Here is a 43335-nt window from a genome sequence, read left to right on the forward strand (position 1 = left end):
TCCGCACGGACGTGCCGGAAGAGGCGTACACGGTCGAGATTGGCAAAGCGAACGTCGTTCGCGAAGGCGCCGACGTCACGATCATCGCGTACGGCCTGATGGTGCACACGGCGCAAAAGGCGGCCGACGAGCTCGAGAAGAACGGCGTGAAAGCCGAGGTCATCGACCTGCGCACGCTGCTGCCGCTCGACATCGAGACGATCGTCAAATCGATTCAAAAAACGAACCGCGCCATCGTCGTGCAGGAAGCGCAAAAGACGTCCGGCGCTGCAGCCGAAATCATCGCGCAAATCAACGAGCATGCCATCCTTCACCTGGAAGCGCCGGTTCTCCGCGTTGCGGGTCCGGATACCGTATATCCGTTCGCGCAAATCGAAGACGCTTGGCTTCCGAACGTGGATCGCATCGTGAAGGCCGCCAACCAAGTTCTGAACTTTTAAGCACCGCTAGACGACAATTGGGCAGGTTGTGAGACCTGAAAGGAGGTCACGGGACGTGGCAAAGTTTGAATATCGTTTCCCGGAGCTGGGCGAAGGCTTGCATGAAGGCGAAATCGTCAAAATGCATATCAAGCCCGGCGATACGGTGACGGATGAAGATATCATCATGGAAGTGCAAAACGACAAGGCGATCGTCGAGGTTCCTTGTCCTGTGAACGGCAAAGTGCTCGAAGTGCTCGTGAAGGACGGACAAGTTTGCCACGTCGGCGACATCGTCGCCGTCATTGATGCCGAAGGCGAAGTGCCCGAACAGGCCGCGCCTGCGGGCGGCGGCCACAGCGAGCCGGCTCCTGCCGCGGAAGCGCCGAAGGCGGAAGCCCCAGCCGCGCCGAAAGCGGAAGCTCCTGCAGCCGCACCTGCGGCTCCGGTGCCTTCGAAACCGGCCGGCGGCCTTGTGCTGGCGACTCCGAGCGTGCGCAAGTTCGCCCGTGAGCAAGGCGTCGACATCGCAAGCGTAGCCGGTTCCGGCAAAAACGGCCGCATCACGCGGGAAGACGTCTCGGCGTTCTCGTCGGGCGGCGGAACGGCTGCAACCGCTCCGGCTGCTCAAGAAGCGGCGGCGGTTCCGGCCGAGTCTAAAGCCGCTCCTGCGGCAGCGGTGTCCGTGGGCGACCGCGCCGAAGAGCGCGTGCCGTTCAAAGGCATCCGCAAGGCGATCGCGAACGCGATGGTCAAATCCGTCTATACCGCTCCACACGTCACGATCATGGACGAAGTGGACGTGACGGCGCTCGTCGAGCTCCGCACGAAAGCGAAGCCGCTCGCCGAGAAGAAAGGCGTAAAGCTGACCTACCTGCCGTTCATCGTGAAGGCGCTCGTCGCGGCATGCCGCCAGTTCCCGATCATGAACGCGATGCTCGACGAAGAGAAGCAGGAGATCGTGTACAAGAAGTACTACAATATCGGCATCGCAACCGACACCGACAACGGTCTCGTCGTACCGGTCATCCCGGATGCAGACCGCAAGAATGTCTGGATGGTGGCTGACGCGATCCGCGACCTCGCGGTCAAAGCGCGCGACGGCAAGCTGAGTGCGCAAGAAATGCGCGGCAGCACGATCAGCATCACGAACATCGGCTCCGCGGGCGGCATGTTCTTCACGCCGGTTATCAACTTCCCTGAAGTGGCGATCCTGGGCACGGGACGCATTTCCGAGAAGCCGGTCGTTAAGAACGGTGAGATCGTCGCCGGTTCCGTCATGGCCTTGTCTCTCAGCTTCGACCACCGTCTGATTGACGGCGCGACAGCTCAAAACTTCATGAATTACATCAAACAGCTGCTTGCTGATCCGCAATTACTAGTAATGGAGGTTTAATACCATGGTCGTAGGTGACGCTTCACTCGATATCGATTTGCTCGTCGTAGGTGCGGGACCGGGGGGCTACGTCGCGGCGATCCGCGCGGCCCAACTCGGTCAGAACGTACTCATCGTCGATAAACAATACGTTGGCGGCGTGTGCTTGAACGTCGGCTGCATTCCGTCGAAGGCACTGATCTCCGCTTCCCATCAATACGAGTCCATCAGCCACGCGTCCGATTTCGGCATCACGGCTTCTGACGTGAAGGTCGAATGGAGCAAGGTGCAGGAGTTCAAGAACAGCGTCGTCAAGAAATTGACGGGCGGTGTTGCTGCGCTCCTCAAGGCGAACAAGATTCAATACTTCGCCGGCGAAGTCATGTTCATCAACGAAAACGAAGCACGCGTCTTCAACGATCAAGAAGCGCCGCGCTACCGCTTCAAAAACTGCATCATCGCGACGGGTTCCCGTCCGATCGAGCTGAAGGCATTCCCGTACGGCGGCCGCATCGTGTCCTCGACCGAAGCGCTGTCGCTGCCGGAAATTCCGAAGAGCCTCGTCGTCATCGGCGGTGGCTACATCGGCATCGAGCTCGGCCAAATGTACTCGAAGTTCGGCACGAAAGTGACGATCATCGAGGGCTCCGACAGCATCCTGCCGGGCTTCGATTCAGACATGTCCTCGCTCGTAGCGAAGAAGCTGAAGGGCGCGAAAGCGGATATCGTGACCGGCGCCCAAGCGAAGAGCGCGGAGCAAACGGACAAAGACGTGACGGTTACGTACACGGTTAACGGCGAAGACAAGCAAGTGACGGCGGATTACCTGCTCGTGACCGTCGGCCGCCGCCCGAATACGGATGGCGAGCTCGGCCTCGACCTGATCAACCTGAAGATGACCGACCGCGGCCTCGTCGAAGTCGACGACCAATGCCGGACGAGCATTCCGCATATCTATGCGATCGGCGACATCATTCCGGGTCCCGCGCTCGCGCACAAAGCGATGTACGAAGGCCGCATCGCGGCTGAAGCCATCGCCGGACAGACGAGCAAGATCGATTACAAGTGCATCCCGCTCGTCGTGTTCTCCGATCCGGAGTGCTCGAGCGTCGGCTACAGCGAGAAGGAAGCGAAGGAAAAAGGCCACAACGTTAAAGTGGGCAAATTCCCGTTCAACATCAACGGCCGCGCCTTGTCGCTCGGCGTGAACGAGGGCTTCGTCAAAATCATCGCGGACGCGGATAATGGTATCGTGCTCGGCGCGCAAATCGCCGGCATCGAAGCGTCCAACATGATCGCGGAGCTGGGCCTGGCCATTGAAATGGGCGCAACGCTTGAAGATATCGCCCTGACGATCCACGCGCATCCGACGCTTGGCGAAATCGTGCTCGATGCCGTCGAAGTGGCGCTCGGCCATCCGATCCACGCGATCGCGAAGAAGTAAGCATCGTTCTGCTCGATATCCACATACAATAGCGTGACAAGCGCGTAGAGGTCCCGCCGCAGTCGTTCTGCAGGCGGGCCTCTTTTTACATAACGGCGCAGCCGATCGACCGACTCCACCGGATAAGGAAGGGATAGGCAGATGACCACGAATGCCAAATCGACGCGGGAATCGCGCTCGACGATGATGCAGCTTATTTTTCCGCTGGACGCGAATTACCACGGCACGATGTTCGGCGGCAAAGTCATGGAGTACATGGACAAAATCGCCGCCATCGCCGCCATGCGCCATGCGCGCGGGCCGGTGGTGACCGCTTCCACGGACAGCCTCGACTTCGTCGCCCCGATTCGCGTCGGCGATATGATCGACGTCGAGGCGTTCGTCGCGTGGACGCATCGGAGTTCGATGGAAGTGTACGTCAAGGTTGAGACCGAGCACGTATACACGGGCGAGCGGAAGACAGCGGTCACCGCCTTCTTCACGTTCGTCGCGCTAGACGACGCCGGGAAGCCGAAGCCCGTGCCGGCCATCGTCCCGGAAACGGAGGAGGAGGCCGAACTGCACCGCACGGCTCCGGATCGTTATGAACTTCGCATGCAGCGAAAACGGGACAGATCCGACATAAAGTGATAAAATAGTAGAAATACCATCGCGGCTGCGGCCGCGATGCGCGGGAGTGGAAGGAAGTTGAGTACGAGCGAACGGCAATACCTGGACCTGCTTCGGCATGTCCTGAAGCATGGCGCGAAGAAGGAAGACCGGACCGGAACGGGGACGCTGTCGGTATTCGGCTATCAGATGCGCTTCGATTTGCAGGCGGGCTTCCCGCTTCTGACGACCAAGCGCGTGCCGCTGCGCCTGATCGCGAGCGAGCTGCTCTGGTTCATGAGGGGCGATACGAACATCCGCTATTTGCTGCAGCATAACAACCACATCTGGAACGAATGGGTGTTCAAGAAATGGGTAGAAAGCGATGCCTATACCGGGCCGGACATGACGAATTTCGGCCTGCGCTCGCAGACCGACGAGGTGTTCGCGCAGCAGTACCGGGAACAGGAGGCGCTCTTCGTCGAACGAATCCTGACCGACGATGCGTTCGCCGCCGAATTCGGCGACCTAGGGAATGTCTACGGCAAGCAATGGCGGCGCTGGCAGACGTCGCAGGGTGAGACGATCGACCAATTGAAGAACGTCATCGCGGAGATTAAGCGCAATCCCGATTCGCGGCGCCTCATCGTCACGGCGTGGTCGCCGGAAGACGCGACGCCGCAACGTGCCGCGCTGCCGCCTTGCCACACGCTGTTCCAGTTCTACGTGGCGGACGGCAAGCTGTCGTGCCAGCTGTACCAGCGCAGCGGCGACATCTTCCTCGGCATTCCGTTCAATATCGCCAGCTATGCGCTGCTGACGCATATGATCGCGCAGGAATGCGGCCTTGCGGCCGGGGAGTTCGTGCATACGATCGGCGACGCCCATATTTATTTGAACCACCTGACGCAGATCGACGTGCAGCTGGCCCGCGAACCGCGGCCGCTTCCGGTGTTGAAGCTGAATCCGGACGTGGCGTCCGTCTTCGATTTCGAGGTCGGCGATATCCGGGTCGACGGTTACGATCCGCATCCCTCCATTAAAGCGCCCGTGGCCGTATAAACCATACCAGAGACAAAAGGGGGATCAGCCATGACGATTACGATGATCGCCGCCATGGCCCATGACCGCGTCATCGGCGCGAACAACGCGCTGCCTTGGCATTTGCCCGCCGAGATGAGCCACTTCCGGCGATCGACGACCGGCAAAACCGTCGTGATGGGCAGGAAGACGTTCGAATCGTTCGGCGGTCCGCTCAAGAACAGGCGCAACGTGGTGCTGACCCGCAGCGTGACGTACCGGCCCGAAGGCGCCGAGACGGTTCATTCTGTCGAAGAAGCGCTCGCGCGCTACGCGGGGGAGGACGAGCTTATGGTCATCGGGGGTGCGGAGATTTATGCGCAATTTCTGCCGCATGCGGATATGATGCTCTTGACGGAAGTCGATTCGGCCGTCGAAGGGGATACGCGGTTCCCTGAATTCGACGCGTCGGAGTGGCAGGCTGCCAGCCGCGAGTTTCATGCCAAAGACGAGAGAAACGCGTACGATTTTACCATCGTCACCTATGTGAGGACGAAGTCCGAACGCTGAGCGGCACCGAAGGAAACGTCGAACGTTATGTGCGAAAGTGCAAATGATTGTACGGAAAATCCATTACATGCCGTAGGCCTTATTGCTACGATATTCTAAATAGTTTTGGGAAAGTTTGATATTGATTGATTGCGGATTTCTCGCTATAGTTTTGAGAGAGAAGACGAACATTCGGTAATGGGAAAATGGATGGAGGAAAGCGATCATGTCGACACCTACTGGATTTATGGACTATAAGCGCGAACTGCCGGCCGACCGCGACCCGCTGGAGCGGATCAAGGACTGGAATGAATTTCATAAGCATTTCAGCGAAGATCAATTGCGAACGCAAGGCGCGCGCTGCATGGATTGCGGCACGCCGTACTGCCATACGGGCATCGAGCTTCCCGGCGGCACGTCCGGCTGCCCGGTCAACAACCTGATTCCGGAATGGAACAATCTCATCTATCGCGGCTTGTGGCGCGAGGCGCTCGACCGTCTGCACAAGACGAACAATTTCCCTGAATTTACCGGCAGCGTCTGTCCGGCTCCGTGCGAAGGCTCCTGTACCGTCGGCCTGATCGGCGATGCCGTCACGATCAAGACGATCGAATCGGCGATCATCGACAAAGGCTTCGAGGAAGGCTGGGTCGTTCCGCAGCCGCCGCTCATGCGCACGGGCAAAAAAGTCGCCGTCGTCGGCTCCGGCCCGGCAGGCTTGGCAACGGCCGCCCAGCTGAACAAAGCCGGCCACACGGTTACGGTGTACGAACGTGCTGACCGTATCGGCGGTCTGCTGACTTATGGCATCCCGACGATGAAGCTTGACAAGAAAGTCGTGCAGCGGCGCGTCGACCTGCTTGAAGCCGAAGGCATCAACTTCGTGACGAACGCCGAAGTCGGCGTGAACGTGCCGGCCGAGCAGCTCATGAACGAATTCGACGCGGTCGTGCTCTGCGGCGGCGCGACGAAGGCGCGCGACGTGGAGATCGAGGGCCGCGGCTTGAAGGGCATCCACCTCGCGATGGACTACCTCAACGGCACGATCAAGAGCTACCTGGACTCCAACCTGGAAGACGGCAATTACATCGATGCGGCAGGCAAAAACGTCATCGTCATCGGCGGCGGTGACACGGGCACCGACTGCGTGGCTACGGCGCTTCGTCATGGCTGCAGCTCCGTCACCCAATTCGGCACGCACGCGAAAGCCCCGCTGACGCGCGACAACGAGAAGAACCCATGGCCGCAATTCCCGAACGTCTACACGCTCGACTATGCGCAGGAGGAAGCGCGCGCCTTGTACGGCGAAGACCCGCGCGCCTTCTCCGTGCTGACGAAGAAATTCGTCGGTGACGAGAACGGCAACGTGAAAGAACTGCACACGGTTCAAATCGAGCGTACGGTCGACGAGACCGGCCGCAAAGTCTACAAGGAAATTCCGGGCACCGAGAAAGTATGGAAAGCGGATCTCATCCTGATCGCCGTCGGCTTCGAAGGACCGGAAAACACGCTGATCCAGAAGCTCGGCGTAGAGCAGGACCGTCGTTCCAACGTCAAAGCGGCGTATGGCAAATACAACACGAACGTCGAGAAAGTATTCGCCGCCGGCGACATGCGCCGCGGACAGAGCCTGGTCGTCTGGGCGATCAACGAAGGGCGCGAAGCTGCGCGGGAAGTCGATCGCTATCTGATGGGGACGACGATGCTTCCTTAAGTCCATTTTTCACAAGCCTATTCACCCAAAGCGCCTTCGGGCGCTTTTTATTTCGTTCTCCGACCGAAAGGAGCATCCTTATGATTCAATACGGTTCCGACAGCGTCACACAATTGAAATTCCGCTCGTTCGTCCCGCGTCTGGAGCGCCGCGACGCCCAATGGATCGACATCGAACTGGCGGTCGACGTCGATCCGGCCACGCCGGTCCCGCCCGAGCTCGCGCAGCTGACGGCGCTCGTCATCTGCACGCATGGCGGCGCCATCGCCCAGATCGTGCCTTTAGATGAAGGGACGGATTGCGAGTTTCAATTTACGGCGGATGAGAAGGATCAAATTCGCGCGTATATCGAAGGCGAAGCCATGCAAGACGCTATCGCAAATCTAGCGCGCAGCGAAGACTAGCTGTGGTACTATATTCCTGAGAGCCATGGGTGATCAGGAGGCGATGTCATGTACGGCCATGCCGCGGGCGTGCTCACGAACGCCGATATTCGCAAGATTCGCCAATACGTCCAGCACAAGCACGGCGACCTGCCGAAGGAGCGACGGGCCGAAATCGTGGCGGACGCTATGCAGCGCGTCGTACTGCGCCAGTTGCCGGATTTTCCGGCGGACGTGAAGCAAACGGTCATGCGGGCGCTGATGCGCGCCGTCGCCGTGGGCATAGCGCTGCCGGTCAATGAAGCCTTGATCTATGAAGCCTGCCTGCAGCTAGACACGGACCTGCCAGAGCTGCTGCAGCCGCTGCAGGCCTGGTGCGAGAAGCGCACGGGCATCGCGATCGATCCGGCGCGGTTCCGGGACGCGCTGGCCGAAAGCAGAGTCATCGCCGCGTCGCCGGCGCTTGGGCTCGCGGCATGGGACGCGGTCGTCGGCGCGGCCGGCTTGTACGACAGCGGCCGGTTCGCCCCGCACGGCGCGCACGCGGCGGAAGCAGGACCGGCGAGGCTGCCCGAGCCGGTGAAACTGCCGACGCGCAGCGCGGCGAAGCTGCCCTCGGGCGCTTACCTGGCGATGTCGCTCGCGCTGTGCGCGGCCATGCTCGGCTACGGCTGGTGGGCGCTTCGCCCGGCGCCGGCCAAGATCGAGCAGCCGCGTACGATCGTGCGGGTCCCGGCGCCGGCGCCGTCCGTCGTCAAGCAGAAGAACGCGCTGCCCGCGGAGCTGCGATACGCCGAAGTCGACCGGGAACGGCTCGTGCGGTATTTGCGGAGCAAGTCGTCGCTGCTGGCGGAAGAGCCGTATTTGAACGCGATTCTGCATGCCGCGAAGGAGCATGACATTCATCCGCTGCTCCTGTTCGCCATTACCGGCCAGGAGCAGGCCTTCGTGCCGAAGTCGGCCAAGGACGCCGCCAAGATCGCGAACAATCCGTTCAACGTCTTCTATAGCTGGAAGGCGTTCAATACGACGATTGCCGATTCGGCCCGCATCGCCGGCAATACGATCAACCGGCTCAGCTTCGACCGGCCGGAGGGCGTCGATGCGGTCACGTGGATCAACCGCGAATATGCGGAGGATCCCCATTGGTCGAAAGGCGTGAACAGCATTTTCAGCGCGATGCTGGCGCATATCACGGCGGACTCGAAACGCTGAAGAAGAGGGATTATCCTGAAAACATTAATCATAGCCGAAAAACCCGACATGGGCCGCACCATCGCCGCGGTCGTGGAGCCGCGGGCGCAGAACAAGCGCACTTATTTGGAAGGCGAGCATTACATCATCACCTGGGCGATCGGCCATTTGGTCGGCTTGGCCGAACCGGATCAATACGACCCGAAATATAAACGCTGGAACGAGGCGGATTTGCCGATTATCCCCGACCGCTTCAAGCTGTGGCCGAACGCGAGGACCAAGGATCAGCTGAAGACGATCGGCGAGCTGTCGAAGCGGTGCGGCCGGCTGGTCAACGCCTGCGACGCCGGGCGCGAGGGACAGCTGATCTTCCATCTCATCCGGCAGTATCTGAAGCTCTCGCAGCCCACCGACCGGCTGTGGATATCCGACTTGACGGCGGAAACGATCCGGCGCGGCTTCGACGGCCTGCGCAGCGACGCGGACTTCGACGATTTGACGCGCGCCGCGCGCGCCCGGAGCGAGGCGGATTGGCTCGTGGGCATGAACGCGTCCCGCGCGTTCACGATCCGCCACAAGGAGCTGCTGTCCGTCGGACGCGTACAGACGCCGGTGCTCGCGCTGCTGTACGATCGCCATAAGGAAATAACGGCATTCAACAGCGAGACGTACTATATCGTGCAGGCGGCCTTCAGCCAGGACGACTTCGGCTACAAGGGCATCTGGCAGGGCGAGCGGATGACGAAGCGCGAGGAGGCGGAGACACTCGCGGCCAAGGTGAAGGGCAAGCCCGGCACCATCGTCAGCTACGCCGTCAACGAGTCGAAGGAATACCCGTACCGCCTCTATGACTTGACGCTCCTGCAGCGCGAGGCGAACGGGCGATACGGCTATCCGGCGAAAAAGACGCTGGATCTCGCGCAGGCGCTCTACGAGAAGCATAAAGTCATCACGTATCCGCGGACGAGCTCCAACTACGTGACGGAAGAGAACATCCCCGTCATGGGCAGCGTCCTGAACATGCTGAAGGGGACGGCGTACGCGGATCTCGCGAACGGCGCTGACAAGGGCCGCGTACATAAAGGAAACCGGGCAGTATGCAATCCCGCCAAGGTCGAGGACCATCACGCGATCTTGCCGACCCCGAAGAAGCCCGGGACGTTAAGCACGGAAGAACAAAACATCTACGACATGATCGTGCGCCGCTTCCTGTCGCATTATTATCCGCCGGCCGTATACAACAATCACGAAGTCATCACGGAGGTCGAGGGCGAATCGTTCCGCACGCGGGCCAAGGAACAACTGGATCTCGGGTGGCGCGTCGTGCTGGATCAACCGGAAGCGAACGCGGCGAAAGGGAAGGGCAGAGGCAAGAGGAAGACCGACGACGCGTCGGCGGCGGACGAGGGCGACGAGGACCTGGTCGAAACCGACCGGCCGTTCTCGGTTGATGCCGACCGGCCCGTCCGCTGCGACGACGCGGCGGCTATCGAGAAAGAAACGAAGCCGCCGAAGCCGTACACGGAAGGCACCCTGCTGAAGGCGATGGAGAGCGCGGGCAAGGCGATCGAGGACGAGGAGCTCCGCGACGCGATGAAGCAGACCGGTCTGGGTACGCCGGCCACCCGCGCCGCTACGATCGAGCGGCTGAAGCAGGTCGGGTACATCACGTCCACTGGCAAGCGGCTCGATATTACGACGAAGGGCTGTACCGCGATCGAGCTGATCCGCGGCGCGGGCGTCGAGCTGCTGACTTCGCCGGAAATGACCGGCCAGTGGGAGCAGCGGCTGCATCAAATCTCCAGAGGCGAGGCGTCAGACGAGCAATTCATCGCCAAGGTGAAGCAATTCGCGGAGCTGATCGTGGCGAAGGTGAAGCAGCAGCAGCAAGCGCCCGCGAACCTGTTCGGCGAACCGGACGGCGGCGGCAAACGCGGGGCGAAAGGAAAGAGCCGCGGCGCGTCGGCGGCTGCGCGGAAAACGGGAGTGGCGGCATCGCGCGCCGGCACCCGGTCCCGAAGCGCGGCGGCTGCCGGCTCGGGGCTGAACGCTTCACGCGCCGGTGCATCCGCCCGCGCGTCCGCGAGCGAAGGCGGCCGTATGCTCGCCGCCCCGGTCGAAGCGGTACCGCGCGCCAAGGCGCCGGCAGCCGCGTCCCGTCCAATAGCGGAGGAGCGCGCAGCAAAGCCGGCTGCGGCGAGCAGCGGAGCCTCGGCCGGCTCGCGCGGCGCGCTCGCGGCATGCCCGAGACCGGGCTGCGGCGGGCAGCTGATCGAAGGCAAGCGCGGGTTCGGCTGCCTGCGTTTTCGAGAGGGCTGCCAGTTCGTCATCTGGAAGGAGCAGCAGGGGAAGCGCGTGACGCCGGCCATGGCCAAAGCGCTGGCCGAGAACGGCGCTACGCGAAAGTCGACGTTCAAGCTCGCGGACGGTACGTCCGTCTCGGGGAAATGGATTTTGACCGACCCGGCCAAAGGCACGATCACCTTTCAACCGGCAACTTAAAAACAGGCTTGTCTTAAGCAAGAGCAGCGCGTGCTCCGGCTTAAGGCAAGCCTGTTTGCGTCTTCCGCGTCAGTGCGGGCGTCCGTCGACGTAGTTCTTGATGCTGTCCGGAATTTCGTGCAGGTGATTCAGTGTGAAGAATGCGCCTTTCGGCTCCACGTCGATGCCGACGATATTATAGATCCACTCGGAATCGGTCTTCATGTGAATGGCGTTAATGCCGGCCGTCAGCGCCGGAATGACGTCGGTCCGGATCGAATTGCCGATCATCCAGGTGGCGTTCCGGTCGAAGTTTCCTTCCCGGAGGATGCCCTCCATCGCTTCGGTGTTCTTCTTGGCGCGTACGTAAATGCGGGGGCCGAAATACCGTTCCAGCTGCATCTGTTCGATTTTCTTCCGTTGAATGAGCAGTTCGCCACCGGTGTACAAGTGCAGCTCATGCCCTTGGTCGGCTAGCGCGTACAGCGTCTCTTCCATGTTCGGATACGGCTCCGCCTCGAATTCGTACACGCTGTGTCCGAGTTTCCAAAGGAAATCTTCCTCCGACGCGGATCGCGCGCGACCCAGCAAATCGGAAAAGTACCGATACGTGTCAATGAAGGAACGAGGGAAGTGATCGCTCTTGAAGCCCTCGAGCTGCACGCCGGCGATATCGATCTCCGTCTGTTTCTCGTGGATCTCCTGCTTCGTGACGCCATAGCCTCTGAACCAGTCGGTCATGCAGTCGGTGAACTGGTCGATGACGAAGAAGAAGTATTTGTTGCAGTAAATAAGCGTATCATCGAGATCGAATAGAATGGTTTGTTTCATCTTAAGCACGGCTCCTTCTCCGGATGATTTCGCTGTAGATACAATCTACCGCATCTTGGGATTCGCCGTCAAATCGAATAGCGCTGGGATCATTTACAAAACCTAAGGCCCGGAGGTGAGTGGAAATGGTGCTGAACAAGAACAGCAAGCGGAACCGGAACGACCAGTCCAGCCTGAAGGAATATTACGTCAGCCTGAAGCCGGAAAAAGCGGCAAACAGGCCGGCAAGCCTGAACGGTATTAACAAACAACTGCCGTAGCCGAACGAGCGGCGCGTCGCTGTCTTGGTCAGAAGGTCCCTAAGCGGAAAATAGGGTAGAGGTCTCTATATGGCGGATGGCATGCCGGACGCGTGAACGGCGGCGTCCATCGAAGGCGCCTTTCGTTATATAGAGACACCGAGAAGCGGAATCGTCGCGCCTGCACGATCACGCGTACTTTTTCATCTTGGCCGTTAAGTCCTGCTTGATGAACGCAAGTCTCTTTTTGACGTAGAAGTCGTAGCTGGCTCCCTTCAGATCGCGGGGGCTGATCACCTCATCCGCACTGTTGTCGATAATGGTCAACGCGCCGTTGGAATAGAACTTGAACGTCAAGTCCCGGAACGGGCGGTGGTTCTCGATAAAACGATAGTTTTCGCAGTTTGTCATGAAGGCCAGCCTCCTCACGGTATCTGAAAGATTAGAACATCTGTTCCTATTTTGATTATAGCAAACATTTGTTCGTATGGAAACTATTATTTTTTTCCCTTACACTAGATTCATATGAAAGCCTTTTAATCGCGAACGATTAACGAGATTAAGCAGCCCCGCGAGGGATAAGGAGCGCCAGTCATGATCAGAGTATCGCAATTATCGAAACAAATCCCGGGCGGGCCTCAGGTTCTCTCCGGCATCAGCCTCACTATAGAACCGGGCGAGTTCATCGCCGTGAAAGGTGCGAGCGGGAGCGGCAAGTCCATGCTGCTGAAATGCCTCGCGCTGAAGGAAAAATGGACGAGCGGCAGCTATACCGTCGACGGCGTCGATATTTTCGCCAAAGGGCTTCAAGGCCGCTTGAAGGTGCACCGCGAAATTGCGTATCTGGAAGAGAAGCCGACGTTGTACGGCAACCGGACGGCGCTCAAGAACGTGACGATCGGGGCGGTCGGACAGACGCCGTTCTGGCGGCGGATCACGGGGATGGTGCGCAACGACGATTATATGGGCGCCATGGACATGATCGAGAAGATGGGCCTGCTCGACAAAGCCCATCAGAAGGGCGACAAGCTGAGCGGCGGGGAACGGCAGCGCATCGCCATGGCACGGGCGCTGGTCCACGGCGCGAAGACGCTGCTCGTTGACGAGCCGGTATCCGGCCTCGATCCGCACGCGGCCGAGCAGGTGCTGTCCGACCTCAAGCGGATGTGCCGGATCCAGCAAATCTCCGTCGTCGCGGTCATGCATCAGGGCGATTGGGCGGAACGGTTCGCGGACCGGATCGTCGGCCTGAACAGCGGCGAGATCGTGCTCGACATCAAGGGCAGGCGCATGACGGAGCGGGAGAAGAGCCTGCTGTGAGCGCCTGGGCTCCTGATGGTTACGCGTTCGAGCTCCGGCCGATGCGTGCGGAAAACCTCGATGCGGCCCACGAGCTGGAGCTGTCCTGTTATCCGGCCGAGGCGGCGGCGGCGCGCGAGGCGTTCGCGTTCCGGCAGCGGCATTTCCCGGGCTATTTCCGTGCGGCCTGGCGGAACGGAGCGTTGATCGGCCTGGCGTGCGGCGTCCGTACTGACGACGACAGCAGCGCGTCGGACGGCGTCAAGAGCGCGCACGGTTCGCCGGACGCGGAAGGCCGATACTTGTGCGTGCTGTCCGTCGCCGTGGCGGAGGCGCACCGCGGCCGGGGCGTCGCGAAGGCGCTCATGGAAGCGCTTATCGGTCAAGCGGCGGACGATCGGCTTGCGGGCATCGTGCTCATGTGCAAGGCGCATTTGATCGGCTTTTACGAAGAGCTCGGCTTCCGTCACGAAGGCAGGTCGGCTTCCGCGCACGGCGGTCTGGCGTGGCACGAAATGAAGCGGAATCTCTCCGCGGCGCGGGGTGATTGAAGCAAATGGCAAAGGCGGGAAGGAACCGGCATAGAATGGAACATCATCCTATAGAGGCAGGTGTTCCGACATGGCGTTCCAATTCCAGCCGCCGGCCATCGTGCAATCCTCGCGGGTCGCGTTCCCGAAGGCGGAGCTTCACGTGCCCGTCGTGAGCGGGCTCCGGCAGCCGGCCGCGCAGGCCGCGATCAACAACAAGATCCGCGAGACCGAGCGGCAGCTGGTCCAGGATCAAGGCTCGCTCTCCGATCCCCGGGCGGAAATGATCGGGTATTTTGAAATCAAGACGAACGAAAAAAACGTGCTCAGCCTTTCGCTCTACAATTACGCCTATACCGGCGGGGCGCACGGCCTGACGCTCCAGGAATCGCTCACCTTCGACGCGGCGACGGGCAAAAGTTTCACGCTCGCCGAGCTGTTCAAGCCGGGAAGCGATTACGTGAAGCGGCTGTCCGACCTGGTCCGGGCGCAAATCGCGGCGCGGCAGATCGAGACGTTCGAACCGTTCAAGGCCATTCGTCCCGACCAGCCATTTTATATCGCGGACCGCGCATTGGTCATTTATTTCGCGCTTTACGAAATCACGCCGTACGCGTTTGGATTTCCCTATTTTCCAATTTCGGTGTACGATGTGAGCGACATCGTCCATCCGCTCGGGCCGCTCGGGCGGATGGACGCGAACGATTAACGCGTAGAAGGGGTTCCCGTTCCCATGGTGTATGTACTCGTATCGCTGCTCGTCCTTCTAGGATTCCTTCTGTTCGCTGCGCGGCGCCGGAGGGACGAGCGGAGCAAGCCCGTCATCGCGGATCGCGGCACCGCGCCCGCGCGCATGCCGAAGCCGGCGGAGCCTTCCGACCGGGAAATCGCGGCTTCGGGCGATTCCACTGGCGGCAGCGTCCGCCGCGTGCTCATCGTCGACGACCAGCCGCTGATCCGGGCGATGCTCGCCGAGCTGTTCGAGCGGGAGGGCGCGATCGTCAGGCAGGCGCAGAGCGGCGCTGCCGCAATCGACGCCGTCCGGGCCGGCGGCATCGATCACGTCCTGCTCGACCTGAAACTGCCGGACATGGACGGCATCGAAGCGCTTAGAGCCATTAGACGTTTGGACGACTGCGTCCCGGTGTCGCTGATGACGGGCTACGGGAGTCCCGAGCAATTGAACGAGGCCGAACGGCTGGGGATCGGGGCGTGCTTCATGAAGCCGTTCGATCTGCTGCAGGTGAAACGCCACGTGCTGGGCGGCGCGATCGACGCCGGGATCGACGCCGGCGAAGTGTCCTGACCGGGCGCGGCGATCAGTCCCTTCCTGATGAACTCGCGACCCGCGAGTCCGCGCGTGCGTTCCGGATAAGATGGCCTAGGGATCGGTTCAAAGGTTGAATGCACATGAAGAATTCAAATGAACAATACAAGTCCAGATTACAAATCAAAATTACAAATCAAATTACAAATCGAGGTTACATATCCTAGTCAAGGGTACAAGTCCCTTCCGTTCACTTTTGTCCGCCGGGTGCGCGCCTCCGGCGTTTTTTTATTGGCGGGGAAATGCGGGCGGCGTGCTGACCGAATCGGCCGCCTCATAGAGTCAAATAGGAGGTGTCGGCATGCTGCTGCTCTGGATCGGATGCGCGTTATTCGCCGCGGTATGCGGACTTGCCTTCTCTTTGGCGCGCGTCGCCGAGCGCAGAGCGAAGCTGTCGCTTCATCAGCCGTTGCGAAGCCACGGCGCCTATGTCCGGTATATGCGGGACAAACACGAGCTGAACGGACTCGGCATCGCGCAGCAGCTCTCCCGGCATATGGGCGGTCTGTCGTCCTTAGGCCTGACGTTCTCGTCGCTGCCGATGCTCGGGGGCGCCTTGTTTCTGCTCGGTCCGGCGATCGCCGCAGGCGGACCCGCGGTCATCGGCGTCGGCTGGCCGATCATCGGCTTGTTCGGCCTGTTGACGGCCGGCGCGGTCGCTTCGTACGCATCGGCGGTGCCGACGGCCGGCGGCTGCTACCATTGGGCGCTGGCCGCGAGCGGCAGGCGGGCCGGACTGTGGTCCGGCTGGCTGCATATCGCCGGCTCGTCGCTGCTGCTGATGACCACGAACGTATGGCTCGCGGATTGGATCTGCCGGACGGTCGAGCGGCTCTTCGCCTCGACCGGCGGCGCGGGCTTGTATTATACGGCGCTGACCGCGCTGTTCGTGTCGCAGGCGGCCGTGGCCGCGCGGGCCATGCGCGGTTTCGTCCGCCTGCTGGCATGGTCCGCGATCGTCCAGCTGCTGCTGCCGGCCGTGATCGTCGCGGCGCTCGCGGCCCAAGTCTGGCACGGGGGCGATTCGTTTTTGTCGCTCGGCCTGACGGCGGCGGATATGAACCCGGCGGGGGAGGAAGGCGGTCAAGGGCCGGCGCTGCTCGGCTTTATGCTGCTGCAGCGAATGTTCCTCGGCCTCGGCGACGGGGCGCAAGCCGCGGAAGAGACGCACGATCCGCGCGTCAACGTGCCGTGGTCGATCTTCCTGTCCGCCGCGGCGCTGGCGCTGCTCGGCTTCGTGCTGTTCGCGTTCATCGCCATGCACGCGCGGACCGGAGCGGGCGGCCTGACCGCGCCGGCCGCGATCGGCGATTGGCTCGTCGGCGCGTGGGAGCGGCTCGGGAACGCCGTCGCGTCGCTGTTCTTCTTGCTCACGGCCGCGATCGTCTGGGCGGGCGGGACGTCGACGCTGGCCGCCGTCTCAAAGACCCTCTTCGCCATGGGCCGCGACGAATCGGCGCCGTTCGCGGCGAAGCTGGCCGCCGTGTCCGTGAGGCACCGCTCGCCGGCCTGGGCGACGCTGGCGGCCGCGGCGGGCGCCGGTCTGCCCGCGCTCGCGTTCGCCCTGGCGGTGCCGCGCGATGCGCTGGGGCTGCAGCTGCCGCAGCTCGTGCTGGCCGGCGTCGCGGCCATGCACGCGGCCTACGCGCTGCCGATTGCCGGCCGGCTGATGGAAACGCTGCGCGGGCGAGGCGCCGGGGGAAGCCGAAAGCGCTCAAGGCTTAGAGGGCCCTGGGAGCTCGGGAAATACGCCGCCGTCGTCGACGCGGCGACGGTGTGCTGGCTCGCGGGAACCGGATTCATGGCCGTCTGCCTCCTGAAGCCGGTCGCGCTGATGGCCGCGGCGGCCATCAGCGCGGCGGGTGCGGTCGGCATCGAGCGCCGGCAGCGCGCCTTGCGGCGCAAATCGCCGCTGAAGATCGTCGGGTCGATGCGCTTCAGCCGGCGGACGATTGATGAATGTATCAGAATTGAAAGAAAATTCCCACAATAATGGATCAGACAGCGCGGGCGATGCCGGTACAGCAAGCTGCCGGGCGCTCGCGCGGGCTTGGAAGCGCGGGAAATGGCATGCTGCTGCCTGGGAAATACCCGCCGTCGCTCGGTCCGTCATTTCCCGGGGAAGCGCAGGATGCAACACGATCGGCGGGCATTCGACACAGCCCGCGGCATTCTGCCTGATCGTGCCGGCTCCGGCTGCCGCGCCTCTCGCGAGAAGTTTGCCAACCTCCCGGGCTGCGCGTATAATTTCGGTATCGCATGCTAGGATGGAGGTCGAAGGTGGAACTCGGAACATTGCTGTCATTGAACGTCTCGCTGCTTGAAACCGTGCCGTTCGGCAACAAGGAAGTCGTCACGGGCATCAACAAAAAACCGTTCGCCGGCTTGCTCCGTCTGGCGGCCTCGGGGCTGCCCGGCGACGCGCAGGGCGATCTCGTCTATCACGGCGGACCGGATAAGGCGGTCTGCGTCTACAGCGCCGCTCATTTCCCGTATTGGACGGAGCGGTGGGGGAGACCCGCGCGTGCCGGCGATTTCGGCGAAAACTTCACCGTCTCCGCGCTGACGGAGACGTCGCTTTGCATCGGGGACGTCGTCGAAGCCGGCGGGGCGCTGCTGCAGGTCAGCCAGCCCCGGCAGCCGTGCTTCAAGCTCGGCATGAAGCACGGCCTGCCGTCGCTGCAGCTGGACGTGCAGGAGAGCGGTTATACGGGCTTCTACTTCCGCGTACTCGGCGAAGGCGACGTCAAGCAGGGCGACGCGCTCGTGCTGCGCAGCCGGAACGAAGCCGCGGTTACGATCGCGGAAGCGAACCGCGTCATGCACCGGGATCAGATGGACCGGGACGGCATCGCGAAGCTGCTCGAACTGCCCGAGCTTTCCGAGAGCTGGCGGCAGACGCTGGCCAAGCGGCTGGCCAAGCTGGACGGGGCGCCATCGTGACCGGCGCGCGGGCCGCGGCGTCCGAGGAACGGACGGATGCGTATTTCGCCGCCGTCGCTAGCCGTTATCCGCTCGGCGGTCCGCTGCGGATCGCAGAGGAAGAGAGCGGCATGAACAACACGACGCGGATGGTTTATGCCGCTAACGATCGCTACGTCCTCCGCGTGTACGACAATCACCGGGACCGCGCGGTCGTCCGCGTCGAGCACGGGCTGTTGGCGGCGCTGCGCCAAGCGGGGCTTTCTTTCCGCGTTCCGTCGCCCGTCGCGGCGCGGGACGGTTCGTCGATCGCCGAAGCGCCGGACGGCAAGCTGGCCGCGCTGTTCGGCTACATCGACGGCGACCGGCCGTCGCCGGACAACCCCGACCATGTGGCGGGGCTCGGCAGAGCGGCCGGCGAATTGACGCAGGCGCTCGCGGCATGCGGCCCGATCGCGGGTCTGGAGCCGATGTACAAGCCCTATTACGACTTCGAAGCAACGCATGCCGCCGCGGACGAGACCATGCTCGCAGCGCTGTGCCGGCGGTCGCCGGCGCTCGCGGAACGGGCGGCCGACGTCGCGGCGCTGCACGCGCTGCGCATGCGCTTAACGGCGTTAATCGACCGCATCAAGCGGCTTCCGCAACAGTGGATCCACGGCGACATCGTGTTTTCGAACGCGCTGGCGCAAGGCGGCGCGATCGTCGGGCTGCTCGATTTCGAATTTTGCACGGTCGACGTCCGGGCGATGGAGCTAGCCGTTGTGCTGGCCGATTTTGCGAGCGGGGACGACGAGCGCGCCTTTGGGCAGATGGAGCGGTTCTGCGCCGGCTACGGAGAGAAGCGTCCGCTCGGGCCAGAAGAGATCGCGCTGCTGCCGGACTTGATGCAGCTGCGCATGATCGACGTCTGGCTGCATTTCGCGATTCGGTTCGCGGAAGGCTTGGATCCGGAGCGCGTATGGATCCGGGAAATCGAGCGCGTCTTCGCCGCGTGCGGCTGGATCGAGCGCCGCCGGGAACGGCTGCTGGCGCTGTTCCGGAACGCGCTCGCGCGGAATGCCGCCGTATAGCAGGCCGGCGCGCCGAGGCAAGGGCAAAGCCCGGCGGTTCATCCCAGGGAAGGGGAATGAACCGCCGGGCTTTCGTCATATACATGCCATGATGGGTTCGCAATGCCACCGCGTCCGCAGGCGCAGCAGGAGGGGAACGCAATCGATGAAAAGCACGGCCGAGCAGCTCGGATACGGTCCGAACGACCGCGTATTGATCATTAACGCAGACGATTACGGCGTTTGCCATTCGACCAATCTCGGCGTCCAGAAACTGCTGGAGGAACGGGCGATCTCGTCCGCCACGATCATGATGCCCTGCGCGTGGGCCCGGGAAGCGGCGCAGTGGAGCGCCGCCCGCGGCCGCCTGGACGTCGGGGTGCACCTGACGTTCACGAGCGAATGGGACGCCTTGAAGTGGGGACCGGTACACCGCGGCGGTCCGACCCAGTCGATGACGACGGCGGAGGGCTATTTTCACAAGGATGCCAAGGCGTTCGAGCGGCGCGCCGACGCCGCGCAGGTCAAGCAGGAAATCGTCGCCCAGATCGAAATGGCGCTGACGCTCGGCGTCGACGTGACGCATGCCGACAATCACATGGGCAGCCTGTACGGGCTGCAGACGGGCCGGGATTTCCTAAGCGAGACGTTTGAGGCATGCGCGCACTACGGGCTGCCGTTCCGACTGCCCCGCTACTTGCTGCTCGAGAGCGGCATGCCGGCGCCGCCCGAACTGGCGGGCCTCGCCATGAAGCAGGCGGAGGCCGCCGCGCGCAAAGGCGTGCTCGTGCTCGATTATCTCGTCGGCATGCCGTTCCGGTCGGCGCCGGGCGAGACGTACGCCCAGTTCAAGGCGGGAATGATCGCGCTGCTCAAGCGGTTGAAGCCGGGCGTGACGGAGCTCGTCATCCATCCGTCGCTCGTCACCGACGAGCTCGTCGCGTTCCACGGAGAGCCGTACCGCAGGGGCATGGAGCTGGACGTCTTCCGCGATCCCGAGGTGCAGGACGCGATGCGCAGGGAAGGAATCGCGCGGATCGGGTGGCGCGAACTGAGACAGCACCAGCGCAGGCGCAGCGCGCCGTAACGGACGGCACGGCAAGGCGGAACCGGCTGTTCCAGCCTTGTTGCGGCAAAACGGACGAGCTGTACTAGCACAGAACGGCGGACAAATCGGCTGTAGCATTGTTTTGGGCTCCCTGTTTTGGAAAAAACCGCTATTCGATGGGGGGTTCTAGTGTTATACTGACTGTTGTGAATATAAAAAGTTTTCAGTTAATTCGGGAAGGGAGTGGAGCAGGTGGCAATACTTCCAAAGCAGAATGAACTTGGATTCTTTGAAATTCGATTGGAATCGATCGGCGGCCTGGGGGCCAACCTGGCGGGCAAAATGCTAGCCGAGGCGGGCGTGGTTGGAAGCGGTTTCAATGGGGTGAGCTTTTCCTCGTACGGTTCGGAGAAGAAGGGTTCGCCAGTCAAGGCGCATATCCGGTTCTGCGACATCGACACGAATATCCGCGATACGACGCCGGTGGAGCGCCCGCACATCGTCGGCGTATTCCACGAGAACCTGTCGAAGACGATCAACGTCATCAGCGGCATCTACGAGGACAGCGTCGTGCTGGTCAACTCCTCCAAGACGCCGGAGCAGCTGAAGGACAAAATCAAGCTGGCCGGCGGCACGCTGGCGGTCGTCGACGCCACGGGGATCGCGCTCGAGGAGAATAACCGCGTCAACATGGCGATGCTCGGCGGGCTGTTCCGGCTGTGCGATTTTCTCGATTTCGAGCACATGAAGGGCATTATCCGCAAGTCGCTGGAGAAGAAATACCCGCAGGCGGTCGACCCTGCGCTGCGCACGTTCCAGCGCGGCTACGACGAGGTGCGGTTCCAGACATTCGCGCTGCCGGAGGGCGTCGCGATGCCGGAGCCGACGCGATGGGACGTGCCGGTGCTCGGCTACGCGACGCAGCCGATCGGAGGGATGATCGTCAATCCCGGCAACAGTGTGCTGAAGGACCTCAGCATCTCGCGGCAGGGCATGATGCCGCATTTCGACGAAGAGAAGTGCATCCACTGCGCGGCCTGCGACACGGCCTGCCCGGATTTCTGCTTCGTCTGGGAGGAGCAGCCGGACAAGAAGGGCCGGCCGCAGATGTTCCTGCAGGGGATCGACTACCAATATTGCAAAGGCTGTTTGAAATGCGTCGTCGCCTGTCCGACCGAAGCGCTCGCCTCGGAGCGCGAAACGGACGGCTACGGCGACGAGCACCGGGTACCGCACAGATTCGAATGGGCAGCAGCGAATTAACGTCGTGGCGCGGCACCGCGCACGAAAGAGAGGAGCTTCGAAATGGCCATTGAAATCAACAAGGAAGTGAGCTCGGGCACGGTCGAGCAGCGGATGGTGTACGAATCGGGCAACGAAATGGCCGCCTACGCGGCGCATCAAATCAATTACCACGTCATGGGCTACTTCCCGATTTCGCCTTCGACGGAGGTCGCGCAGTTCCTCGACCTCATGAAGGCGAACGGCCAGCACGACATCAAGCTGATCCCGGCGGACGGCGAGCACGGCTCCGCGGGCATCTGCTATGGCGCCTCGGCCGCGGGGGGACGCGTGTTCAACGCGACGAGCTCCAACGGTTACCTTTATATGCTCGAACAGATGCCGGTGCAATCCGGCACGCGGTTCCCGATGGTCATGAACCTCGTCTGCCGGTCCGTCTCCGGACCGCTCGACATTCACGGGGACCACTCCGACTTATACTTCGCGCTCAATACCGGCTGGCCGATCGTGATGTGCCGCGACCCGCAGGCGGTGTACGACATGAACATCATGGCGCTCAAGCTGGCCGAGGATCCGGAGGTCCGGCTGCCGGTGCTCGTCGCGTCCGACGGCTACTTCACGTCCCACCAGAAGCGCCGTGTGCAGACGTTCGCGCACCGGGCCGATGTGCACGCCTTCATCGGCGAGCATGCGCCGGACGGCTTCAAGCACGTGCTCGACCGCAACAATCCGATCACCGTCGGCCCATACATGAACGAGCCGGATTACATCAACAACTGCTACCAGCAGTCCGTGGCCATGTACAAAGCAGCGGACGTATTTGACCGCATCCGCCAAGAATACGCCGCGCTCACGGGACGCGATTACCCAATCCTCGACCTGTACCGGATGGACGACGCCGAGGTGGCGGTGTTCCTGATGAACTCGGCTTCCGAGATCATCAAGGACGTCGTCGACCAGCTGCGTGCCAAAGGCATCAAGGCGGGTTCCATCGCGCCGAACATGATCCGTCCGTTCCCGGCCAAGCAGATCGCCGAGGCGCTGCGCGGCGTCAAGGCCGTCACGATCGGCGACCGCGCCGATTCCTACGGCGGACACGGGGGCAACATGACGAACGAGATCAAGGCGGCGCTGTTCACGCACGGCGTCAAGGACACGCTCGTCATCAGCCGAATCTACGGCCTCGGGGGCAAAGACTTCTACGCCGAGGACGGGCACCATCTGTTCGAGCTCGCCGTCGAGGCGGCGCGGACGGGCAAAGTCGACGTGCCGTTCGATTATTGGGGCCATTCGCCCGGCGATCCGGCCAAAGCGCCGAAGCGCGTGCTGGAGCCCTTGAAGTACGAGGATCTCAAGACGGGGCTGATCACCGTCGACCGCGACGCCGCGAGCGGCAAGCTCAAGGTGAAGGTGCCGCCGGTCCGCCAGCTGACGAAGAAGCCGAAGCGGCTCGCGCCGGGGCACGGCGCTTGTCCGGGCTGCGGCATTTTCTCCGGGCTCGAGCTGTTCTTCAAAGGCATCGAGGGGGACATCGTGGCGCTCTACCAGACGGGCTGCGCGATGGTCGTCACGACGGGCTTCCCGTATTCCTCGCACAAGGCGACGTATATCCACAACCTGTTCCAGAACGGGGCGGCCACGCTGTCCGGCGTCGTCGAGATGTTCTGGGAGCGCAAGCGCCGCGGCGAGCTGGACCAATACGGGCTGAAGGACGATTTCACGTTCGTCATGATCACGGGAGACGGCGGCATGGACATCGGCATGGGGCCTGCGATCGGCAGCGCGCTGCGCAACCATAAGATGATCATTCTCGAATACGACAACGAAGGCTACATGAATACCGGCGCGCAGCTGTCGTACTCGACGCCGCTCGGCCATCGCACCTCGACGTCGAACGTCGGCAAGCATCAGGGCGGCAAGCTGTTCCACCACAAGGACACGGCGCAAATCATGGCGGCCACGAACATTCCGTACGTCTTCACGGGCTCGGAATCGCTGCCGCAGGATCTGCTCCGCAAAGCGGCCAAGGCGCAGTACTACGCGCAGAACGCGGGCCTCGTGTACGGCAAGATTCTCATCACGTGCCCGCTCAACTGGCTGTCGGAGGAGAAGATCGGCCAAACGCTGATCGACGACGCGGTGAACAGCTGCTTCTTCCCGCTGTACGAAGTGGAGGAAGGCATCACGTCCATCACGTACAACCCGGAGGACAAGGGCAAGCGGATACCGCTCGGCGACTGGCTCAAGAACATGGGCAAGACGAAGCACATGACGCGGCCGGAATACGCCGAAGCGCTGAAGATGTTCGAGGACGAGGTGGAGCGCCGCTGGCAGCGGCTGAAGGCGAAGCACGAGAACGCGTATCTGTAGGAAGAAGTTCCTTTACGCCGTTTACCAAGGCGCGGCTCGAAAGGGCCGGCGCCTTGCTTGCGTTCCGGCATCGGCCCCGGGCAAGACCCGGCCGGCACGCATGCGGACCGGCCGGGGGAAAGGAGCGGACACGCCATGCCAGTCGTACTGCGTCACCGCGCATCGGGCGAAATCGCCTGCGGCGTGCTGAAGAATGTCTATGATTTTGCATATTTTGGCGCTCTTTGGTGGGAGGATAACGAGACGGCGGAGCGCGAGGCCGAATCGGCGCTCGCGCTGGCCGGCTACGAGTACGACGGCGCCTGGGACGCGCTCGACGTCCGGGAGGAGCGGCTGAAGCTGTTCAACGTGAAGCTGAACAACGACCGGCGGCGACGGCTGGTGCTCGAGCCCGACGGAACGGTCGCCGTGTTCAAAACCTAGCGCCGGCACAGGCGGGGAGGTCGTGAGGGACATGGACGCAGCACAGGAGGACGATTATTTCGCAAGGCTGCGCGAGCTCCGCGCGCCGGGGGAAATCGAAGCGTTCGGCGAAGCGCTGCGGGAGGCGGGCTTCACGCCGCTGCGGCGGTTTCTGGACGCGTTCCGGCACTATTTGCGGACCTACGGGGAAGCGGAATGCGGCTGGGCGTCCGAGCTGCTGAAGCGGGCGAAGCAGGCGGTTCCCGAGCCGGGCCGGGTGAGCCCTTCGTGGGCGTACGTCTGGCGCGAATACGACGGCATCGTCCGCACGAAGGCGCAGGTGTTCCGGGACGTGCCCGCGGCGGAACGGGACGGCGAATGGCAGGTGCTGCTCGACAACCCGTATTCCAATCAAAACATCGCGGTGTATCCGGGGCTCGATTTCCTCGAAGCGGCGTACATGTTCGCGTATTTCCGGACGGAGCTCGCGAACAACGAATATATCCGGCTGCAGAAGATCGCGACCGTGATGACGTGCTCGGGCGCGGACTCCGACGGCCTGCAGCCGATCGCGAGCCTGTGACGGGGCCGGCGGCCCCCCAAAAAAAGGGTTTGATTCCCGCAGCGACCGGCTGCGGCGGAATCAAACCCTTTGCGTTTAGGAACCGGCGCGGACTTTGCCGGTGCGGAGATGCGCGGCGATCTTGCGGCCGTGGAACCGCCCGGATTCGATGAATATCTCGTTCGCCTCGTGGCGCGAGGCGACGACGCCGGCCAGATAGACGCCGGGCACGTTGCTCTCCATCGTCTCGTCGTCGAAGGTCGGATAGCCTTCCTCCTCCATCGTGACGCCGATCGCGTCCAGGAACGCGCGGTCCGGGCGGAAGCCGGTGAGCGCCAGCACGAAGTCGTTCGGCACCGGTTCGCGGACGCCGCCGCGCTCGATCGTCACGGTCCGCGGTCCGATGTCGACGACCCGGGAGGCGAATCGCATGGCGATCCGGCCTTTGTTCACCAGCCCTTCAAAGAGGGGGCGGACCCATGGCTTGATGTGCGTCGAATACGTCTCGCCGCGGTATACGACCGTGACGTCCGCCCCGACGCGCTCGAGTTCGAGCGCAGCATCGATCGCGGAGTTGCTTCCGCCGATGATCGCGACCTTCATGCCGGTATACGGATGCGCCTCGCGGAAGAAATGGGTGACCTTGTCCAGCTCCTCGCCGGGGATGCCGAGCAGGTTCGGATGGTCGAAGTAGCCCGTCGCGACGATGACGGCGTCCGCGCGATACTGCCGGTCTTCGCCGGTACGATCATGGCTGCGCAGGACGAAGGTGCTGTCCGGCTGAGTCTCGACGGCCGTGACCGTCTCGTAGGCGTGAATCCGGACGTTCTTCCGCAGTGCGATGCTGCGATAATAATTGAGCGCTTCGAGCCGGGACGGCTTCTCGTTCGCCGTCGTGAACGGGATATCGGCGATCTCCAAATTGGCCGGGGTGCTGAAGAAATTCATATACGTCGGATACTGCGAGATGGAATGCACGACGTTCCGCTTCTCGATGACGAGCGGGGAGAGCCCGATCGACTGAAGCTCGACGGCGGCGGCGAGGCCGCACGGGCCAGCGCCGATAATGATGATTTGTTCGTCAGGCATAAGCATGATTCTATCAACTCCATTATTCATTTCGAGCCTTCTGCGGGAATACGTATTAGTTTACCACATTTGCGGGAGGCGGCGCCGCAGCCATGGCCACACTGGCCGGCGGCGAAGGCGGAAAGCCGATACAAGCAATTGGCTCTGTGTCGCAGGAACAAATTGTTGTATAATAAGCTAACGCTGCTTGAAGGGGGAGATAGAATGCGACGGCGATTCGTTATTGAAGCCGTAATGGTTGCTACTTATGGTCAATTGCTCGTGCCAAGCCGGCCGGTCGATTTTGTCTTGCCATATTCGACGATCATGGAGCTTTATGATATGAAGGACGGATCGGAGCCGGTCATGGACGATCCGGAAGACGATAAGCACGTGAAAGGCAAAATTCAGGAGCTGATCGGATTTTTCGAGGATCCGTTCAACCGCAAGAAGATCGAACGGGCGCTGCAAATGCCGTGGCGGGAAAGCTCGCCGCTGCTGCTGAACGACACGGTGCAGTTCACGGTCGTGCACGCGGTGGACAACGCCCAGTACGGGGAATATTTCGATCCGATCGAGACTGAGCTGCTGCTCACGTCCATGAAGCTCGGCGTCCCGCTCCTGTCGGACCAGTTCGAATTCCAGGATAAGCTGCTGGAAGCCGAGGTGCCGGTCCAGGTGTACGACATCGAGGATTACGAGTTCGCGGTCGAGCAGGGCATCGAAGCGTCGGACTTCGAGTCGACCCGCGATCTGTAAGGCAAAATCGAGCAACCTGATAAAGGCTGCGTCGGCGGCAAGGCGACGATCGTCATCCTGCCCCGGCCGCGGCCTTTTTTCGTTCGCCCCTCTTGCGCAATGCTGGAAAGAATGCGCCCGGACGGGCACTTGATCGCCGACGGGTAAAAGGCCGCTTCCGCTATGGAATGGCCTGCCTTTTCCGCCTACGGTTGGCAAAGCGGCGATCGGGGCACCCTGGATAAATGAATAATTGACATTCAGACCTAAATTAATATAAGCTTACAAAGAATTTTCAATTTCACGGAACGGGAGATCGATGATGAAATTCAACGTTAAAATTAAAGATTTTGCGGCGGCTGATATGAATCCGGAAGCGGGTCTTTATCATTTCGTCGTGACGATGTCCGACAACACCCAATGCCGGTTGATCTTCACGAAGAAACCGGACTGGAAGCTGATCGGCGTCAACCGCCTGCTGACCGTGCCTTGTCCGATCTGCAGAAGGGATTACTACTGCAATTGCATGACGAGCTATGTGGAACAATTCGAGCGCGAAGTGTTGGATAACGAGCTGATTTCTTCCGTTCTTTAATTTATGGATGCCCGAGCAGCCGCCTCTTGCGCAAAGGCGGTTGTTTTTGTTATACTTCAAGCCAATACAGCAAACAGGCCGATGATGAGAATCCAACTCGGAGGCGTTGCGTACGGAAGCGCGGCCGGGCAGGCCGGCTTCCCCAAGCAGTCCGGCACCGCGCCGTTACCCGCGGAACCGAGAGAGTCGGTCGTATGACCGGCTAATTTGGGTGGCACCGCGAACGCGTTCTTCGTCCCATGGCATGGGGACGAAGAACGCGTTTTTTTAGTCCCCGCTACCATGAACAGGGAGTGATGGACATGTTGGACATCGGGTTTATTCGGGAACGGGCGGCGGACGTGCAGGACGCGGCGGATCGGAAAGGGATCGCGCTGTCGGTCGCGGAGCTGCTCGCGGTCGACGACCGGCGGCGGGCGCAGCTGCGCGAGACGGAGGCGCTTCGCGCGGAACGAAACCGAAGCTCGAAAGCGATCGAAGGCTTGCTGCGGGAAGGGCGCAAGGCGGAGGCGGAGCGCGAGAAGGGAACGGCGTCGGCGGCGCTGGCGAAGCTGAAGGCGCTCGAGGAGCGGCTCCGGCAAACGGAGCGGCTGTACGAGACGCTCATGCTGCAGGTGCCGAATATCATCTCGCCGGATACGCCGGACGGCGCGAGCGACCGCGACAACGTCGAGATCCGCCGCGTCGGGGAGCCGGCGGCGTTCGGCTTCGCGCCGCTCAGCCATGTCGAGCTCGGCGAATCGCTCGGCATCGTCGACCTCGCCAGAGGCGTCAAGATCGGCGGTGCCCGCCAGTACGTGCTGAGGAACGGCGGGCTGCTGCTGCACCGCGCCGTGCAGCAGCTGGCGCTCGACCTCTTGCACCGCAAGGGCTTCGATCTGCTGGACGTGCCGGCGCTCGTCAAGGAAGGGACGATGCTCGCGACGGGCTTTTTCCCCTCGGGACGCGAGCAGAGCTACGCGGTCCAGGGCGAGGACAAATGGCTGGCGGGAACGTCGGAAGTGCCGCTCGTCTCGTATTACGCCGGCGAAATCGTCGAGCTGGACCGGCCGAAACTGCTCGGCGCCGTGAGCGCGTGTTACCGGAGCGAAGTCGGCTCGGCGGGCCGGGACGTGCACGGGCTGTACCGCGTCCACCAGTTCGCGAAGGTGGAGCAGGTCGTCCTGTGCCGCGCGGAGCCAGACGAAGGCTTGGCGTGGCTGGAGCGTCTGACGGCGAACGCCGAAGAGCTGCTGCAGCTGCTGGAGCTGCCTTACCGCGTCGTGGCCGTCTGCGGCGGCGATCTCTCGGCCAAAAACTATAAGCAATACGATATCGAGACATGGATGCCGAGCCGGGACGGCTACGGCGAGACGCATTCGGCATCGCTGCTGCTCGATTATCAGGCGCGGCGGTCGAATATCCGGTACCGGGCCTTGGACGGCCGCCTGCGCCATCCGTACACGCTGAACAACACGATGGCTGCCACGCCGCGCCTGCTTATTCCGCTGCTGGAGAATCATCAGCGGGAGGACGGCTCGGTCCGCATTCCGGAGGCGCTCCGCCCGTACATGTACGGCATCGGGGAGCTCCGGCCGGAGACCGAAACGCCGTAAAAGGATAGCCCCCGGCAAGAATTGTAGGTATACTACTGGTGTAAGCACTTCCATTCGATGCGAAACGAGAGGAGCACGGCGAGATGAATCCGGGAAACATCGCGCAAACGGCGCAAGCCATTCGGAGCAACGTCAGCAAAGTCATCGTCGGGAAAGAAGATATCGTGGATCAATTGATCATCGCCATTTTGACGTCGGGGCACGTCCTGCTGGAGGACGTGCCCGGCACGGGGAAGACGCTGCTCGCGAAGGCGGTGGCGAGATCGATCGACGGCGGCTTCAAACGGATTCAGTTCACGCCGGATCTGCTGCCGTCGGATTTGACGGGCATCCATTTCTATAACCAGAAGCTGGCGGAGTTCGAATTCCGGCCGGGTCCGCTGTTCGCCAACATCGTGCTGGCGGACGAGATCAACCGTGCCACGCCGCGCACGCAGTCCAGCCTGCTGGAGAGCATGGAGGAGCGCCAGGTCAGCATCGACGGCACGACGCACCCGCTGGGCCGACCGTTCCTCGTCATCGCGACGCAGAATCCGGTAGAGCAGCAGGGCACGTTCCCGCTGCCGGAGGCGCAGCTCGACCGGTTCCTGTTCAAGCTGAAAATGGGCTATCCGACGACGGAGGAAGGAATCGCGATCATGAAGCGGTTCATGGCGGACAGCCCGCTGGAGCAGCTGGAGCCGGTCGTCGGCACCTCCGAGATCGAGGACGCGAAGCGCCATTACGTAGGCGTCAAGGTGACGGACGAGCTGCTCGGCTACATGCTCGCGATCGTCGAGGCTACGCGCAAGCATCCCGACGCCGTGCTCGGGGCGAGCCCGCGCAGCAGCCAGGCGCTGCTTCGCGCCTGCCAAGCCCGGGCGGCCATCCAGGGCCGGGATCACGTGCTGCCGGACGACGTCAAGGCGATCGCGGTTCCGGTCCTCGCGCACCGGATCTCGCTGCGCAGCGTGCAGCGGATGCGCGCGGACGCCGCCGAGCAGATCATCGCCGGCATTCTGTCGACCGTTCCCGTGCCCGCGGACGCGCCGCTCGTCGGCCGGGCGTAGCCCCGCCGCGGAAGGGAGAGGAGACCCATGGGCATACAATGGTACATTTTGAGCGCGGTGCTCGTGATCGTGCTTCAGCGATACCTGTTCCGGTATTTCGGCATGCGCAAGGTGCGATATTCGCGCGCGTTCAGCACGGCGGCCTGCTTCGAAGGGGACGACATCGAGATGGTGGAGAAGCTCGCGAACGGCAAGCTGCTGCCGGTGCCTTGGCTGCGGGTGGAATCGATGCTTCACGCGGGTCTGCAGTTCCGGAGCGACGCCAACTTCGACGTCAGCAACGGGGAGTTTTTCCAGAACCATAAGAGCCTGTTCAGCCTGATGGGCAACAAGCAGCTGACGCGGCGGCATGCCGTGCACGCCGCGCGGCGCGGCTGCTACCGGGTGACGAGCGCTTCGCTGACGTTCGGCGATCTGTTCGGCTTGTTCAGCGCCTGGAAGAAGGTGCCGCTGCAGGTGGAGCTGCTCGTCTATCCGCTTCCGGCCGATCGCAGCCTGATTCAGCTGCCGTCGCGCAGCTGGCAGGGAGACATCGCCGTTAGGCGCTGGATCGTGGAGGATCCGTTCGCGATCAGCGGCGTGCGGGAATACCGGCCCGGCGATTCGTTCAAGTCGGTCAACTGGAACGCGACGGCCCGCACCGGCGAGCTGCAGGTGCACCGTCGCGACTACACCGCGGATTTTCGCCTGATCGTGCTGCTGAACGTCGAAGACCATGCCGGCATGTGGGAGGCGGTCAACGATATGGCGCTGATCGAGCAGGGGATCCGGCTCGCCGCCGGCATCCTGCAGCTCGCGACGGAGCAGGGGCTGGAGACGGCCTTCGCGTGCAACGGCCATTCGATCGATGCGCCGGATGAGGTGATGACGGTGGAGCGGGGCAGCGGAAGCGAGCATCTGACGCATCTGTTCGGCCAGCTGGCCAAGCTCGCCATCGTCCGCCGGCTGCCGTTTCATACGATGCTGGAGCAGCTCGCGCCGCAATGGGACGAGCGCAGCGACATCGTCATCGTCTCGGCCTTCCTGAGCGAGGACATCGCGGAGGCGATGGCGCAGCTGCGGCGGGAAGGCCATGCGGTCGACTGGCTGCCGATCGCGGAGAAGGAGGCGGAAGCGGTATGAGCATCAATTTGCGCCGGCTCGGCGGCAGCTTGATCGTCGCAGGTGTGCTGGAACTCCTGCTGTTCTTCCCTGTCGCGCTCTTCGCCTACGTGCTGGCGCCGCCCGGCTCGGCCGGTCTCCCCGCCGTCGCGCTGCTGCTGCTCGCGGCCTACGGGATCGGGTACGGGCTGAACGCGCTGCTGAAGTTCAAGCGCGCGTTCCCCCGGCTGCTGATCGCCGCCGTCATCGGAGCGGCCGCGGGTTACGCCATGTTCGGCATCGCGAAAGGGAGCATCGTCCTCATGCTGCTCCTCGCCTGCGCCGTTTACCGGGGCTCCAGGCTGCCGGGCTGGCCGCTGAATGCCAGGCTGGCGACGCAGGATTATATCGTCGGCGTGGGCTTGTATTTCGTCGGGGCGCTCGCGGACGGGATCAAGGAGACGATCGACGGATATCGGGGGCTCTATCTTGGCGCGGGCTTGTTCACGCTGTTCGCGGCGCTCTATTTGACGAACCGCGGCATGGTCGGGCGGGAGACGCTGTCCGGCGCGGCGAAGCCGGCGGTCGAGCCGTCCGTGCGGCGCAACAACCGCATCTTCGTCGCGGCCGCGATCGCCGTCACCGTGCTCATCGCCGCCAGCTACCAGCTGCAAGCGCTGCTGGGCTCGGCTTGGCAGTCGCTCAAGCAGTGGCTGACGGGGCTGTTCAGCGGGGGCGGCGGCGACGTCAAGCCGCCGGATCAGCAGGAAGCGCAGCCGCCGCCGGACATGCTGCCGCCGCTCGACAAGACGCGCACGATGCCGGCTTGGGTCGACCATCTGATGTACGCGATCGTCATCGCGTTCCTGCTCGTGCTGCTGGTGCTGCTGCTGCGGCGAGTCAACCGGCTGCCCGGCTGGCTGGGCGCGCTCGGCCGGAAATTCATGATGCTGTTCGACCGCGACGGCAGCGTTATCGCGCGCGGCTACGTCGACGAGGTCGAGAAGATCAAGAAAACCGAAGGCGGCTTCTTCAAGCGGTTCGGCCGGTCGAGGGACGAACGATTGCGGTGGAAGGATCTCGCGGATAACGAATCGCGCCTCCGTTATTTGTACAGACACTGGGTCGGGGGCGCCGTCAAACGCGGCTACGAGCACCGGCCCCATCTGACCCCGGAGGAGATCCGGCGGGCGCTGAGCGCAGAAGGGTCGGCGGACGACGCCGCGGCGGAGACGCTCGTGCGGCATTATCAAGCGGTTCGGTACGGCGGCGGAAAATTAACCGACGACCAGCTGCAGGCGATCGCGTCCAAGCTCGGCCAATCGAAGCCGTAGCCCGGCGGCCGGCGGCCGGGCATACATATTTACCCATGGGCGGGGTATCCTAAGGCGGCATCACGATGCATTCCGAGGAGGTACGTCCATGTATGACAACATGCCCGGTCAGCCGGTGAACAGCCAGCAGCTGACGTACGAGCAGTTTCAGGAGCAGGCGAGGCTGCGGCAGGAGCAAGAGCAGCAGCGCGCGAAGGAAGCGCTGCGAAGCGTAGGACTCGACCCGAAGTCGCAGCATGCGCAAGCGGTTGTCCAAGCATTGTACGGTGTGGAAAGCGAGCTGAAACTCGCGGAGAATCAGCTTCAGATGCAAATGGAAGCGCAGAAGCGCCAAATCCAGCAGATCCAGCAAAAAATCCGTCAGGCGATGGCGCAGGTGCAGGGCACGGTGCCGGGCTCGCAGCAGAGCGGCGCCAACACGCAGACCATGGCCCAAAACTACATGCAATAAACGGCGAATGCCGCCGCGAAATCCTTCTTGCCGCCCGATCGGGGAACGGCAGGAAGGATTTTTTTTGTATACCCGAAAGTTTATGTTAGTAAATATAACATTAATATTACGCAAGTGTTCACGAAGTGGATTACATGTAATATAATATAACATAACATAAAAAGAAGGCCATGGAGACCGCGGCCGCCGGCGGCGGTCCACGATGCTGCGGAGGTGCATGGCATGGATATGGCGGCGTTGGTATCCTTGATCGCCGAATTGCCCGATGAAGACGTTCCGGTGCTGGCCACCGTCGCTCGCGTGAGCGGCCATGCGTACCGGAAGCAAAGCGCCGCCATGCTGTTCCTGCCGGGCGGCGGCAGAGCCGGGAGCGTCAGCGCCGGCTGCCTCGAGGACGATCTGCAGGCGAGAGCTGCGGCGGTCGCCGAATCCGGCAAGCCGGCATGCGCGGCGTACAACCTCCGATCGGAGGGAGATGCCGTCTGGGGCGAAGCGATGGGCTGCGGCGGCGAGATCACGGTGCTGCTGGAAGCCGTTGCGGGCGAGCTGCGGCAGCTGCTCAACTTGGCCGCTATCTGCTTGGCGAAGGAAATCGAAACGACGCTGGAGCGGACGTGGGGCGAGGCTGCCGTCGCCTATACGCTCCGCTGCGGGGCAGACGTAATCGCGTCTGCAGGCCGGGGCGGCGCGGACCGATCGCGCGGCAGGAAGCCCGCCGCCGCGGAACCGGACGATGCGGGACCGGATGCTGCGGGACCGGACGCCGAGTCGCGATCGGGCCGCTGGCGGCTGGCCGTGAAGATCGCGCCGAAGACGCGGCTCGTGCTGTTCGGGGACGGCGAGGATGCCCGGGCGATCGCGGGCATCGCGGAAGGCATCGGGTTTCGCGCGGTGACGGCGGATTGGCGGGATAGCCGCCGCGGCCGGGCGGACGCGGTCGGGACGCCAGCCGAGCTCGTCGACGCGCTGCGGCTAGGCGAAGGAGATTACCTGGTGCTATGCAGCCATCGGCTGGACGTGGAGCGCCGCCTGCTCGGGCTCGTGCTGCCGCTGGGGCTGCGCTACATTGGGATAATCGGTTCACGGACACGGATCCGCATGCTGTTCGAGGGTCTCGAACGGACACCGAACGTGCATGCGCCGGCCGGACTGCCGCTTCCCGCGGACGGTCCGCGGGAGATCGCCGTCAGCGTCGCGGCGCAGTTGATCGAAACGCGGCATGCTTCTGCCGCCGCGAACGAAGAAAGGAAGATGCGACATGAAAATCGGCGCGATATATTTGGCGGCCGGCTTCAGCCGGCGAATGGGTGAGGCGAAGCTGCCCCTCGAGCTCGCGCCCGGCGTGACGCTCGGCAGCCGCGGGCTGCTCGAGGTGAGGCGAAGCGGCTTTCAGCCGATCGTCGTCGTCGTCCGGCCGGAAGATCCGCTGCTGTGGCTGTTCGACGGTGGGGCCGGCATCGACCGGCTGCCGAAATTCCGGATCGCGCCGTGCAGAGACGCGAACGAAGGCATGTCGCGCTCCATCCGGCTCGGGATGCAGGCGCTGCTGCCGGACGAACCGGACGCGGTGCTGATCGCGCTGGCCGACCAGCCGTTCGTATCGGCATCGCTGCTCCGGCGGCTGGTGTCCGTCTTCCGCGAGGATCCGGCCGCCGACTTCGTCGCGAGCGGCTATGGCGACGTGTCGGCGCCGCCCGTGCTGTTCAACAAAACCATGTTCGACCGGCTCTGCCGGCTGGAAGGGGATGCCGGCGCGCGGACGCTGCTGCGATCGGCGGAGTTCCGGGGGAAGGTCGTGCGCTATGCCGCGGAATGGGCATTCGTCGACATCGACACGAAGGAGCAGCTGGAGAAGGCGAGGCTGATCTGGTCGCAGGTGCAGGCCAGGGCGCGGTAAGGCTTGCGGATACCGGGCGCGGGATCACGGGAGGGGGAAATGCCATGAGCGTCGTTTGGCAGCCGCGCGATGCGGCGGAGGCGGTCCGGCTGAAGGAAGCGTTCGGCGCGGACGCCCAATACGTCGGCGGAGGCACCTGGCTGTCGGTGCAGTGGGAGAACGACGCGGCTAAGCCCGCGCATCTGATCGACGTCGGCGGTGTTGCGGGCGTCAAGGGCCTCTTCGTTCAAGGCGCGGAGCTGACGATCGGCGCGATGACGCCGCTCGCGGCGGCCCGCCGCGATCCGCTCGTCGGCCGCCGCGCGCCGCTGCTGCGCGAGGCTGCGCGGCACGTCGCCGCCCCGGCGGTGCGCAACCTCGGCACCGTCGGCGGCAACGTCGCGAGCCGCACGGGCGATCTGCTGCCCGCGCTGCTCGCGGCCGATGCGGAGCTGATCTGGCATGACGGCCGCGGGCAGGCGGCGGAGAAGCTCGCTGATTGGCTGCTGCGCTTAAGCGGCGGTGCAGGGCCGGACGCGAGCCTGCTGCTTCAGGTCAAGACGGCCTGCGGCGACGCCAGGGACACGAAGCGGGAGCTCACCGGCGGGCGCGTTCTCGAAGGGTACCGCAAGATCGGCCGGCGGGAGGCGTTTACCCCTTCGGTCGCGACCGCCGCGTTCCGCGTAACGGTGACGCCGGCTGGCGAAATTCGTTCCGTTCGCCTCGCCGCCGGCGGCGGCGCCATGCTGCCGCAGCGGCTGCCCGCCGCGGAGGCGCTGCTGCTCGGCGAAACGATGCGCCCGCTGCTGATGGAGCAGCTGTACGACGAGCTGCTGGCAGAGGTGCGGCCTGTCGGAGACGCGTTCGTATCCGCCGATTACCGCAGGCAGACCACGGCGGCCGCGCTGGCGGCCGGTCTGTGGCAGGCATGGCGGGAGAGCGAGTCGGCTTGAGCGGTGGCCTTCGCTGCATGCGGCATCGTCTTGCGGGGTGATATCCATGCCGCGCATCCAGAGAACCTTCGGAAGGAGTGACGTCGATGCTGCTTAACCGCGAATCCAGCGGCGAACGCTGGCGAATCCGGCCGGACGGTCCCGGCAAAGTGACGGGCGGGCTCGCTTACTTGACTGACCGGACCGCGCCTGGCATGCTGATCGGCCGGGTGCTCCGCAGCCCGCATCCCCACGCGGCGATTCTGGATATCCGCACGGATCGTGCGCGGGCGCTTCCGGGCGTACGCGCCATACTGACGCATCGGGACGTGCCGGGCTTGAACGGCTACGGCATCGCCGTCCAGGATCAGCCGGTGTTCTGCGTCGACCGGGTGCGCTACGTCGGAGATGCGGTCGCGGCGGTGGCCGCCGAGACCGACGAGATCGCCGAAGAAGCGCTGCGGCTGATCGAGGTGGACTACTTGCCGCTTCCCGTGCTCGACGGACCGGATGCCGCGATGGCGGACGGGGCGCCTCGCCTGCACCCCGGCGGCAACGTGCTGCACCGGACCGATTACAAGCGGGGCGACGTCGAGGAAGGCTTCCGGCGCGCCGTCCATGTCATCGAGGAGACGTACGTCTCGCCGCGGCAGATGCATACGTACATGGAGACCGAGGGCGGTTTGTTCGTTCCCGGAGCGGACGGCAGGCTCACCGTCCATTCGCCGACCCAGCACGGGTTCATGGACCGGCTGCAGCTGTCGCGGATCACGGGGCTGCCGGAATCGCGCATCCGCATCCTGTCGAGTCCGATCGGCGGTTCCTTCGGCGGCAAGGACGAGCTGAACGTGCAGCCTTACGGCGCGCTGCTGGCGCTGGCGTCCCGGCGCCCCGTCAAGCTTCACCATTCGCGCAAGGAATCCGTACGCGCCGGGCTGAAACGGCATCCCATGGTGATCCGGATGCGCACCGGTATCGACGCCGACGGCGCCATCGTCGCGCATCAAGCGCGCGTGACCGCGGATACGGGGCCGTACGCGACGCTCGGCGCGGAAGTGCTTAACTTCGCCACGGAGCATGTCATCGGTCCGTACCGCTATGCCAACGTCGACGTGGAAAGCGTGTCCGTGTACACGAACAACGGCATGTCCGGCGAATTTCGCGGCTTCGGCGGCAATCAGGCGATCTTCGCGCTCGAGGGCCAGATGGACCGGCTGGCGGACGCGTGCGGCATGGACCCGTGGGCGTTCCGGCTGCGCAACCTGCGCGAGCCGGACGCGCCGGGGCCGTTCGGGCAGCCTGTCGCGCCGACGAACGGCGCGCGGCAGGCGTGGGACGCCTTGGCGGCGTCGCCGCTGTGGCGCGAGCGCGCCGAGCGGAAGGAGCGGCTGCGCGCCGGTATGAAGCCGTGGGTGAAGACTGGCATCGGCGCAGCCTTCATCATGCATGGCGCGGGGCTCGGCGCCGGCCTGCCCGATCCTGCCGGCGGCCGGCTGACGCTGGCGCCGGACGGGAAGATCGAAGCGCGGTTCGGCTATGAGGAATGCGGCCAGGGGCTGCTCGCTTCGCTCGAGCTGATGCTGACGGAACAGTTCGGGTTCGGCGCTGCGGATCTGCGCCTCGTGATCGGGGACACCGACGCCGTGCCGGACAGTGGATCGACGACGGCGTCGCGAGCCACGACGATGATGTGGAAGTCGCTGCGGCTGATGAAGCCGGCATTCGTGGGCGCGCTGCTCGCGGCGGCGTCCGAACTGCTGGATGCGCCCGCGGACAGACTGCGGCTCGGCGAGGGCGGCATCTGGAGCCGCACCGGCGAGGCCGCGGACGCATCCGGCTGCAGCAGCGCTAACGTCGGCTGCTCGCATAGCCGCGCCGGCGACGCATGCCCGGCCGACCCGCCGTCCGGCGGCGCTTCGCATAGCCGCGCAGGGGATGCATGCCCGGCCGACCCGCCGTCCAGCGGCGCTTCGCATAACCGCGCTGGCGACGCATCCCCGGCCGACCCGCCGTCCGGCGGCTGGCTGCTCCTGACTTACGCGGAGTTGGCCCGCCGGATGCCGGAGCCGATCACCGCACAGGCGTCGTTCGCGTATCCGGCGACGACGCTGCCGCGCGCCGGCGCGCATTACCTCTATACGTACGCGGCGGTAGCCGTGAAGGCGGAGGTCGACACGCTGACCGGGCGCGTGCGGGTGCTGGAGCAGTTCCATGCCGTCGCCGCCGGTCCCGTCGTGAATCCGCAAGGCTATCTCGGCCAGATCGAAGGCGGCGCGATCATGGCGCTCGGCTATGCGCTCACGGAAGAAGCGCTGATGCGGGAGGGCGTATACCTGACGAATAATCTGGATACGTATCTCATTCCGACCGCGAAGGACGCGGCGGGCCGCATCGACGTCCTGCCGATCGAGGACCTGCCGGACGGGGACGGGCACGGTCCGCGGGGGATCGGCGAAATCGGAACCGTGGGCTTGGCGCCGGCCATTCTGGCGGCCGTCCGCGACGCGACCGGCAAACGGCTGAACCGGCTGCCAATCGATCCGTCGGAGCTGGCGGAACGGCCGTCCTTTACCTGAACCGTCTCGCGAAGCGCCGGCTTGCACGCGTCAGCCGAAGCCGCAAGACGACGAGAACCACGCACGGGTTAACCGAGTCTGCGAACGCTTCGCAAATGAGCGAAAAAGGGGGAGGAACGGATGAAGAAGCCCAGCGATCTGCGTCAGCCTGTTCCTTCCGCGCCGTTCCGCTGCACCGTGAACGGCGTCGGCGTCAGCTTGGAGCTGCCGGCCGACAAGCGGCTGCTTGCGATTCTCCGCGACGATCTTGCGCTGACCGGCACGAAACGCTCCTGCGAAATCGGCCGCTGCGGCGCGTGCATGGTGCTGCTGGACGGCAAGCCGGTCAACGCCTGCCTGACGATGGCCTACCAATGCGGCGGCCGGGCCGTGACGACCATCGAGGGCTTGCCGGGCGCTGAGGCGGCGGAAGGCGGGCATGGCGCGGCGCTTCATCCCGTGCAGCGGGCGTTCCTGGAGGAAGGCGGCTACCAATGCGGCTACTGCACGCCCGGCATGATCATCGCCGTTACCGCGCTGCTGCGCGACAATCCGCGTCCGGACGAGGACGACATCGAAGAGGCGCTATCCGGCAATCTATGCCGGTGCACGGGCTACGGCGGCATCGTCCGGTCCGTCAAGCGCGCCATTGACTTGAGGAGGGGAGAACCATGAACGACCGGGAACGCCATATCGGGATATTGCGCCGAAGCATCGAGGTCTCGAAGGCGGCAAGAGCCGCCGGAAACACGCCATTCGGCGCGCTGCTGGCGGATGCCGAGGGCCGCATCCTGCTGGAGCAGGGCAACGTCGAGATAACGACGGGCGACTGCACCGGCCACGCCGAAGCCGCGCTGATGGCCGAAGCGTTCAAGTGCTATTCGAAGGAGCAGCTGCGATCGTCCGCGCTGTACGCCTCCACGGAGCCGTGCGCCATGTGCGCGGGCGCCATCTATTGGGGCGGCGTCGGCACCGTCGTGTACGCCTTGGCCGAGGAGAAGCTGATCGGACTGACCGGCGGCGACGAACGCAACCTGACGCTGCAGCTGCCGTGCCGCGATGTATTCGCCGCGGGCCGCAAGCCGGTCGAGGTGATCGGTCCGTTCCCGGAGCTCGAGGCGGAGGCGGCGTCGGCGCACGCGGGGTACTGGCGATGAGCATTCAATTGTGGCAGTTGAATACGCTGAGCCGCGAGCGGTTCGTCGGCGAGCTGGGCGCGATATTCGAGCATTCGCCGTGGGTGGCGGAGCGCATCTGGCCGTACCGGCCATTCCGGTCGCTGCGAGAGCTGTACGAGGCGATGATGCACGTGGTGGACGAGGCGCCGGAGGAGCAGGCGCTCGCGCTGCTGCGGGCGCATCCCGACCTGGCGTCGCGCGCGGCCATGACGGACGAATCGGCGGCGGAGCAGCGTGCGGCGGGTCTGGACGCGCTGACGCCGGATGAATATGGCCGGTTCGCGGCGCTGAACGCCGCTTATGCGGCGAAGCACGGTTTTCCGTTCATCATCGCGGTGCGGGGGAAGACGAAGGTCGATATTCTGGCCGCGATGACCCGCAGGCTGGAGAACGACGGCCGGCTGGAGCGGAGGCAGGCGCTGGCGGAAGTCGGCCGCATCGCGGAGCTGCGGCTGCGCGAACGCGTGGAAGAATAACGACGAAGGAGATGGCGACATGCTGCAATTGCCTAACGGACGCACGTTGTACTATGGCAAAGGTGACGTGCTGACCTACCGCACATACGCGGCGCCGCTCGAAGTGCCCGCGATTCCGGAATCGGCGTACGCGGGGGACGGCAACGTCCTGTTCGCGCACAACGTGACGTTCGCCGTCAGCGGCGAGTCGCTCTTGACCTCCTTCAGCGAAGGAGATAACGGGCGGGTCGTGGCGACGGATTCCATGAAAAATTTCATTTTTCGGCATGCCGCTTCCTACGAAGGCAGCACGACCGAAGGGTTCCTTGCTTATGTCGCCTTAGCGTTCTTCGCGAAATATCCGCACATCGCGGCGATCGAGCTGCGGGCCGACCGGATTCCGTTCCTGCCGTTGTCCGTCCTCGGCGGCGAAGGCCTGAGGGAGAGCGGGCTCGTCTACCGCCGTTCGCACAGCGAGCACGCGCATGCGGAGATGAAGCTGGTCCGTTCCCCGCAGGGCGCCGAAACGGCCGAACAGTGGAGCGGGCTCACGGATTTGCAGCTGATCAAGGTGAGCGGCAGCTCCTTCTACGGCTTCGTCCGCGACGAGTATACGACGCTCCCGGAGACGTTCGACCGGCCGCTCTTCATCTTCCTGGATATTCAATGGCGCTATGCCGATCCCGAGGACGCCCGCGACGGCGCGCGCGGCCGCTACGTGCCGGCGGAGCAAGTCCGCGACCTCGCGCAGCAGGCGTTCCATGTCTATGAATCGCCGTCCATTCAATATTTGATCACGCGTATCGGCCTGCATCTCCTGGACCGGTTTCCGCAGCTGGCCGAAGTGCGCTTCGAATCGAACAACCGGACGTGGGAAACCGTCGTCGACCGCGACCCCGCGAACGGCGCCGCCGTCTACACGGAGCCGCGGCCGCCGTTCGGCTTCCAAGGGTTCACGATGACCCGGGACGACCTCGCGGACCCGCAATTCGCGTTCGACCGGCAGGGGCTCCGCCTGCAGACCGCCGAAGGACTCGTCCGGCCATGAGCGGGGGCGGGCGGCTGACGACGCATGTGCTCGACACGGCGCGGGGCATGCCCGCCGCCGGGCTCCGCATCCGGCTGATGGCGCTGGCGGAAGGGCAAGGCGAGCGGCAGGTGGCGGAAGCGGCGACGAATGCCGACGGGCGCATCGACCGGCCGCTGCTCGCGGACGGGGAATTGAAGACAGGAACCTACGAGCTGCGGTTCGATGTCGGGGGGTACTTCGGCGACCGCGCGTTCCTCGACATCGTGCCGATCCGGTTCGTCGTGACCGACCCCGGCGCGCATTACCACGTGCCGCTGCTCGTGGCGCCGTTCGGCTACAGCACCTACCGGGGCAGCTAGCGCGCGCCTCGCGCTTCCTCCGCTGTTCGTCAGCCTTTCGTGCCGTTCGGCGGCCGCTTTACAGACTTCCTCCCGGATGATAGAGTAGAACGAACCGACGAACCGACGGAGGAGCGATGCAGCATGAGCACGAACGATAACGGGTCCGCCGATCAGCCGAGAACCGTGCACACCTATTATCAGCACGCGGAGGAGGCGTTCCGGCTGCTGCCGGACGCGGTCGCGCGGCTGGCGGCGCTGCGAGAAGCGTTCCGCGCCGCGGACGAGGATTTTTTGGCGGTCGAACTGAAGACGATGATCGCCCGGCTGGAAGAGATCCGCACGCTGCTGGCGGACGGGCCGCAGGGCTGACCGGCCCGGGCCGGATCCGGCCGCGAAGCGCGGCAAAGAGGCATTCCCGACCATGCGGGAATGCCTCTTTTTGCGCTGCAATCTATCAGCCGGGCGTAGGAGAATGCCCCGCTCCATTCGATTCCTCGCGTCATAGAATAGAGGAACGGAAGAATAGAGGAGGCGTCACCTTTGCCGGTATTGGACACGGGACTTCTGTATAATCGGGAAAAGCGGCGTACGGCGAGCTTGAGCATCAGCGTCATGAATCGGGGCAGACAGGGGGCGAGGGCGGCCGTGCAGCTGTACACGGCATCGCCGGCGGGCAGCGCGCAGGGAAAGGCCGGACACGAAACGGGCTTCGGCCGGATGCAGACGGAATCGCTGGCGACCGTGCAGCTGAGCCCGGCCGGGCGCGACCGGAGCATGTATTTCGTCTCGCGGGACGTGCTGCTGGAGGCCGTCTACGGCATTCGCGTGACCGTCAGCGGACTCGCGGCGGGGGAGGTCGCGGCAACGCTGGCGGAGCTGGACGAGAAGGGTGGCGTCATCGCGCAGCATCGTCTCCGGCTGCTGCCGGCCGGCACGGACGACATCCTGCACGCGTACATCGCGAATCATACCCAGCATTCGCTCACGGTGCTGCAGACCGATACCAACGCGCGGGTGGCCGCGATCCCGCTGCCGGCGGGAAGCAGTCCGCGCAGGCTGTCGTTCACCCCGGACGGCCGGGAGGTGTACGTGACCTGCCAAGGCGACAAAACGGTCCGCATCGTCGACACGCTTTCCCATGAAGTATGCGGCGAGCTGACGTTTCCGCAGGAAGCCGTGCCGCTCGCGGTCGCGGTCTCGCCCGTCGGCGCCAGGGCGTACGTCACGACGGTCATCCGCGATTACGTCGCCGTCTTCGATACCGACGCCAGATCGCTGATCAAGCTCATCGCTATGCCCGCGGGCAGCGACCCCGCGTCGGTCGCCGTCTCGCCGGACGGTAAACGCGTCTACTGCTGCCTCATCAACCGCGGCACGATCGCCGTCATCGACGCGGAGACGCTCGGCGTCAGCGTGACGATCAAGCTGCCGTTCGGGGCGAAGCCGTCGGCGGTGGCGATGTCGCCGGACGGGACGCGCGCGTTCGTGACCGACGTCTACCACGACCGGATCTATTGCATCCAGACCGCGTCGCATGCCGTCGCGGCCGTCATCCAGCTGGAGATCGACAGCGACCCGCAGCAGCTCGTCGTCACCCCCGACGGCGCGCTCGCGTACGTGGCCTGCCGGGGATCGGACGAGATCGTTGCGGTCAACCTGGTGCGGAACGAGATTTTGACCAAGATCGAGCTGCCTCAGGGCAGCAACGCGAGCGATATCGCGGTGACCGCGGACGGGCTGAAGCTGTACGTGACGATCCTGACGTTCGGTTACGTGGCGGTCATTGAGGTGGCGAGCCAGCTGCCGATCGCGATCCTGCCGACGGGCAGCTTCCCGTCCGGCGTGGCGGTGTCCCCGATTCTGCTGCAGGGCTAGCGCGGCATAACGGGAGCGGCGCAAAAAACCGCAAGGGCGAGGCTGAGCCTCTCCCTTGCGGTTTTGCGTGTACGCCCAGCATGGGCGTCATCTCTAGGGTGAAAGTCCCGAACGGGGGCTGGCGAACGCCTACCGTTAGCCAAAAGCAAGGGTGTCCGCCGCGAGGCGGAATCTGAAGGAAGCTTACGGCAA

The 43335-nt window shown here is 63.7% G+C and carries 44 protein-coding genes (1 of these 44 running past the window's edge); 41 read left to right on the forward strand and 3 right to left on the reverse strand.

Annotated features, from left to right (window positions below; genetic code table 11):
- From ACFPB1_RS09580 to ACFPB1_RS09625, 10 genes are all read left to right on the forward strand, one after another.
- On the forward strand, positions 1–440 hold the final stretch of the coding sequence (locus ACFPB1_RS09580) for an alpha-ketoacid dehydrogenase subunit beta (protein ID WP_379224456.1). Its footprint begins 538 nt before the window's first position; 440 of the gene's 978 nt are visible here — the last part of the coding sequence; its start codon lies off the left edge, out of view; it ends in the stop codon at positions 438–440.
- 55 nt (positions 441–495) lie between these two features.
- Entirely contained in the window at positions 496–1815 is a 1320-nt protein-coding gene (locus ACFPB1_RS09585) for a dihydrolipoamide acetyltransferase family protein (RefSeq protein WP_379224459.1), read from the forward strand.
- 4 nt (positions 1816–1819) lie between these two features.
- A complete protein-coding gene (lpdA, locus tag ACFPB1_RS09590) occupies positions 1820–3238 on the forward strand; it encodes a dihydrolipoyl dehydrogenase (protein ID WP_379224461.1) in 1419 nt (472 codons plus the stop codon).
- Between the two features lie 141 nt (positions 3239–3379).
- Entirely contained in the window at positions 3380–3868 is a 489-nt protein-coding gene (locus tag ACFPB1_RS09595; protein ID WP_379224463.1) for an acyl-CoA thioesterase, read from the forward strand.
- Positions 3869–3904: 36 nt separating this feature from the next.
- A complete protein-coding gene (locus ACFPB1_RS09600; protein WP_379224465.1) occupies positions 3905–4888 on the forward strand; it encodes a thymidylate synthase in 984 nt (327 codons plus the stop codon).
- Between the two features lie 30 nt (positions 4889–4918).
- The gene (gene folA, locus ACFPB1_RS09605; protein WP_379224467.1) at positions 4919–5416 is read left to right on the forward strand and encodes a type 3 dihydrofolate reductase; all 498 of its coding nucleotides are present in this window, start codon (positions 4919–4921) and stop codon (positions 5414–5416) included.
- 205 nt (positions 5417–5621) lie between these two features.
- Positions 5622–7109, forward strand: a complete 1488-nt coding sequence (locus ACFPB1_RS09610) for a glutamate synthase subunit beta (protein WP_379224470.1) — start codon at positions 5622–5624, stop codon at positions 7107–7109.
- 80 nt (positions 7110–7189) lie between these two features.
- The gene (locus ACFPB1_RS09615; protein WP_379224472.1) at positions 7190–7513 is read left to right on the forward strand and encodes a hypothetical protein; all 324 of its coding nucleotides are present in this window, start codon (positions 7190–7192) and stop codon (positions 7511–7513) included.
- Positions 7514–7561: 48 nt separating this feature from the next.
- Entirely contained in the window at positions 7562–8707 is a 1146-nt protein-coding gene (locus ACFPB1_RS09620) for a hypothetical protein (protein ID WP_379224474.1), read from the forward strand.
- Between the two features lie 15 nt (positions 8708–8722).
- Positions 8723–11188, forward strand: coding sequence for a DNA topoisomerase 3 (locus tag ACFPB1_RS09625; protein ID WP_379224549.1), 2466 nt, complete (start codon positions 8723–8725; stop codon positions 11186–11188).
- A gap of 69 nt (positions 11189–11257) precedes the next feature.
- Here ACFPB1_RS09625 and ACFPB1_RS09630 read toward each other — a convergent pair whose 3' ends face one another.
- A complete protein-coding gene (locus ACFPB1_RS09630) occupies positions 11258–11998 on the reverse strand; it encodes an HAD family hydrolase (protein ID WP_379224476.1) in 741 nt (246 codons plus the stop codon).
- 125 nt (positions 11999–12123) lie between these two features.
- Here ACFPB1_RS09630 and ACFPB1_RS09635 point away from each other — a divergent pair, with 125 nt between their 5' ends.
- The gene (locus ACFPB1_RS09635; RefSeq protein WP_379224478.1) at positions 12124–12258 is read left to right on the forward strand and encodes a hypothetical protein; all 135 of its coding nucleotides are present in this window, start codon (positions 12124–12126) and stop codon (positions 12256–12258) included.
- Between the two features lie 168 nt (positions 12259–12426).
- Here the strand turns inward: ACFPB1_RS09635 and ACFPB1_RS09640 are convergent, their stop codons facing one another.
- Entirely contained in the window at positions 12427–12648 is a 222-nt protein-coding gene (locus tag ACFPB1_RS09640) for a hypothetical protein (RefSeq protein ID WP_090636072.1), read from the reverse strand.
- 183 nt (positions 12649–12831) lie between these two features.
- Between ACFPB1_RS09640 and ACFPB1_RS09645 the strand changes: the two genes are divergently transcribed.
- The 12 genes from ACFPB1_RS09645 (at position 12832) to ACFPB1_RS09700 (ending at position 25012) form a co-directional block, all read left to right on the forward strand.
- Entirely contained in the window at positions 12832–13557 is a 726-nt protein-coding gene (locus tag ACFPB1_RS09645; RefSeq protein WP_379224480.1) for a phosphonate ABC transporter ATP-binding protein, read from the forward strand.
- Positions 13554–14087, forward strand: a complete 534-nt coding sequence (locus ACFPB1_RS09650; protein WP_379224482.1) for a GNAT family N-acetyltransferase — start codon at positions 13554–13556, stop codon at positions 14085–14087. Before ACFPB1_RS09645 ends, ACFPB1_RS09650 begins: the two co-directional genes overlap by 4 nt.
- Positions 14088–14157: 70 nt before the next feature.
- Positions 14158–14775, forward strand: a complete 618-nt coding sequence (locus ACFPB1_RS09655; protein ID WP_379224484.1) for a DUF3298 and DUF4163 domain-containing protein — start codon at positions 14158–14160, stop codon at positions 14773–14775.
- Between the two features lie 24 nt (positions 14776–14799).
- Positions 14800–15372: a response regulator gene (locus ACFPB1_RS09660; protein WP_379224486.1), complete on the forward strand. Its 573-nt coding sequence runs from the start codon at positions 14800–14802 to the stop codon at positions 15370–15372.
- 322 nt (positions 15373–15694) lie between these two features.
- On the forward strand, positions 15695–17386 hold the full coding sequence (locus ACFPB1_RS09665) for an amino acid permease (protein WP_379224488.1): 1692 nt from the start codon (positions 15695–15697) through the stop codon (positions 17384–17386).
- Positions 17387–17673: 287 nt separating this feature from the next.
- On the forward strand, positions 17674–18336 hold the full coding sequence (locus ACFPB1_RS09670) for an MOSC domain-containing protein (protein ID WP_379224490.1): 663 nt from the start codon (positions 17674–17676) through the stop codon (positions 18334–18336).
- Positions 18333–19388: a homoserine kinase gene (locus tag ACFPB1_RS09675; protein ID WP_379224492.1), complete on the forward strand. Its 1056-nt coding sequence runs from the start codon at positions 18333–18335 to the stop codon at positions 19386–19388. Before ACFPB1_RS09670 ends, ACFPB1_RS09675 begins: the two co-directional genes overlap by 4 nt.
- Positions 19389–19533: 145 nt before the next feature.
- Positions 19534–20454 (forward strand): polysaccharide deacetylase family protein, encoded by a 921-nt coding sequence (locus ACFPB1_RS09680; RefSeq protein WP_379224494.1) that lies wholly within the window; start codon positions 19534–19536, stop codon positions 20452–20454.
- 213 nt (positions 20455–20667) lie between these two features.
- Positions 20668–21678, forward strand: coding sequence for a 2-oxoacid:acceptor oxidoreductase family protein (locus ACFPB1_RS09685; RefSeq protein WP_379224496.1), 1011 nt, complete (start codon positions 20668–20670; stop codon positions 21676–21678).
- Positions 21679–21720: 42 nt separating this feature from the next.
- Entirely contained in the window at positions 21721–24027 is a 2307-nt protein-coding gene (locus ACFPB1_RS09690; RefSeq protein WP_379224498.1) for a thiamine pyrophosphate-dependent enzyme, read from the forward strand.
- Between the two features lie 135 nt (positions 24028–24162).
- The gene (locus ACFPB1_RS09695) at positions 24163–24450 is read left to right on the forward strand and encodes a hypothetical protein (protein WP_379224500.1); all 288 of its coding nucleotides are present in this window, start codon (positions 24163–24165) and stop codon (positions 24448–24450) included.
- Between the two features lie 31 nt (positions 24451–24481).
- On the forward strand, positions 24482–25012 hold the full coding sequence (locus ACFPB1_RS09700; protein WP_379224502.1) for a hypothetical protein: 531 nt from the start codon (positions 24482–24484) through the stop codon (positions 25010–25012).
- Positions 25013–25087: 75 nt separating this feature from the next.
- On the opposite strand, the gene ACFPB1_RS09705 is transcribed toward ACFPB1_RS09700, so the two are convergent.
- Complete coding sequence (locus ACFPB1_RS09705) at positions 25088–26080, reverse strand: YpdA family putative bacillithiol disulfide reductase (RefSeq protein ID WP_379224551.1); 993 nt, start codon at positions 26078–26080, stop codon at positions 25088–25090.
- A 204-nt stretch (positions 26081–26284) separates the two neighbouring features.
- Between ACFPB1_RS09705 and ACFPB1_RS09710 the strand changes: the two genes are divergently transcribed.
- From ACFPB1_RS09710 to ACFPB1_RS09795, 18 genes are all read left to right on the forward strand, one after another.
- Complete coding sequence (locus ACFPB1_RS09710) at positions 26285–26818, forward strand: ADP-heptose synthase (protein WP_379224504.1); 534 nt, start codon at positions 26285–26287, stop codon at positions 26816–26818.
- A gap of 301 nt (positions 26819–27119) precedes the next feature.
- Positions 27120–27392 (forward strand): hypothetical protein, encoded by a 273-nt coding sequence (locus ACFPB1_RS09715; RefSeq protein ID WP_090637076.1) that lies wholly within the window; start codon positions 27120–27122, stop codon positions 27390–27392.
- Positions 27393–27694: 302 nt separating this feature from the next.
- Positions 27695–28987 carry a serine--tRNA ligase gene (gene serS / locus ACFPB1_RS09720; protein WP_379224506.1) on the forward strand — a complete coding sequence of 431 codons (1293 nt, stop codon included), beginning with the start codon at positions 27695–27697 and terminating at the stop codon, positions 28985–28987.
- A gap of 83 nt (positions 28988–29070) precedes the next feature.
- Complete coding sequence (locus ACFPB1_RS09725) at positions 29071–30036, forward strand: AAA family ATPase (protein WP_379224508.1); 966 nt, start codon at positions 29071–29073, stop codon at positions 30034–30036.
- Positions 30037–30063: 27 nt separating this feature from the next.
- Positions 30064–31158 (forward strand): DUF58 domain-containing protein, encoded by a 1095-nt coding sequence (locus ACFPB1_RS09730; protein ID WP_379224510.1) that lies wholly within the window; start codon positions 30064–30066, stop codon positions 31156–31158.
- Positions 31155–32450 (forward strand): DUF4129 domain-containing protein, encoded by a 1296-nt coding sequence (locus ACFPB1_RS09735; RefSeq protein ID WP_379224512.1) that lies wholly within the window; start codon positions 31155–31157, stop codon positions 32448–32450. Before ACFPB1_RS09730 ends, ACFPB1_RS09735 begins: the two co-directional genes overlap by 4 nt.
- A gap of 88 nt (positions 32451–32538) precedes the next feature.
- Positions 32539–32901 carry a hypothetical protein gene (locus ACFPB1_RS09740; protein WP_379224514.1) on the forward strand — a complete coding sequence of 121 codons (363 nt, stop codon included), beginning with the start codon at positions 32539–32541 and terminating at the stop codon, positions 32899–32901.
- Between the two features lie 222 nt (positions 32902–33123).
- Positions 33124–34212 carry an XdhC family protein gene (locus tag ACFPB1_RS09745; protein ID WP_379224516.1) on the forward strand — a complete coding sequence of 363 codons (1089 nt, stop codon included), beginning with the start codon at positions 33124–33126 and terminating at the stop codon, positions 34210–34212.
- Entirely contained in the window at positions 34160–34798 is a 639-nt protein-coding gene (locus tag ACFPB1_RS09750) for a nucleotidyltransferase family protein (protein ID WP_379224518.1), read from the forward strand. Before ACFPB1_RS09745 ends, ACFPB1_RS09750 begins: the two co-directional genes overlap by 53 nt.
- Positions 34799–34842: 44 nt before the next feature.
- The gene (locus ACFPB1_RS09755) at positions 34843–35730 is read left to right on the forward strand and encodes an FAD binding domain-containing protein (protein ID WP_379224520.1); all 888 of its coding nucleotides are present in this window, start codon (positions 34843–34845) and stop codon (positions 35728–35730) included.
- 86 nt (positions 35731–35816) lie between these two features.
- Positions 35817–38285 (forward strand): molybdopterin cofactor-binding domain-containing protein, encoded by a 2469-nt coding sequence (locus ACFPB1_RS09760; protein ID WP_379224522.1) that lies wholly within the window; start codon positions 35817–35819, stop codon positions 38283–38285.
- A gap of 120 nt (positions 38286–38405) precedes the next feature.
- The gene (locus tag ACFPB1_RS09765) at positions 38406–38939 is read left to right on the forward strand and encodes a (2Fe-2S)-binding protein (RefSeq protein ID WP_379224525.1); all 534 of its coding nucleotides are present in this window, start codon (positions 38406–38408) and stop codon (positions 38937–38939) included.
- The gene (locus ACFPB1_RS09770; RefSeq protein ID WP_379224527.1) at positions 38936–39421 is read left to right on the forward strand and encodes a nucleoside deaminase; all 486 of its coding nucleotides are present in this window, start codon (positions 38936–38938) and stop codon (positions 39419–39421) included. Before ACFPB1_RS09765 ends, ACFPB1_RS09770 begins: the two co-directional genes overlap by 4 nt.
- Positions 39418–39918 (forward strand): 2-oxo-4-hydroxy-4-carboxy-5-ureidoimidazoline decarboxylase, encoded by a 501-nt coding sequence (gene uraD, locus ACFPB1_RS09775; RefSeq protein ID WP_379224529.1) that lies wholly within the window; start codon positions 39418–39420, stop codon positions 39916–39918. The genes ACFPB1_RS09770 and uraD overlap by 4 nt, the downstream gene beginning before the upstream one ends.
- Positions 39919–39937: 19 nt before the next feature.
- On the forward strand, positions 39938–40945 hold the full coding sequence (gene pucL / locus ACFPB1_RS09780) for a factor-independent urate hydroxylase (RefSeq protein ID WP_379224531.1): 1008 nt from the start codon (positions 39938–39940) through the stop codon (positions 40943–40945).
- On the forward strand, positions 40942–41286 hold the full coding sequence (gene uraH / locus ACFPB1_RS09785; protein ID WP_379224533.1) for a hydroxyisourate hydrolase: 345 nt from the start codon (positions 40942–40944) through the stop codon (positions 41284–41286). The genes pucL and uraH overlap by 4 nt, the downstream gene beginning before the upstream one ends.
- A 123-nt stretch (positions 41287–41409) precedes the next feature.
- Positions 41410–41637 carry a hypothetical protein gene (locus ACFPB1_RS09790; protein WP_379224535.1) on the forward strand — a complete coding sequence of 76 codons (228 nt, stop codon included), beginning with the start codon at positions 41410–41412 and terminating at the stop codon, positions 41635–41637.
- Between the two features lie 171 nt (positions 41638–41808).
- Entirely contained in the window at positions 41809–43143 is a 1335-nt protein-coding gene (locus ACFPB1_RS09795; protein WP_379224537.1) for a beta-propeller fold lactonase family protein, read from the forward strand.
- Positions 43144–43335: the final 192 nt, after the last annotated feature.

Source organism: Paenibacillus sp. GCM10023250 (genome assembly GCF_042653205.1).
GTDB lineage: Bacteria > Bacillota > Bacilli > Paenibacillales > Paenibacillaceae > Paenibacillus_Z.

Coding starts and splice junctions, on each gene's coding strand:
- lpdA (WP_379224461.1), top strand. CDS start 1,820: ATGGTCGTAGGTGACGCTTCACTCGATATCGATTTGCTCGTCGTAGGT.
- ACFPB1_RS09595 (WP_379224463.1), top strand. CDS start 3,380: ATGACCACGAATGCCAAATCGACGCGGGAATCGCGCTCGACGATGATG.
- ACFPB1_RS09600 (WP_379224465.1), top strand. CDS start 3,905: ATGCGCGGGAGTGGAAGGAAGTTGAGTACGAGCGAACGGCAATACCTG.
- folA (WP_379224467.1), top strand. CDS start 4,919: ATGACGATTACGATGATCGCCGCCATGGCCCATGACCGCGTCATCGGC.
- ACFPB1_RS09610 (WP_379224470.1), top strand. CDS start 5,622: ATGTCGACACCTACTGGATTTATGGACTATAAGCGCGAACTGCCGGCC.
- ACFPB1_RS09615 (WP_379224472.1), top strand. CDS start 7,190: ATGATTCAATACGGTTCCGACAGCGTCACACAATTGAAATTCCGCTCG.
- ACFPB1_RS09620 (WP_379224474.1), top strand. CDS start 7,562: ATGTACGGCCATGCCGCGGGCGTGCTCACGAACGCCGATATTCGCAAG.
- ACFPB1_RS09630 (WP_379224476.1), bottom strand. CDS start 11,998: ATGAAACAAACCATTCTATTCGATCTCGATGATACGCTTATTTACTGC.
- ACFPB1_RS09635 (WP_379224478.1), top strand. CDS start 12,124: ATGGTGCTGAACAAGAACAGCAAGCGGAACCGGAACGACCAGTCCAGC.
- ACFPB1_RS09640 (WP_090636072.1), bottom strand. CDS start 12,648: ATGACAAACTGCGAAAACTATCGTTTTATCGAGAACCACCGCCCGTTC.
- ACFPB1_RS09645 (WP_379224480.1), top strand. CDS start 12,832: ATGATCAGAGTATCGCAATTATCGAAACAAATCCCGGGCGGGCCTCAG.
- ACFPB1_RS09655 (WP_379224484.1), top strand. CDS start 14,158: ATGGCGTTCCAATTCCAGCCGCCGGCCATCGTGCAATCCTCGCGGGTC.
- ACFPB1_RS09660 (WP_379224486.1), top strand. CDS start 14,800: ATGGTGTATGTACTCGTATCGCTGCTCGTCCTTCTAGGATTCCTTCTG.
- ACFPB1_RS09665 (WP_379224488.1), top strand. CDS start 15,695: ATGCTGCTGCTCTGGATCGGATGCGCGTTATTCGCCGCGGTATGCGGA.
- ACFPB1_RS09680 (WP_379224494.1), top strand. CDS start 19,534: ATGAAAAGCACGGCCGAGCAGCTCGGATACGGTCCGAACGACCGCGTA.
- ACFPB1_RS09690 (WP_379224498.1), top strand. CDS start 21,721: ATGGCCATTGAAATCAACAAGGAAGTGAGCTCGGGCACGGTCGAGCAG.
- ACFPB1_RS09695 (WP_379224500.1), top strand. CDS start 24,163: ATGCCAGTCGTACTGCGTCACCGCGCATCGGGCGAAATCGCCTGCGGC.
- ACFPB1_RS09700 (WP_379224502.1), top strand. CDS start 24,482: ATGGACGCAGCACAGGAGGACGATTATTTCGCAAGGCTGCGCGAGCTC.
- ACFPB1_RS09705 (WP_379224551.1), bottom strand. CDS start 26,080: ATGCCTGACGAACAAATCATCATTATCGGCGCTGGCCCGTGCGGCCTC.
- ACFPB1_RS09710 (WP_379224504.1), top strand. CDS start 26,285: ATGCGACGGCGATTCGTTATTGAAGCCGTAATGGTTGCTACTTATGGT.
- ACFPB1_RS09715 (WP_090637076.1), top strand. CDS start 27,120: ATGAAATTCAACGTTAAAATTAAAGATTTTGCGGCGGCTGATATGAAT.
- serS (WP_379224506.1), top strand. CDS start 27,695: ATGTTGGACATCGGGTTTATTCGGGAACGGGCGGCGGACGTGCAGGAC.
- ACFPB1_RS09725 (WP_379224508.1), top strand. CDS start 29,071: ATGAATCCGGGAAACATCGCGCAAACGGCGCAAGCCATTCGGAGCAAC.
- ACFPB1_RS09730 (WP_379224510.1), top strand. CDS start 30,064: ATGGGCATACAATGGTACATTTTGAGCGCGGTGCTCGTGATCGTGCTT.
- ACFPB1_RS09735 (WP_379224512.1), top strand. CDS start 31,155: ATGAGCATCAATTTGCGCCGGCTCGGCGGCAGCTTGATCGTCGCAGGT.
- ACFPB1_RS09740 (WP_379224514.1), top strand. CDS start 32,539: ATGTATGACAACATGCCCGGTCAGCCGGTGAACAGCCAGCAGCTGACG.
- ACFPB1_RS09745 (WP_379224516.1), top strand. CDS start 33,124: ATGGATATGGCGGCGTTGGTATCCTTGATCGCCGAATTGCCCGATGAA.
- ACFPB1_RS09750 (WP_379224518.1), top strand. CDS start 34,160: ATGAAAATCGGCGCGATATATTTGGCGGCCGGCTTCAGCCGGCGAATG.
- ACFPB1_RS09755 (WP_379224520.1), top strand. CDS start 34,843: ATGAGCGTCGTTTGGCAGCCGCGCGATGCGGCGGAGGCGGTCCGGCTG.
- ACFPB1_RS09760 (WP_379224522.1), top strand. CDS start 35,817: ATGCTGCTTAACCGCGAATCCAGCGGCGAACGCTGGCGAATCCGGCCG.
- ACFPB1_RS09765 (WP_379224525.1), top strand. CDS start 38,406: ATGAAGAAGCCCAGCGATCTGCGTCAGCCTGTTCCTTCCGCGCCGTTC.
- ACFPB1_RS09770 (WP_379224527.1), top strand. CDS start 38,936: ATGAACGACCGGGAACGCCATATCGGGATATTGCGCCGAAGCATCGAG.
- uraD (WP_379224529.1), top strand. CDS start 39,418: ATGAGCATTCAATTGTGGCAGTTGAATACGCTGAGCCGCGAGCGGTTC.
- pucL (WP_379224531.1), top strand. CDS start 39,938: ATGCTGCAATTGCCTAACGGACGCACGTTGTACTATGGCAAAGGTGAC.
- uraH (WP_379224533.1), top strand. CDS start 40,942: ATGAGCGGGGGCGGGCGGCTGACGACGCATGTGCTCGACACGGCGCGG.
- ACFPB1_RS09790 (WP_379224535.1), top strand. CDS start 41,410: ATGAGCACGAACGATAACGGGTCCGCCGATCAGCCGAGAACCGTGCAC.